The following is a 57,671-nucleotide window of genomic DNA, read 5'->3' on the forward strand; positions in this document are numbered from 1 at the left end:
AGAAGCCCCGCCTTCGGCAATACCCGGACCGATGTAGCGAAAGGAGCGAAGCGGATTTCGCTACATCGGCTCGGCGGCTTACACCGCCTGATGAGCTCGTCGCTTCGCGAACTTCGCACATCAAGCGGTTTTGCAAAATTCCCTCTCGGAAGCAGAGCTTCCAGATGAAACTTCGCAAAGCCGCCGAGCCGTTAGCGGATATTTTATGATAGAACCTTGGACAACAGAAGAAACAAATGAATATGACAAGTTATTTAAGACTTGCCAGACTATGGTTGGACAAAAAATCGAACAAATTGTTTTTTACTTGAACGAAGATGACATTGACTTTACAGAACAACCAAATGAATACGGAAAAAGCCTTTTGAATGCAATTGAACTAAAAATTTCCAGCGAGACGTATTGTTTGGGAAACTTGTTCTTTGGTAAAAGTTACAATGGACTAAATATCATAGCTGGGAAAACAACTGATTTTGAAAATGTTGAAGATAAAAAACCTATTTTTTATCCTTCTGAAATAGTGGGACAGCAAATAACTAAGACAGAAATTTATTGGACAAAATCACTTTGGGGAAACTATTTTGTACCACAAGAAATTGAATTTCGGACGACATCACATTTTTTAGTTTGTTCGGCAATTGAAGTGAATGGCGGACAAGTCAATACACCATTGACTGACGAACTACTCATTGTAGAAAACGATTTGTGTTTGAAAAAATTTCAACTTGGAGAGTTCGGTCTTGAGATAAATGACAGATATGTATTCAATAGCTTGGACGAACTTATTGAAAATGAAAAAAACATCAGCTAACATCGGTTTGGCAATAGGGGGGCAGACAGTTGTAAATTCAACATTGGTAATTCTATTTAGCTTTTTTGCTAAGGTTGGGCTGACATTTTCCAAATGCCCCACCATCGCCAAGCGGCAAAACATTAGCTGCAAGTGTAAGAAACGCCCTAAACGAAAGATGTTTGAATTGAAAGGAAAATTATCAATAGACAAATATGACATACGAAGAGTTTACAAATAAATTTAAAAAGACAAACTCGTTTGACAAGTATTGGAATTATTTCATCTCTATTTCAGTAATCGGAGTTGGCCTATATTTTCTTTATCTACTGAATTTCACAGAATGGTATGACCCTAAGAAGGTAACAACAAAAAATATAATGCCAGTTTGGGGCATCTACGTTCTTAGTGGACTTTTAATATTGTTAGGACTTTATGGATTTTGGAGAATTCCAAAAACTTACGAGTTGACATTTATAAAATCTGATTTTTCAATTGATAAAAAAAATCAAATAATAAACAAAATAATTACAGAATTCAAGCTTAACGAACTTGAAAGAGACGAACAGTATCGACACTTTAGATATGTAGGAAGGTTTCGGAATACTTTTGATATTTATATTTTCTATGACACAAATAATTTCTATTTGAATACCCAACAAATAGATTTTGGAAATGACGGTGGTTTCATTGACTTTGGAACATCAAAAAGAGTTACAAAAAAAATTAAAAACAAAATAATTACTTTCCTATAAATCAGAACTGTTACAAGGTGGATAAATATTTAAAAGACAATTGAATGGTGAAAATAACACCAGCAGCTAACATAGTATTTGCAAAAGGCAGAGTTTAGGGAATAATAGAAAATTTAGTAATAACCCGTTGTGCATTATGAAATGAAAAAAACAAGAGTTGTTTATTAGACTGAAAATCAGTATATTGTTTTTGCTATAAAACGGTATAAATGAACAACATAGAGCAAATATATGAAAGAATTTTGGAAGTTTTAGGACTTTTTTCAGAAAATCAACTGATTAGTTATCAGAGAAGAACACCTAAAATGAGCGATTTAGAAGTCATAAGTCTTAATATTACTGCTGAATACTTGAGTATTGATAGCGAATTACAGTTATTTAGAAAATTGCCAAACTCTCTGATAAACAAAATTGAAAGAAGTGTTTACAATAAGCGAAAACGAAGACTATCCCTACAAACAGAGCAAATTAGACAGCGTATTTCGATGGAGTTCAATGAGTTTGAAGATATTTTTATCGTTGATAGCATGCCAATGAAAGTTTGTGAAAACGCTCGTTCTACTCGTTCAAAAATTTGTAAAGAGCAATCCTATTCTTCACCAACATATGGTTATTGTGCTTCACAGAAATTATATTTCTATGGCTATAAACTACACGCAGTATGTTCTTTAAATGGTGTGATTAAGAATTTTGATATAAGCCCTGCATCCGTTCACGACATCCACTATTTAAAAGATATTGGTGAGCAAATGCGAAACTGTACTTTAATTGGAGATAGAGGCTATTTATCAGCAAAAGTTCAAATAGATTTATTTAACTATGCTAATATTAAATTAGATACACCAATGAGAAGTAATCAGAAAGATTATATTCCTCAATTTTCATTGTACAAGAAAAAGCGAAAACGAATTGAGACATTTTTCTCTCAACTTTGCGACCAATTTATGATTAAAAGAAACTATGCTAAAACTTTTGAAGGCTTTAAAACAAGGATAATCAGTAAAATAACCGCCGCAACGGTTATTCAATATATCAATAAATTTATCTTCCAAAGAAAATTAAATCATCTAAAAATCAGTATTATTTAAAATGCACAACGAGTTTAGTAATATTTAATCGCAAAATGCTTTTTCCGTTAGCTGCAAGTTGAACAGACCGCATAATGAAAGAAATTATTTGCCCATATTATTGGGACTGTGGAAAGATATCCGAAACCAAAGAATTAAATGAATACGATTTTAATTTTTTGCAATCAGCAGTCTTGAAAAAAATGATATTTATGTTCATACATTGTCCTAAATGTTCAAGAATGTTTAAGTTTGATACTGTTAAATGGGAAGCAGAGGCTACGCACACAGTTGCCCCAAACATTATTGTTGAAAAAAAGAAAAAAACAACGAAGCAACTAATCTCAATTCTTGATAAAGCGAAAATTGAAATTCCGACAGCCTATTTTGACTATTTAACAGGTAACAACTTTAATTCTGAAATTTCAATCTTTGAAAACGAGGACAATTTCAAACTTTATGACTTAAACGAGCTTTGCGAAAAAATAAACATAGATGGAAAATCTTATTTGATTATAAGACAATTAAAAGGTTTCGTAAGTTCATTGATGGGAATTATAGATGAAACATCGAAAAGTAAGAAGGAACAACAATTTACTCTAACGGAACTTTCAAATTGTTTGACAATTGGATATGAAAACACTAGAATTTTATTCATTGACTACAGAGACAGTAATTCTATTTGGATTTTTCATTCTGATAATGGATACGATTTTGAGAAAACTAATAAAAAATTAAACGAAATAATAAAGAAAAGTAAATAGCCTGTAGCTAACAAGGTATTGCCGCAAGCGGGGGTAATTGTTTTTTTTAGAAACTTTTGTTTATCTTTGAAGTATGGTGTTTTAGTTGAAGTTAGGTGCCAATAAGCCCTGCCTTCGGCAATACCCTAACCGTTATGTGAAAACCCATACCACAGTAATACTAGCTTATATGTCAAACATTTTAACATTTAAACAAGTTTTTGATTCTAAAGTTTTTAGAATACCTGATTATCAGAGGGGATATTCATGGGGAAATGAACAATTAGAACAATTATGGTCAGATTTGAAAAATATTCACTTGCATTTAGGAAATTTTCATTTTACTGGAATTTTAACTATAAATAATTTTCAACAAAAGGATTATGAACGAATTCAGCGAGAGGCACCTGGTTATAATGTTGAAAATGATTTTGTCAAAATTGGAAATAAGTATTTCAAACCTTATCACCTAGTTGATGGACAACAAAGAATTACTACCTTGCTAATCCTTTTGTCTGAATTGATTAAAAAATTAAATGAAAATTATTCTAATGACAAATTAATAAATGATATTATAAATATTTTCTTCAAGGTAAGTGAGAATTCAGTGAATAAATATTTATTTGGATATGACGTTGATGTTCCCTCTCATGAATATCTCATAGGAGTTATTTTCGAAGATAGTCAAATGATTGTGAATGAACCTGAAACATTGTATACACAAAATCTATTAAGGGCTAAAATTTACTTCAAGGATAAAGTAGAGGGGGTATCAGAAGAGGAATGCTTGCAGCTTGTTGAGAAGATTACTAATAAGTTATTATTTTCGGTCCTTAATTATTAGTGAAGGCATCTACAATCTGGATATTTCTATGGTATTTGAAACTTTAAACTTTAGAGGTAAGCAATTAACAGGACTTGAACACTTCAAGAATAGAATCCTATATTTAATATCTAAACTTCATACAACTGAAAAACTAAAAACTCAATGTAGACAGAGGGTTAATAAATCGTGGTTGGATGTATATAAATGGCTAGGGAAAAACAAAGATAATGAGTTAAATGATGATACCTTTTTAAAAGCTTTTTGGTTGCTCTACTTTTCTAATAAAAATATGGTATCCAAAGATTTCAAAGCCTACCAAAAAAATATTTTTACTGAAATTTTTCATTTAGAAGAGACAAATCAAAACATATTTTTAGAGAGAAACGAACTTTATCATTGGCTTAATGAAATGAGTAAATCAGTTAAGTTATGGTTTTTTATAAATAATCCGTATTTTTTTGATGATAAAGATGAAAAATTTGAATATTTATATAATAGAAGAATAACCCGTTGTGCATTATGAAATGAAAAAAACAAGAGTTGTTTATTAGACTGAAAATCAGTATTATTTAAAATGCACAACGAGTTTTTGCTATAAAACGATATAAATGAACAACATAGAGCAAATATATGAAAGAATTTTGGAAGTTTTAGGACTTTTTTCAGAAAATCAACTGATTAGTTATCAGAGAAGAACACCTAAAATGAGCGATTTAGAAGTCATAAGTCTTAATATTACTGCTGAATACTTGAGTATTGATAGCGAATTACAGTTATTTAGAAAATTGCCAAACTCTCTGATAAACAAAATTGAAAGAAGTGTTTACAATAAGCGAAAACGAAGACTATCCCTACAAACAGAGCAAATTAGACAGCGTATTTCGATGGAGTTCAATGAGTTTGAAGATATTTTTATCGTTGATAGCATGCCAATGAAAGTTTGTGAAAATGCTCGTTCTACTCGTTCAAAAATTTGTAAAGAGCAATCCTATTCTTCACCAACATATGGTTATTGTGCTTCACAGAAATTATATTTCTATGGCTATAAACTACACGCAGTATGTTCTTTAAATGGTGTGATTAAGAATTTTGATATAAGCCCTGCATCCGTTCACGACATCCACTATTTAAAAGATATTGGTGAGCAAATGCGAAACTGTACTTTAATTGGAGATAGAGGCTATTTATCAGCAAAAGTTCAAATAGATTTATTTAACTATGCTAATATTAAATTAGATACACCAATGAGAAGTAATCAGAAAGATTATATTCCTCAATTTTCATTGTACAAGAAAAAGCGAAAACGAATTGAGACATTTTTCTCTCAACTTTGCGACCAATTTATGATTAAAAGAAACTATGCTAAAACTTTTGAAGGCTTTAAAACAAGGATAATCAGTAAAATAACCGCCGCAACGGTTATTCAATATATCAATAAATTTATCTTCCAAAGAAAATTAAATCATCTAAAAATCAGTATTATTTAAAATGCACAACGAGTTATTACAAATCTTTCAGTAGTTCTTCTACCGCTCGTTTAAGCTGATTATCCTCGCCTTGATTGGCTTTTTCTTGATCTAAATAAACCTCTACATCTGGCTGAAGCTCAAAGTTTTCTAGATAAGTACCATCTTCTTTTTCATAGCCTACGACAGGAATTCCAAAATTTAATGTTGAATCTTGCAAGGTAACCCAATTAACTGAAGTCATTGTTCCTGGAACTGGTGCTCCTACCAACTTACCCAGTTTTAAGTGCTTATAAACCCACGGCGTACCATGTGCATTAGAATAGTCTGCTTCGTTAATTACCATAATAGAAGGTTTCGTCCAACGGCGGCTAGGCATTACTCCATACTTCTTACCTTGAACTTTCTGAGTAAGGTATTTTTTAGCACTAAAGAAAACCTCTATATCCTCGTGCAAACGCCCACCTCCATTATTTCTAATATCTATTACGACACCTTCTTTATTATTATATTTCCCTAAAACATCAGAATACACCTCACGGAAACTATCATCTCCCATAGAACGAATATGCACATAGCCTAACCTTCCGCCAGACCATTTTTCTACATCTGCGGCTCTTTGCTTAATCCATCTTTGATAAAGGATTTCGTTCCATCTCCACGCATTTATCCCTTTTATTTCTTCGTCCCAGCGTGTTCCATCTTTAGGATTATAAAGAGAAATTAAAATCTTCTTTCCTGCTTTACCTTCCAAATACTGATAATAGTCTACTTTAGATGTAATAGCTTCCCCATCTATCTTTTCAATAATATGCCCTTGCTTAGCTTTAGAACGATAGTTATCAAACGGACTATTCACAGGTATTTCTTCTATCAAAAGCCCATTATCCTGTGGAGTGACAAATACACCTAGCTCCGCCGTAGCCTCTTGACTTAATGACGGAGAACGATACCTAGAACCTGTATGTGATACATTAAGCTCTCCTAAAAGCTCACTAAGCATTTCTGAAAAATCGTAGTTGTTATTGATATACGGAAGATATTTTCGGTATTGCTCTGTGAGTTTTTCCCAATTAACTCCGTGCATATCTTTAACATAAAAACGCTCTTTGAGTTCTCTTTTCACCATATCAAACATAAACTCTCTCTCCTTAGTTAAATCCAACTTCATATCTGCTGAAAAACTAAGGTCTTTTATCTTTTCTGATGGCAATTCTAAAAGTTTAGCTTTTTGTCCACTCAGTAAAAATATTTTCTTACCATCTTTACTTGCATCTAAATAAGCCGACGAACCATTGAGTTTAGACAATAGTTTTGTTGACCTTTCTCTTAAATCGTGTACCCATAAATCAAACCCTTTTTCAAAAGAAGCTAGATAATAGAGTTTCTTTCCGTCCTTACTAATAATGGCATCGCCAAGCTCCGAAGAATTTGGTGTAAGTCTTACCACTCGTTCGGATAGATTCTCCCATTCTATATTGATATCTTTAGATTTTTTATCTTTCTTAGGCGTTTCTTTTTTATCGTCTTTGCCATCTTTAGCATCTTCCGTTTCGGATTTCTTTTCATTCTTTTCAGCCTCAGTTAAAAGTTCGTATTCCTCTTTGTTCATACGGTATTTGTCGTAGGCTTCTCTATTGAGAAACACGATCATTTGGTCGCTCATAGAACCCCAAGAAGCATGATTACGCATTCCGTAGCGTTCAGATTTCCAAATAATAGCATTACCATCTAACGCCCAACGAGGATTGGTATCAAAATAACCAGAGTCTGTAATATTCACAATCTCCTTACCACCTTCTGTACTTATGATACCTATATCAGAATAAGGTACCCTATCCCTCGCAATATACTGTACTACAAGCCATTTCCCATCAGGTGACCACTCGTAATTGATATATCCATTTCTCTCTGTTTGATACTTAGGGTCTGTAATTTTTCTGATTTTTTTAGTTTCAAAATTGTAAATAGCAATATGCGTTCGGTTCTGAACAAAAGCTACCTCTTTACCATCAGGCGAATATTGAGGATACATTTTCTCTGAATTATCACTAGGAATGAGTTTTTCTTCGGTAATTAGAGTTGCATTAGAAAAGTTAGGATCTTCTTTTCTTTGAATACTTGCTTTGTACAAATCCCAATATCCATCTCTATAACTGGCATAAACAAGACTTCTCCCATCTGCTGAAAAACTTACACCTTGCTCTGCAGCTGCCGTTTTAGTGATTTGTTTAGTTGTATTATAGTCGGTAGAATTTACAAAAACTTCTCCTCTGATTACCATTGCTATCTGCTTACCGTCTGGAGAAACCGAAGATGAAGTTGCCCCCGAACTGAATGCCATAAATTTACTCTGCTGATTAGAAACATCACTAATGATATTTACATTTACCTTCTGAGGTTTGCCCATCGGTTTGGATAAATAAATTTCGCCATCATAACTGTAAGCTATATAGCCGTTATTCGCTACAGATAAATAACGTACTGGAAAATCTTTATGAAAAGTAACCTGTTCTATCTTAGAAGGCTGTGCAACAGAAGTTTTAAACACATTAAAATTACCCGCTCTTTCACTAAGGAAATATAAAGTTTTCCCGTCTGAACTCAATACAGGATTTCGGTCTTCTCCCTTCCAATTGATAATTTGAGTGTGCTTTTTAGACTTAAAATCGTATCTCCATATATCTCTCGTAACGGAAGAGGTATGATGTTTACGCCACTGATTTTCGTTGCCTTTAATATTTTCATAATACATCGCCTCTCCGTTGGAAGTCAAGCTAATAGACTTAGTAGAAGAGTTGAAAATTCGCTTTGGCTGTCCTCCATCAATAGAAATTTGATATAACTGTATGGAAGCCGATGGAAAAATAACATTCTGAGGGCTATTTTGGAGATTAGCCGAATAGATAATATTTTTCCCATCTTTAGAGAAAGCTAATGGCAATGCTGCCTGAGAATGGAAGGTAACTTGCTTTGCCTCTCCACCTTGAGAAGGCATAATAAAAATTCGTTGAAACCCATTTTCTCTATCACTACTAAACGCAATAAATTTCCCATCAGGAGACCATACAGGGTCTGAATCGTAAGCTGGATGTGTAGTAAGCCTTACTGCAGAACCACCCTCCGTAGAGACTGCATAAATGTCTCCCATATAGGTAAACGCAATTTTTTTTCCATCAGGAGAAATGGCAATATTTCTCAACCACAAAGGCGAATTGTTCCCAAAAACACTAGTCCAAACCAGTAGCAATAGTAAAGCAAAATTTAACTTTCTCATCGTTTTTTATAATAAATTCTTAGTTAATCAGTAGAAAGTGAACTCTCACTAAAGACCTCATCCCCCAAAAATACAAAAAATATATAAATCGGATTTTCACTCTTAAAATCAGTATAAAAACAAAAGACTGCCTCAAAAAGACAGTCTTTAAAATTGAATAAATCATTAAATTTATTTTACAGGTTTGATAGAAATAGCGTATCCTCCACTTCTTGCCATTTTAACAGGAATTTTAGACTTGCTAGTTACTACCTTTTTGTAAATATGATACGATTGTGGATTATTAACATAATCAGCATCTTTACCATCTTCGTAGATAGTTGCTTCATATTTTCTACCTTTATCAAGGAATGATAAATCTACCACAAAATCTCTAGCATTTTCGTCTGTGATACCACCCACAAACCATTCTTCTTTTCCCTTAGCCTTTCTAGCAGTATGAATGTAATCTCCTGGTTCGGCAGCTAGGATTTTAGTATCGTCCCAATCCACAGCAACATCTTTTATAAACTGAAACGCATCTAAATGTTTCTCGTAGTTTTCTGGTAAATCCGCAGCCATCTGTAAAGGCGAATACATCACAACATAAAGCCCTAACTGTTTTGCTAAAGTAGTTTTAACAAATCTAGTATCGTTAGGGAAATAATAGTTCATTTTAGTTTGGAAAATCCCTGGTGTATAGTCCATTGGACCACCCATAAATCTCGTAAACGGCAATATGGTCTGGTGTTCTGGTGGGTTACCTCCAAAAACTTCGTATTCAGTACCTCTAGCAGCTTCAGCAGCTACCCAGTTAGGATAAGTTCTATTAAGTCCAGAAGGTCTTACAGACTCGTGAGAGTTAACCATAATTTTGTAATTCGCAGCTTTTTCTGCGACACGGTTGTAATGGTTAATCATCCATTGGCTATAATGATGTTCGCCTCTAGGAATAATATTGCCCACATAACCACTTTTAACAGCAGTATATCCGTATTTATTCATTAGTTTAAATGCCTCATCTGCCCACCTTTCGTAGTTAGTTGCTGCTCCCGATGTTTCGTGATGCATCATTAAACGAATTCCTTTTTTATGAGCATAATCGTTAAGCATTTTTATATCAAAATCAGGATATGGCGTAACGAAATCAAAAACAAATTCCTTCGATTTACCAAACCAGTCTTCCCAACCAATGTTCCAACCTTCAATTAACAATGCATCAAAACCGTGTTTAGAGGCAAAGTCTATATAGTTTTTTACCTTTTCGTTATTAGCAGCGTGTTTTCCGTTAGGTGTTAGTTTCGTGAAATCGGTTTCTCCTATTTTTACATTGTCTGCCGTAGAGTACGCCCACTGAGATTTACCTATAATCATTTCCCACCATACGCCCATGTATTTAGTAGGTTTAATCCAAGAAGTATCTTTGTACTTGGTAGGCTCATTAAGATTGAATAACATTTTAGAAGCTAAAACTTCCTCTGCCTTTGGTGATGCAATGATGGTTCTCCAAGGTGTAACCGCAGAAGTTTGAATATAGCCTTTTGCTCCTTGTGCATCAGGCGTAAGATGAATTGTAAATTTGTAATCTTTAGCACTTACATCTAAGTTAGACGCAGGATAATCTATCACAGCAGCTTCTGCCAAGTTAATATAGAGCGGCTTCTTACCTTCTCTTTTAAGCATTAGCGGTGTCTGAACTCCGTTTTTGATAGGACTTTGCGAAACATTGTCTTCCACAGCAGCAGCCCATTTAGCTGGTATTTCGGAAACATTACTCGTCTGATAAACATACTCTTGCGTATCATAATCTCCAGCTAACCACCAAGCCTTCATATCCGTAGGGAAATCAAACTCGGTAAGCTCTTCTTTTATGATAAAATAGTTGAGATTTTCTTGTTGTGGAAATTCATAACGGAAACCTAAACCATCGTTAAAAAGCCTGAATTTAACAACGATATTCTTATTCTGTTCCTTTTGATTTAAAGTAATCGCAAGTTCATTATAATGATTTTTATAGAACTTTTTTTCACCTAGAACAGGTTGCCAGTCTTCATTTTTAGAATCTCTTTTTTCATCTATCTTTACAAAGCCAGAACTCAAGTTTAAGCTCTCTTGATTGCTGATGTCTTTATAGTTATAAGTTGATTTCTTAAAAACTTCAAAACCTAATTTTGACGGCTCTAATACAGGATTACCTTCATAACTAAGGCTATAATACGGAACTCCGTTCTCTAGTTTGAAATTCATTTCAAACTTGCCATCAGGCGATTTTAGGCTCTGTGCAGACAAGACTCCGAAAGAAAGTCCTAAGAATGCTATGGCGATATTTCTTTTCTTCATAACTGATATTTATATATAGTTGAATTAAACGGCAAAAGTGTTGTTTTAGGCAACACTTTTGCTATATTTAGGTTATAATTATACTAGTAACCAGGGTTCTGAACCAAGTTAGGGTTAGCTATCAAATCTCTTGATGGAATTGGATAGAGGTTTCTAGTGTCACTTACTGCAGTACCATCTTTAACACCTCCTTTCCAAGGCCATAGATAAGCACCAGAAGTAAATTTACCGAAACGAATTAAATCGGTTCTTCTTGTACCTTCCCAAGCTAACTCTCTAGCTCTTTCGTCTAAGATGAAGTCTAAAGTTAATTGTGATGCAGTAATATTTCCATTAGTATTGCCATAGGCTCTTTCTCTAATTTTATTTACATAAGTAAGAGCTTTGCTAAGGTCTCCAGAACCTCCTCTCAATACTGCTTCTGCATACATAAGATAAGCATCTGCTAAACGGAATAGAGGGAAATCTGTATCTGTAAAAGTTCCTGAAACATCAGAACCTGCTTTACCTGCTCTATCTATATTTTTAAACTTAATGAACGCATAACCATCTGTAAATGAAGCTATATCGTTAATTTCATAATTCTGCCCATTGGTAAAAAATCTACCTCTTTTGTCTATATCTCCTAAAGCATTCGGGAATTTTTCTACTAAATTTTTAGTAGCTCTAAGTCCTCCCCAACCACCGTTGATACCAAAATTAGAAGCCGTCATCTTTCCTCCTACAGCAGCATGAATAAGATATGTTGTACCTCCATAAGTACGAGAGCTAATACCATCGTAATTGATAGAAAATACTACCTCATTATTATCCAAATGATTATCTGCTAAGAAAAGTTCCTCGTAATTTCCTTTTAAGCTATACCCTGCCGTTGCTACCTTTTCTGCATAATCAGCTGCTTCTGTATATCTTTTTTCTCCTGTATAAACTTCTGCATTAAGGTAAAGTTTAGCAAGCAGCATCCATACAGCAGCTCTATCTGCTCTCCCGTATTCGTTAGCTCTTGGCGCTTTTAATAATCCTTCTAAGTCTTTTAATTCTTTTTCTACATATTGGAATAAAGCTTTCCTTTCTATTCTCGCAGGAGGCGTTAAACCTATTTCTGTATTTTCATTTACAAAAGGAATATTACCAAATAAATCTACGGCGTGTGCATAACTCAGTGCTCTTAAAAAACGAGCTTCATTTCTGAAAAGTCTAGCTTCTTCAGCCTGAACTCCTGTAATACCACGAGACGATAGTTTATCGTCAGACATTTCTCTAATAAATTCACTGGTAAGTGTTACTTGATACATAATACGATAATACATTGCTGTAACAAACTGGTTATCAGAACCCCAAATCATAGTATTCATTTCTGGTAAATTGGGATCTCTCCATGCTATCACCGCTTCGTCAGTAGGTAACTCTTGTAGTTGGAAATACTGTCTTAAATAGTTAGACATACCACTATTGATACCTTTAATATCTGCCTTACCATCACCACCTTCTTGTCCACTTATTGCTAACCCAGCATAACATTTCGCTAAGACATTTTTGTAATTGGCAAAATCTGAGTAAACGCTTACAGAGGTAACATCACTACTATGCACTTGATCCAAATCTCTTTCACACGAAGTAAGAGAGAAATTAAATGCTAAAGCAGCTATTCCTATTTTTAAATATTTTAAGTTCATTATTTTAAATTTTTAACTTGTATAACTTTTAATTAAAACTGAAGGTTGAAACCTAATGAATACACACGAGGTCTTTGGTAGAAATTGTTATCAATACCATTGAAAACCTCTGGGTCTACCCCGCTATACTTGGTAATCACAAAAACATTGTTTACAGAGGCATTCACTCTCAGTCTTGCATTTCCTATAAACTGAGGGAAATTATAGCCTATATTGATATTATCCATTCTTAAGAATGAAGCATCTTCTACATAATAATCTGAAAAATATTGAGATGTCGTAAACCCTGTATTAAGATAGTCTCTTGTAAGATTTTGAAGATAGCCGTTAGTTCCTATGTTTTGTAGATTTCCGTATCTAGCATTGGCATTATTGTAAACATAGTTACCTAAACTAGCTCTAAGTGCAAATCCCATATCCCAATTTTTATAGGTCATTCTAGATGTAAATGCAAATAGAGCTTTTGGCATAGACGATTGGTATTCATACAAATCTTGCTCGTTTATAATGCCATCTCCGTTTCTATCTACATAATCGCCTTCTATTGGTCTTCCACTAGCATCATATTTCTGCTGATAAACATAGAAAGAATTTGGTTTATAACCTACAGAATGTGTTTGTATCAAACCACCTGTAATGCCTGATATACCACCTACAAGCACTCTTTGACCAGCTCCTTCATTAGCTGCTAAATTGGTAATTTTAGCATCTTGGAATGTTGCATTAGCAGAAATATCCCAAGAGAAATTTTCGTTTTGAATAGCCTTCCACAATGCACCAATTTCAAGCCCTTTAGATTCCATATTTCCTATGTTTGATAAAAGTAAATTGGTAAAGTTAGCACCTCCTGGGGTTGGAGCCTCACTTAGTAAATCTACTGTATATCTCTTGTAAGCATCTACATTAAATAGTAATCTATCTTTCAAAACACCAAAGTCTAATCCTATATTGGTAGTTCTTGTAGTTTCCCATCTAATGTTTGGGTCATAGCCTTCTGGACGATAAAGAGTGTAAGGTACACCTCCAAAAAGATAATTAGCTCCAGAGTTAGAGATACTATATACTGCCAAATAAGGATAATCGCCTGAAATATCCTGTTGACCTGTTACCCCCCAACCTCCTCTCAGTTTAAAAGTAGAGATTGTAGTGTTACCTTTAAGGAAGTTCTCTTGATCAATTCTCCAAGCTAATGATACGGATGGAAAATAGCCCCATCTATTATTACTATTAAACCTAGAAGAACCATCTCTACGCACAGAAGCCGTTAGTAAGTATCTATTTTTAAATGTATAATTTAATCTAGTATAGTAAGAAAGTAATAAGTTTTGCGTAAAGAAATCTACACCACTCGCAGGGTCTTTAGTTCCATCTCCGTAGATTGTAGGTGCAAAAGGTTTAGTTTCATTCCATTTTTGGTAAGAATACCCCGCCATTACATCAATATCAGAGTCTATAGAAGGTAGTTTTTTGGAATAATTTAAATAAAATTCTAAAAGCCTATTTTTCTTTTCCTGTTCATAGTTTCTGTTCGTTCCTTTTTGGAAGTATGATGATGCTAATGTAGGTAAAGTAGTAACTGTTCCGTTAGAGTTAGATAGGTCTAGACCTAAATTTAAGTTAGCTCTGAGCTCTGGTAAGAAATGAAATTTATAGTCAAACTGAACATTCCCCAAGAGTCTTTTTACATAAGAAACATCTCTCCTTTGATAGAGCATAGAAAGAGGGTTTCTCGTTGCATTTTGGTTAGGTATTCCATTGTCCATCCATTCCCAATAACCGCCCATCGCCTGATTAGAAGCATCATAAATGTTTTGTGTTGGATCAAACGCAATAGCCGCATTGATGGCCTCTCCATCAGTAAACCTATTTTCTACATAAGTCCCTTTTAAGTTAAAATTAATATCCAAATGATTATTAAATAATTTTGGATTTAAGTTTAAACCTGCGGTGCTTCTTTCTATATTATTAGTTCTAATAATACCATCTTGGTTAAGGTATCCTAAAGATAGTCTAAATGGCACTTTACCAATCCCTCCAGATAACGTTAAATTATTATCAAAGCCTGTCGCTAATTGATAAAAAGCTTCTTGCCAGTTGGTATTTGCATTACCTAATTTAGAAATATAATCCGCCGATGCTTTATCCTTTACTAAAGTTCTGAATTCGTTAGCATCCATCATATTCACCGTTCCAAATCTTTGAGAAACAGATGTTGTGGAATTATAGCCTACTCTAAGTTTTCCTCTAGTTCCTTTCTTAGTGGTAATGATGATAACCCCATTAGAAGCTCTATTACCATAGATAGCTGCTGCAGAAGCGTCTTTAAGAATGTTAAAAGACTCTATATCATTAGGGTTAATAAGGGCTAGTGGATTAGCCGCTCCATCAATACCTTTGGTATCTAATGGCATTCCGTCTATAACGATAAGTGGGTCATTAGATGCATTAAGAGACGCTCCACTTCTTACTCTAATTGTAGAGCCACTACCAGGAGCACCGCCATTAGTTGTAATCTGTACACCTGCCGCTTTACCTTGAATAAGCTGTTCTGGAGAAGATAACATACCATCATTAAAATCTTTAGAAGAAATAGATGTTACAGACCCTGTAAGATCTGATTTTTTCTTCTTTCCGTAACCTATAAGCACTACCTCATCTATACTTTTGGTTTTGGCAGAATCTACCTTTTGTGCTTGTAGCATTGCCCCTGCCAACAGAAAAGCGGGTGCAACCTTTAGTACTGAATAGTTTTTCATTGTATTTTATTAAAAATCAATATTATAAAAAAATTAACATTTACCCGTTGTGCATTATGAAATGAAAAAAACAAGAGTTGTTTATTAGACTGAAAATCAGTATATTGTTTTTGCTATAAAACGATATAAATGAACAACATAGAGCAAATATATGAAAGAATTTTGGAAGTTTTAGGACTTTTTTCAGAAAATCAACTGATTAGTTATCAGAGAAGAACACCTAAAATGAGCGATTTAGAAGTCATAAGTCTTAATATTACTGCTGAATACTTGAGTATTGATAGCGAATTACAGTTATTTAGAAAATTGCCAAACTCTCTGATAAACAAAATTGAAAGAAGTGTTTACAATAAGCGAAAACGAAGACTATCCCTACAAACAGAGCAAATTAGACAGCGTATTTCGATGGAGTTCAATGAGTTTGAAGATATTTTTATCGTTGATAGCATGCCAATGAAAGTTTGTGAAAATGCTCGTTCTACTCGTTCAAAAATTTGTAAAGAGCAATCCTATTCTTCACCAACATATGGTTATTGTGCTTCACAGAAATTATATTTCTATGGCTATAAACTACACGCAGTATGTTCTTTAAATGGTGTGATTAAGAATTTTGATATAAGCCCTGCATCCGTTCACGACATCCACTATTTAAAAGATATTGGTGAGCAAATGCGAAACTGTACTTTAATTGGAGATAGAGGCTATTTATCAGCAAAAGTTCAAATAGATTTATTTAACTATGCTAATATTAAATTAGATACACCAATGAGAAGTAATCAGAAAGATTATATTCCTCAATTTTCATTGTACAAGAAAAAGCGAAAACGAATTGAGACATTTTTCTCTCAACTTTGCGACCAATTTATGATTAAAAGAAACTATGCTAAAACTTTTGAAGGCTTTAAAACAAGGATAATCAGTAAAATAACCGCCGCAACGGTTATTCAATATATCAATAAATTTATCTTCCAAAGAAAATTAAATCATCTAAAAATCAGTATTATTTAAAATGCACAACGAGTTAACATTTATTTAACTCAATAAAATTGAGGTGGCTAAGTTACAATATATTTATGAAATAATTAACTACTCTGAGTAATATCATAAATTACAGAGTAACAAAACAAATTTCATCTCTCGAACACAGAAAAAGCAGGCTTTATTTATAACTCCAGGATAGTACAAAACGAAATAATCTTCTGTTTATATCAAAAAAAAACTTAATTTTGGTCTTCTAAATTTTAGAATAAGAAACGGAAATGAAAAATTTATCAGGTCTAGGGGTTGCTTTAGTAACTCCTTTTAACGAAGATTTATCTATCGATTTTGATGCTCTTACAAAGCTCATAGAATACAACATAACTAACGGAACAGATTTTTTTGTAGTTCTTGGTACAACTGCAGAAACTGCCACCCTTTCTAATGAAGAAAAAGAAGCTGTTATACAACACATTGTTAAAGTTAACAATAAAAGACTCCCTTTAGTTCTAGGTATTGGCAGCAACAATACTTTAGCAGTAAAAAAAGAAATCGAACAAACTAATCTTGATGATTTTGAGGCTATTTTATCAGTTTCTCCTTACTATAATAAACCTAACCAAGAAGGACTTTATCAGCATTATAAGGCTTTAGCAGAAACAGGTAAAAACATCATTATTTATAATGTCCCAGGAAGAACAGGGCAAAATATAGAAGCCGAAACTACACTACGATTGGCTAAGGAGTTCTCTAACCTATTTATGATAAAAGAAGCGGCTCCTAATCTTACGCAGTACTTTGATATTTTAAGAAAAAAGCCTACAAATTTCTCACTAATGTCTGGTGATGACGAGTACACTCTTCCTGTAACACTCGCTGGAGGTGATGGAGTAATCTCAGTAATTGGACAAGCCTACCCTAAAGAATTTTCTGAGATGATAAAACTCGCAAAAAATGACAAAGTAAAAGAGGCTTATGCTATCCATAATCAACTGGTGGAAATCACGCGCCTTATTTTTGCTGAGGGTAATCCTGTTGGTATCAAAGCTGTTTTAGCACATAAAGGCATTATTAAAAATCACCTTAGATTACCTTTAGTTAAAGCCTCAGAAAGTCTACAACAAAAAATAAATTCAGAGGTTGACAGACTAAACTCTGTTTTTAAATAATTGATAGAATATCAAATAATCTAACTAGAGCTATCCTCTTTAGGGTAGCTTTTATACCATTAAAAACTCTATAATGCCTATAGATACTATTTTTGAAAGCGACCTCTGTAAATGGATTGATGTTACAGCTCCTACCAAAGAAGATTTAGACTCCCTACATCATCAGTTCCATATCAATAAGTTACACTTAGATGATACTGTAGACCCAAGTCATCTTCCTAAATTTGAAGAAGTAGAAGGCGTAAAATTTTTCTTAACTAGAGAAAATGTAGAACTCCAAAGAAAAAACTTAAATGGCATCAATGATGTAAGTACTAAATTAGGCATATTTATCATAGAAAAAATAATTATCACTATACATAGAACTGATAATAAGAGTATTCTAGAAATTAAAGAAGACCTTAACAAAAATCCTGATAAATACAAGAAATATTCTCCAGATAAGTTAGCTCTAATCTTAGGACTCAAGATAATGAAATCCTTTGATGACGAAAGCAAAAAACTTATAGAGATTATTGATAAGTTAGAGACTGAGATTTTTATGCAAAATAGCCCTCAGCTCAACCCTATAAAAAAACTCTACAAAATTAAAAGAAAGGCAGGGCTTAATGCTAGAGTACTTAACATGTCTTCGGATTGGATAGGTGCTTTTAAAAAACTTAATCTAAAAGATATTGAAATAGCAGACCTTGTAGATAAACAAAAAGATGTGATGTCTGATTTTGACCATATTAGTGCTCAGATTACTAACCTCATCTCTGTATATATCGCCTTATCTGACCAAAAAGCCAACCAAGTGATGAAACTATTAGCGATGTACTCAGTCTATTTTTTACCAATTACCTTCATCGCTGGACTTTATGGAATGAACTTTGAATTTATGCCAGAGCTTCATCATAAATATGGTTATTTTGCAACTTTAGGTGTAATGCTGAGCATTATTATAGCCACATTCATTTACTTTAAAAAGAAAAAGTTTTAGAATACTATCTCCCACACAAAAAAATCTTTTATTTTTGTGTCTATGAACTCTCTTACAGAAGAAAATTACCTAAAGGCTTTATTTCATCTAAAGACTGATAACAACGAGGTTACAGTAAACGAACTCAGCAAATTTTTGAACATTAAAATGCCGAGTGTTAATAGTATGATGAAAAAATTTGCTCAAAAGAACTGGGTGATTACCGAAAGCTACAAACCCATTATCCTTACCGAAATTGGACAAAAAGAAGCTGCGTTAGTTATTAGAAAACATAGGCTTACAGAGATGTTTTTGGTAGAAAAAATGGGCTTCGGTTGGGAAAATGTGCACAAAATAGCCGAGGAACTAGAGCATATACACTCTGAGGAGTTTTTTGATAAAATGGACGAATTACTTAATTACCCTAAAGTAGATCCTCACGGAGAACCTATCCCTGACAAAGAGGGCAACATCATAGAGCAAAATCTAAAGAAACTCAGCGAATGTACCGAAGGCTCTAAGGTAACACTAGCCGCTGTAACTGTAGATACCAAAGATTTCCTTAGCTTTTTGAATGATAAACAACTCAATTTAGGAAGCCAACTTACTGTAAACAAAAAAGAAAAATTTGACGCTTCTATGATGGTTACTATAAACGGTATTTTCCACTCTTTCAGCAAGGTAGTTTGTGATGCTCTTTTAGTAAGGCTAGATTAAAACTCAGCTAAAAGTATCTCTTTTAATTTTATCATACCTTCTGTTGCCGAAGTAGCAAAGCAAGTAGCCTTTTTTGTATAACGCTCGGGAATTTGAGGGTCAATAAGAAACAACTCGCAATGCTGTGGAATATAATGTACCAAAGATGCCGCAGGATAAACTTGTAACGAAGTTCCTATCACTAAAAATAAATCTGCCGAGGTTGCTATATCTATAGCTTTCTCCATTTCAGGCACAGCCTCACCAAACCATACAATATGAGGTCTAAGTTGAACGCCTTTTTCATTTTTGTCTCCTAGATTAAGGTCAGTTTCCCAATTTATAATCTCGCTTTCAGAGTTTATAGGTCTCGCCTTTTTAAGTTCTCCGTGAAGATGAATAATATGAGAAGACCCCGCTCTTTCGTGTAAATCATCTACATTTTGAGTAATAATAGTTACCTCATAATATTTTTCTAATTCTGCTAAAATGCTATGAGCCAAATTTGGTTTAACCTCTGCTAATTGCCTTCTTCTAAGATTATAAAAATCTAAAACCAATTGCGGATTTCTAGCAAACCCTTCTGGGCTCGCCACATCTTCTATACGGTGGTTTTCCCACAGCCCATTAGAATCTCTAAATGTTTTAATGCCACTTTCAGCAGAAATACTCGCCCCAGAAAGTACTACTAATCTTTTTTTCATGAAGTAATGTTTATCATAAAAAGCATCTCCAAGCCTATTTTTCATATAATATTTGGGCTTTCTTTTATCTTTAATTCTTTTAAATCTCTTTAAATAATTTTTCAGAATTCCAAACAATTGCAAATTCCTCATTCAGGTTTGCAAGCGTTGTCTGATGAATTAACTCCGAATCGTATTTTTCTCCATTAATTCCAATCCTGTCAAATGTTGCTGTAGCGTCCGAAATGAGATAAGTTTCATAACCATAATTTCCAGACATTCTAGTTGTTGTAGAAACACAATGGTTGGTAGTTATTCCTACAATTACTAATGTGTTAATATTTAAACTATCAATTTGCTCTTTTAATGTAGTTCCAATAAATGCACTATTTACATTTTTAGTAATGATAGCCTCAGAATCATTTGGTGTAACATATTCGCTAAATTCAAATCCTGCATTTGTGATATGAAGTTTTGATTTAGGATTATCCGAACTATGCCTTATATGAAAGATTGGTAAATTTAATTCACGCCATTTTTGCAGAATTTTACCACAAATTTCTTCAGCATTTTTATTATTACGATTTCCGCCCCAATAATCTTCTTCAAGAAAAGCCTTTTGAACATCGATTAAAACTAATGCGGGATTTTTTTCTCTTAATTTCATTTTAAATACTTTTTAGAATCGTTGCTAATTTACTACTTTTTTACAAGAGGGCTAACCCTTCTGAAAAGAAATTTTTAGTATTTGTATCGTATAAGTATTTATCCGTAAGTTGTAAATAAGATAACTTTTCAAAGTCAATATTTTTTAAATATAAGGTATCATTAGAAATTTTGTACTTACCGTTCCAATGGTGAAAAGCATGAGGCGAATATTCTGTAATTTGGAATGTTTGATTTTCAAATAATGTTATTTCTGTTTTTGTTTCAGTACCAATAGAATATGTGGATATCACTTCTCCATTTTTTGAGTGGCAATTATTAAATATATTGAACAAAACTCCAATCATACCAAACAAACAAATAATCTTTAGAGTTCTGAGTTTTTTTTCTTCGCTTTTGATAGAAATATAAAATCAAACCATTAACTAATATTAAACAAAACACAAACGGAATTATTATAATATCATAAACTGATTCTACATAATCTCCATAACACTTTGTTAGCTTAAGTAGTATTAACAGAAGAAAAACTAATGTCAAATATTTTAATATTTCCTTAATGATTTTCATCTTTATTTTTTATAAAAGAAAAGCATTTTGTAATACAAGTATTACTAATCTCCCTATCATTTCCCTAACTCCATCTTCTGCAAATTAGTTTTTTATTATTCCATTTTCAAATTCAAATTTTTGAATTGTATCCGTTTCATTTTCTATATCATGAAAAAGCATTATTCCACTACCGTCGATAATTTTTCCGCAATTCATTTCATTTCCTTTTTTATCATAGCAGGATTTTATTTTCATTAGTCTTCCGCTAGCATAAAATCGTTCAGTATATAATTTTCCGTTTTTATGAAACCATTTCCATAATCCATTCTGCTTATTATCTATTATTTGCCCTTTTCCCATAAATTCCCCGCTATCAAAATAATAATTCCATATTCCATTTTGTTTATCGTCAATATATTTGCCTTTTTGATGCAATTTTCTATTTGAATAAAAATATTTCCATTTTCCATTTTTTTTATCCTGAGAAAAATTTCCAATGGAATTTAAATTCCCATTCTTAAAGGAAGTCCATTTCCCTTGTCTCATATTGTTCTTTAAATGCCCTTTTCCTTGTTGTCCATTTTCAGTTATGGTTGTTTTTAAGCAGAGCAAGAGGTTATAAAAAAAATGATTGATAAGGTTAATATTTCCTTCATTAATAAAATGTTTGTTACAAAATTACAACTACCACCTCTAAATATGCAACATTAGTTTTGCTATGGTAAAGTAAATCAAAACTCCTAAAATATCGTTAGAAGTTGTAATAAATGGACCTGTGGCTATTGCGGGATCTATTTTATTTTTATTAAGGAGAATAGGCACTATAGTCCCAATAACAGCAGCCACCAAAATAACCGCCAACAGCGAAACCGAGATAGCAATAGACACCATCATATCGTGCCTATTGACAAGCAAATTAAACGAAAGAATGATAACTGATAAAATAACTCCCGATGCTGCGGAAACGCTCACTTCCTTTATCAAGGTTTTAACGGTGTCTGTACCCAAAGTATTATTAGCTAAACCTTGTACAATAATCGCCGATGCTTGTACTCCAATATTACCTGCCGTTGCGGCTATTAGAGGCACAAAAAACATAAGAGCAGGTATCTTTTGGAGGGCATCTTGATTCCCTTGCAGTACCTGCGAACCTATTAAACCACCTACCATACCTATAAAAAGCCATGGTAAGCGTGCTTTTGTAAGCGAAAAAATGGTATCTGTAGAGTCGACATCTAAGGAGATACCCGATGCTAACTGATAGTCTTTCTCTGCTTCTTCGGTTATGAAATCAATAACATCATCTATCGTAATACGTCCTACCAGATTGCCTCTAGCATCAACCACAGGAACCTCAAAAAGGTCGTACTTTTGCATAAATCTTGCTACTTCCTCAGCCGTATCCGTATCCATCACCGAACGGATTTTAGGATTATAAACCTCCGAAACTTTAGTAGAAGAAGTGGTTGTAAGTAGTTTTTTTAAACTTAAAAGTCCTAGCAGTTTATCATTATCATCTACTACATAGATAGAATACACCTCATCTAAATCTTCGGCTTGCTTTCTCATCTCTTTGACCGCCAAAATAATGGTTAAGTTCTGATTAACCTTCACCATTTCCGTTGCCATAAGACCTCCAGCCTCGTCTTCATCATACCTAAGTAAGTCTACGATACTTTGAGCGTGTTCTTCGTCATCTAACCTTTGGATAATTTCGGTCTGCTGATGTTCTGGAAGTTCAGAAATAATATCCGCCGCATCGTCAGAATCTATCTCATTGATAATCTCATCTGCAATCTCTTGCGAAGAGAGCCCTTTCATAAAGCTCTTTCGCTCGTCTTCATCTATCTCTAAGAGTACTTCTGCAGATTTCTCATTACTCATTAAATCGTAGAGAAAATGCTGTTCTTCCTCCTCTAAATCTTCAAATATAGAAGCAATGTCTGGTGCCTCCATTTCGGAAAGCATCAGAGCTACCTCTTTAGCATTTTTCTCCTTGATGAGATTTTTTATCAGTTCTCTAAGAGCAATGGTTTCAGTCAAAATAGTCTTTATTTAAAAGTTAAACGGCTGATGATTTTAGTGCATTTTTCCACTCAATAGTAAAGATGATAAAATCTTCTACACTAAGTTCTTCCGCTCGCAAAGTTAAGAAATTATGCGTTAATAAAGCGTCGGGAATATTAAGTCCTTTAAGAGCGTTACTTAATTTTTTTCGTCTTTGATTAAAGCCTGCTTTTACAATTTGTTTAAATAAAACTTCGTTGCCTTCTAGACCTTTTTTAGGATTTCTGGTAAGCCTGATAACTCCAGATTTCACTTTAGGTGGTGGCGTAAAAACATTTTCGCTAACGGTAAAAAGATACTTTACATCATAATACGCCTGAACCATTACCGACAGAATCCCATAACTTTTAGTGCGAGGTTCTGCAGAAGTTCTTTCGGCGACTTCTTTTTGGAACATTCCCACCATTTCTGGTATTTGGGCGTAATTATCTATAATTTTAAATAAAATCTGTGATGAAATATTGTATGGAAAATTCCCTATAACAGAAACCTGTTCCGAATTGAAAATTTCAGCTAGGTTAGCTTTTAAAAAATCACCTACAAAGTGTTTTTCTTCTAATTTGGGGTAATGTTCTTTAAGGTAAGCAATAGACTCTACATCTATCTCTGCCACAAATATTTCTGAATTTTTATTAAGAAGATATTTGGTTAAAACTCCCATACCTGGACCTACTTCTAAGACAAAATCCTGAACATCAACCTCTAAAGCTTCTACAATTTTAGATGCTATGTTTTCATCGTTAAGAAAATGTTGCCCGAGGTGTTTTTTAGCTTTTACTGTCAAAATGAAATGATTTTTTTATGATTTTATTAACAATGATTTTAGTCTTATTGGGAGCAAATTTCGGAAGATTTTTTCTATTTTAGCCGAAAAATTTTATTTAATGGCTAATACAGTAGACGATTTTAACAAAAGAAGGCTGAGATCCAGCAATATCACGGTAGTTATTAGTATAGCATTAGTTTTGTTTTTGGTAGGGCTTTTTGGTCTTATACTCATCAATGCTCAAAAATATTCAGACTATATTAAAGAACAGCTTGTAGTAAATGCTTTTTTTTCCGAAAATTACGATGCTAAGGACTCTCTAAAAATAGCAAAACAGGAGCAAGAGGCTATAAAGACGATACAAGCACTTCCTTTTGTTAAAAAAACGACTTTTATCTCAAGACAACAAGCGTCTAAAGAAGCTAAGAAAAGTATGGGGATAGATGCTGATGCTCTTTTTGAAGAAAATATATTCCCGTCTTCAGTAGAGGTTTCTCTAAAGCCAGATTTCGTAAGCCCTAAAGAAATACAAGGCGTGGTTAAAGAATTAGAAAAAGTAGATGGCATTGTAGAAGTAAAAAATAACAGCGACTTAATGATTGAGGTTTACAACAACCTGAATAGAATACTCACTTGGATATTAGCATTTTCTTTGGTATTTTTAATTTTAGCGATTGTACTGATTAACAACTCTATTAGATTAAAAATTTTCTCTAAAAGATTCATTATTAAAACGATGCAACTTGTAGGTGCTAAGCGTCGTTTCATCCTTAAACCGTTCATCATAGAAGCCGTTATACTAGGACTTATAGGTGCTGTTATTGGGCTTTTAGCACTATTCGGGGTTTGGTACTACTTTACTAACCAAATAGGAACTCCGTTTGTACAAGATACTAATCAGTACATACAACTAGTTTTAGTTGTTTTTGGCGTAGGAGTTCTTATCACCGTTCTAAGTACCATTTTTGCAACTTGGAGATTCCTTAGAACTAATATTGATGATTTATACTATTCTTAGACTATGACAGAACAAAATAATAAAGCAAACGAAAATAGTTTTTATTTCAAAAAGGTCAATTATAAGTGGATGCTTATAGGTTTAGTGTGTGTAGTCCTTGGTTTTATCCTTATGATGGGCTCTGGGGCTAACACAACTCCTGATGGTAAATTTGACCCAAACTATTGGAATGAGGATATTTTTTCTATCAGAAGGATACGCATTGCTCCACTATTAGTTGTTACAGGATTTGTGATACAAGTCTATGCTATTTTGAAAAGAAAATAATCATTTTTTATAATGCAAAAAACTAAAGTCAATTGTTTCTATAATGCAATTGACTTTTGCTTTAAACTTTTTAAGTTATGAATTTTTTAGAAGCTATTATTATTGCCATTATTGAAGGTTTAACAGAGTACTTACCAGTTTCCTCTACGGCACATATGATTTTCACAAGTTCTATATTCGGAATACAAGAAGACGAATTTGTTAAAATGTTTCAAGTATCGATACAGTTGGGGGCAATCCTTGCTGTGGTATTTTTATATTGGAAAAAGTTTTTCAATTTTCAGAATTTCAACTTTTATATCAAACTCGGTTTTGCTGTGGTTCCAGCATTGGTTTTGGGTTATCTATTTGATGATATGATAGAGTCTGTCTTAGGAAACCCTATTCCCATCGCCGTAGTTTTAGTTCTAGGTGGCGTGGTTCTTCTATTTATTGATAAAGTATTCAAAACTCCTGAAATACATACAGAAAAAGAAATCAGTATAAAAAAAGCTATTACCATCGGTTTTTGGCAATGTTTAGCTATGATGCCTGGTACTAGCCGAAGTGCAGCTTCCATTATTGGAGGTATGCAACAAAAATTATCTAGAGAGGCTGCTGCTGAGTTTTCTTTCTTTCTAGCTGTACCCACCATGCTTGCTGTTACGGTATATTCTATTTTTGTAAAAAAATGGGAATACTTAGGGGTAGAACAAAAAGGCTACGAAATGCTTACACACGGTGATAACCTAAAACTATTTTTAGCGGGTAATCTAGTGGCTTTTGTAGTTGCTGTGATAGCTATTAAATTTTTTATAGGAGTGATAAAAAAATACGGTTTTAAACCTTGGGGCTGGTATAGAATTATCGTAGGGATAGCATTGCTTGTCTATTTCACGGCCGTAAAATAAATCTATTAATATTGAAATATTGATATAATCTCTGAGACATCATTAAACTGAGAAATCAGTAGTGTATAACAGACATTTAGCCTATATTTGTTAAGTTAACAGCTCCACATAAACACCAGTTATAATGAAACAATGTCTAGAATGCAACGAAACAATAGTAGGTAGAGAAGATAAAAAATTTTGCTCAGATAGTTGCCGAAATTCCTACAACAACCGTATGAATAAAGACCATACCAACCTTATGCGAAATACAAACAATCAACTAAGGAAAAATTACAGGATATTATCTGAACTAAATATAGAGGAAAAAACTAAAATCCCTAAAATAAAACTCTTTAACAAAGGATTTAATTTTGACTTAATCACCTCTATCATCAATACCCAAAACGGTAAAACCTACTTTTTTGTTTATGACCAAGGCTATCTGCCATTAGACGAAGAGTGGCTTCTTTTGGTAAAAAAGAAACAATAATCATTACTTTAAACTATCCAATGGGCTTTTTATTGTCCGCTGATGCTCGGGAGTAACCTGCGTATAGATTTGAGTAGTCTTGATATTATTATGTCCCAAAAACTCCTGTATATATCTTATATCTGTCCCCATTTCTAGAAGATGAGTAGCATAGCTGTGTCTTAAACCGTGTATACCTACGGTCTTATTTATACCTGCCTTTCTCATCGCAGTTTTAAAAACCGACTGAACCGACCTTACAGAATACACTCCGCCATACTGTCCTTCAAATAGATACTTTTTAGGTTTATACTCCCGATAGTAAGCTCTAAGTTCAGGCAAAATACTTTCAGGCAAAGGTACCATACGATCTTTTTTACCTTTAGCATTCTCAATTCGCACACGCATAGTTTCGCTACATATATCCTCTAGTTTTAAATTCACAATCTCACTCACTCTCAAGCCCATACCATAGCAAAGTTGTAACATACATCTATGTTTGAGGTTGGTGGTTACTTCAAATATTTTTAAAATTTGTTTTTTATTTAAACTCTTTGGCAACTGTTTTTTCTTTTTAGGACGAGGAATATCAAAAAACATTTTTTTACGATGTAAGACTTGCTCAAAGTAAAATTTAATCGCATTGATTCGGCTGTTTATTTCTGCTTCCGAAAGTTTTAAATCCTCAAAACAATAGAGAAAATAAGCCCTTAAGCGTTCTTCGGACAATTCATCTACTGAGAAATCTTTTAAGACATAAAGCAGTTGGGCAAACTCTACAGCATAAGTTCTAAGCGTATTTCGGCTGTATCCTTTTAGTTTTAAATGTTCTTGAAAACGTTCAAAAGCAGGACGATTAACCGCTTTTATTTTTGAAAATACCATTTTGCCAACCAAAGGCTCTTCTGTGATACTAAATAGTTCTCTATAATGTTTATTGTTAGGCACATACCAGCTCTTTTGACTAGCCGACCAATGGGCAGTGGTATGTTTTTTAAGAAGGTCAATAAGCTCCTTCTGATACGGAAAAGAAATCCATATCACATTTTTCTTACGATGTTCTCCAACCTTCGTTTGGTATAAGGAGCTATTCCACTGCATATCTTTTTAATTTACTCTTCTACCCTATCCAAAATCTCTCTTGCTTGGTCTGCCAAACTCTCATCTACTACAAGGATATAGTTTTGGTTTACAGGCATTACAGCTACATTATTAACATACTCATTTTTAATATAGCTTTCTATACCTTCAGATAAAAGTTTAGACTTCATAATCTCTACTTCGTATAGAAATCCTGAGTCAAATATTTTTACCATAACCAAATTTATTTTATTCAAATATAATAATTTTAAACCCGTTGTGCATTATGAAATGAAAAAAACAAGAGTTGTTTATTAGACTGAAAATCAGTATATTGTTTTTGCTATAAAACGGTATAAATGAACAACATAGAGCAAATATATGAAAGAATTTTGGAAGTTTTAGGACTTTTTTCAGAAAATCAACTGATTAGTTATCAGAGAAGAACACCTAAAATGAGCGATTTAGAAGTCATAAGTCTTAATATTACTGCTGAATACTTGAGTATTGATAGCGAATTACAGTTATTTAGAAAATTGCCAAACTCTCTGATAAACAAAATTGAAAGAAGTGTTTACAATAAGCGAAAACGAAGACTATCCCTACAAACAGAGCAAATTAGACAGCGTATTTCGATGGAGTTCAATGAGTTTGAAGATATTTTTATCGTTGATAGCATGCCAATGAAAGTTTGTGAAAACGCTCGTTCTACTCGTTCAAAAATTTGTAAAGAGCAATCCTATTCTTCACCAACATATGGTTATTGTGCTTCACAGAAATTATATTTCTATGGCTATAAACTACACGCAGTATGTTCTTTAAATGGTGTGATTAAGAATTTTGATATAAGCCCTGCATCCGTTCACGACATCCACTATTTAAAAGATATTGGTGAGCAAATGCGAAACTGTACTTTAATTGGAGATAGAGGCTATTTATCAGCAAAAGTTCAAATAGATTTATTTAACTATGCTAATATTAAATTAGATACACCAATGAGAAGTAATCAGAAAGATTATATTCCTCAATTTTCATTGTACAAGAAAAAGCGAAAACGAATTGAGACATTTTTCTCTCAACTTTGCGACCAATTTATGATTAAAAGAAACTATGCTAAAACTTTTGAAGGCTTTAAAACAAGGATAATCAGTAAAATAACCGCCGCAACGGTTATTCAATATATCAATAAATTTATCTTCCAAAGAAAATTAAATCATCTAAAAATCAGTATTATTTAAAATGCACAACGAGTTAATTTTAACTATATTAGTAGCGTTTAAATCAACCTTATCACATTAGTATGAGTTATTATCCACTTAATAGTATCCCAGACTATTACATGCTAGATAACCTTCTTACCGAAGAGCATAAATTGGTTAGAAATTCTGTGAGACAATGGGTACAAAGTTCTGTAATTCCTCAGATAGATAACGCTGCACAAACACACAAAGAAATCCCCAATCTAATGCAACAATTGGGCAAAATAGGAGCTCTAGGAGCCTATATTCCAAAAGAGTATGGCGGTGCTGGGCTAGACCAAATTTCCTACGGCATCATTATGCAAGAGTTAGAAAGAGGAGATTCTGCGGTGCGTTCTGCGGCTTCAGTGCAATCATCATTGGTAATGTATCCTATTTTTGAATTTGGAACAGAAGAACAAAAAAGAAAATTCCTACCTTTACTCGGTGCGGGTGAAATTACAGGAGCTTTCGGGCTTACCGAACCTAATCATGGCTCTAATCCGTCTGATATGGAAACTCACATTAAAGACATAGGCGATTATTTTTTGCTTAATGGAGCTAAAATGTGGATTACCAATGCTCCTACTTGCGACATTGCTATTGTTTGGGCTAAAGATGAAACCAATACCATTAGAGGGTTAATCGTAGAAAGAGGAATGGAAGGTTTCACTACTCCAGAAACACTCAATAAATGGAGTCTAAGGGCCTCTAGAACGGGAGAATTGGTATTCCAAAATGTGAAAATCCCTAAAGAAAATATCCTCCCAAATGTAAAAGGAATTAAAGGTCCGTTGTCCTGTCTTAACTCTGCTAGATATGGGATTTCTTGGGGTGTTATAGGTGCTGCTATAGATTGCTATTGCACCGCAGTACAATACGCCAAAGAGCGTACACAATTTGGGAAACCTATTGGTAGCTTTCAGCTTCAACAAAAGAAATTAGCCAAGTTTCTCACAGAAATTACTAAAGCTCAACTTCTTTCGTGGCGTTTAGGTCTGCTTAAAAATGAAAACAAAGCTACTCCAGCACAAATTTCTATGGCTAAAAGAAATAATGTAAAAATGGCATTAGATATCGCTAGGGAAAGCAGACAAATACTAGGAGCAATGGGGATTATGGGAGATTTTTCTATGATGCAACACGCCGCCAATCTAGAATCCGTAATTACTTACGAAGGTACTCACGATATTCATCTTTTAATAACAGGTATGGATATCACGAGTATTAGTGCTTTCTCATAAAAATAAACTATAAAAACAAAATTTAAACTATGAACGAAAAAGACAAACGATTTATCGCTTTATGGCAAAACTTACGACAAAGTAGGCTTAAGTTTTCGGTAAGGCAAGGCGTAGTAATCGCCTTTATGTTTATACTTATTGCTGCTCCTATCAATTATTTCATTACTCAACCTGATGATTTTAAAGCCTTTTTAGGAAAAAATGGGATTATTTGGTTGGCAGCTTCGGCTATTCTTAGCCTGTACTACTACTTTGTGGGCTTTAATAAGTATGAAAAAAGGTATAAAAGTTTAATAAATCAATAGAATTAAATCTGAACAATGATAGATAAAACAGTTAAAAATGTACAAGAAGCCTGCGAAGGTATCAAAGACGGAATGACCATTATGCTTGGCGGATTTGGGCTATGTGGAATCCCAGAGAATAGCATTGCTGAGCTGGTAAGAAAAAATGTAAAAAATCTCACTTGTATTTCTAATAATGCAGGTGTTGATGATTTTGGACTAGGACTTTTACTTCAAAATAAACAAATAAAAAAAATGATTTCTTCCTATGTGGGAGAAAATGCCGAATTTGAAAGACAACTACTAAGCGGAGAGTTAGAGGTAGAACTTATCCCACAGGGGACTCTAGCGACTAGATGTTTGGCTGCGGGGTATGGTATGCCTGCTTTTTTCACACCTGCTGGCGTAGGGACAGAAGTTGCCGAAGGTAAAGAGGTCAGAAACTTTAATGGTAAAGATTATCTTTTAGAATATGCTTTTGATGCTGATTTTGCCATCGTTAAAGCTTGGAAAGGCGACACAGCAGGAAATTTAATATATCGTTCTACTGCTAGAAATTTTAATCCACCAATGGCAATGGCTGGTAAAATTACGATTGCAGAGGTAGAAGAACTTGTACCTGCAGGAACATTAGACCCTGACCAAATACATACTCCTGGAATTTATGTACACCGTATTTTCCAAGGAGAAAATTACGAGAAGAGAATAGAGCAAAGAACCGTAAGAAAAACCAATCAAGACTAAACTTAATTATGGCTTTAACAAAAGAACAAATAGCACAAAGAATTGCTAAAGAAATAAAAAATAATTCCTATGTTAATCTAGGCATAGGTATCCCTACCCTAGTTGCCAACTACATTCCGAAAGGCATAAATGTTGTATTGCAATCCGAAAATGGGTTACTCGGAATGGGACCCTTTCCAGAGGAAGGCAAAGAGGATGCAGATTTAATAAACGCAGGTAAGCAAACCATCACTACTTTACCAGGTTCAGTAGTTTTTGATTCAGCGATGAGTTTCGGTATGATTAGAGCTCAAAAAGTAGATTTAACCATACTAGGAGCGATGGAAGTTTCCGAAAGCGGAGACATCGCTAACTGGAAAATACCGGGTAAAATGGTAAAAGGTATGGGAGGTGCGATGGATTTAGTTGCTTCCGCAAAGAATATTATTGTGGCAATGCAACAGGTGAATAAACACGGCGAGTCTAAACTTCTCCAAAAATGTAGCTTACCTCTTACAGGAGTTAAATGTATCAAAAAAGTAGTTACAGAGCTTGGCGTTTACGAAATAGTACCCGAAGGAGGCTTTAAATTATTAGAAAAAGCACCTAATGTAAGCCTAGACGATATTAAAAAGGCAACAGCTGGGAAACTCATTATAGAAGGAGAAATCCCAGAAATAGTTTTAGATTAAAACAAATATATATTATGGAGGATAGAAAAACAAAACTAGAGCGTTTTGAAGAAAGTGTGTTATCTAAATATCAGATTTACAACAGTATTTTTATGACATTACCTTTCAGTGGTGTGTCTAATGTGGGGAGATTTTTGCCTCTGTTTGGCGAAGAATGTAAAAAAGGCTATCAAGATAATAAAACACCTACCGAAATCGTAGAAGAGTTTTTCAAAAAATACGCTCCACAATCCTCCGAAAAAGAAACTAACGACCTTCTGTTTAGGTTTATACAATATATTGAAAGGCAAGTAGTTTTATTTGATGCCATAGAAGATGCCGCCTTTTCCACAGTAAATAATATGGACGGACTGGGCAGTATCCGAAATATGAAAGAGAAAGCCGAAGCTCGTAACAAGGTTACTGAACTTAAAGCTACTCTACAAAAACTTAAAGTAAGACCTGTACTTACTGCTCACCCAACTCAATTCTATCCAGACTCTGTATTGGTTATCATTAACGATTTAACCCAAGCGATTAAAGATAATGACTTAACCACCATCAAAAAACTTCTAGCACAGCTAGGTAAAACGCCTTTCTATAAAAAGGAAAAACCAAGTCCGTTAGATGAAGCTATTGGGCTTATTTGGTATTTAGAAAATGTATTTTACCATTCTATGGGGAATATTTACAGCTATCTTAAAAAACATATTTTGAAAGATGAAGCTCTTAAAAACCCCGTGGTAGAACTAGGCTTTTGGCCCGGAGGCGATAGAGATGGTAACCCTTTTGTAAAACCAGAAACCACTCTAAAAGTAGCAGAGAGACTCAAAAAAAGTATTCTAAAAAACTACTATAAAGACATCAGAGTCCTAAAAAGAAGACTCACTTTTAAAGGAGTGGAACATTTAGTAAAAAATCTAGAAGACCAACTCTATAAAGCAGCATTTTTAGAAGAAGAAAACACTCTAACGCTTCAAGAGTTCAGACAATCTCTTGAAGAAATACGAGCCATTTTAATCTCAGAACATCAATCTCTATTTGTAGATGAGCTAGATGCTTTACTCTATAAAGTTGATATCTTTGGATTCTATTTTGCAAGTCTAGACATCAGACAAGATTCTAGAATCCATCGAATTGTGATAGAAGATATTGCAAAATCTACCTCTGGAAAAATTATTCCCGAGAACTATTCAAGCCTTTCCTGTGAAGAACAAATCCAAGTTTTATCACAAGTAAATGGTGTGTTAGACCTAACCTCATTTAACCAAGAAATCACTAAAGATACCTTAGGTTCTATCCTAATGATGATGGCTATCCAAAAAGAAAATGGAGAAAAAGGTTGCAACAGGTATATTATTAGTAATAACCCGTTGTGCATTATGAAATGAAAAAAACAAGAGTTGTTTATTAGACTGAAAATAAGTATATTGTTTTTGCTATAAAACGATATAAATGAACAACATAGAGCAAATATATGAAAGAATTTTGGAAGTTTTAGGACTTTTTTCAGAAAATCAACTGATTAGTTATCAGAGAAGAACACCTAAAATGAGCGATTTAGAAGTCATAAGTCTTAATATTACTGCTGAATACTTGAGTATTGATAGCGAATTACAGTTCTTTAGAAAATTGCCAAACTCTCTGATAAACAAAATTGAAAGAAGTGTTTACAATAAGCGAAAACGAAGACTATCCCTACAAACAGAGCAAATTAGACAGCGTATTTCGATGGAGTTCAATGAGTTTGAAGATATTTTTATCGTTGATAGCATGCCAATGAAAGTTTGTGAAAACGCTCGTTCTACTCGTTCAAAAATTTGTAAAGAGCAATCCTATTCTTCACCAACATATGGTTATTGTGCTTCACAGAAATTATATTTCTATGGCTATAAACTACACGCAGTATGTTCTTTAAATGGTGTGATTAAGAATTTTGATATAAGCCCTGCATCCGTTCACGACATCCACTATTTAAAAGATATTGGTGAGCAAATGCGAAACTGTACTTTAATTGGAGATAGAGGCTATTTATCAGCAAAAGTTCAAATAGATTTATTTAACTATGCTAATATTAAATTAGATACACCAATGAGAAGTAATCAGAAAGATTATATTCCTCAATTTTCATTGTACAAGAAAAAGCGAAAACGAATTGAGACATTTTTCTCTCAACTTTGCGACCAATTTATGATTAAAAGAAACAATGCTAAAACTTTTGAAGGCTTTAAAACAAGGATAATCAGTAAAATAACCGCCGCAACGGTTATTCAATATATCAATAAATTTATCTTCCAAAGAAAATTAAATCATCTAAAAATCAGTATTATTTAAAATGCACAACGAGTTTTAATAATTAAAAAAAACTATGAACCGTAAAGATTTTATAAAAACAATAGGAGGTGGGACTTTAGCATTATCATTAGTACCTAATACTTTCTTGGCTAATACCACACTTTTCAATAGTTCAGACAAAAAAATAACAATTCTTCATACTAATGACCAACACAGTAGAATAGAACCTTTTGATGCTAATTATACTAGGAATCCTAATCAAGGAGGTTTTGCAAGGAGAGCTCATTTGGTAAAAGAAATTAGACAGCAGGAGCGAAATGTACTACTTTTAGATAGTGGTGATATTTTTCAAGGGACGCCTTACTTTAATATGTTTGGCGGAGAATTAGAGTTTAAACTGATGTCTATGATGGGTTATGATGCCGCTACGATGGGTAACCACGATTTTGATAATGGTTTAGAAGGATTTTTAAAGGCTTTGCCTAATGCTAAATTTCCGTTTATATGCTCTAACTATGATTTTAAAAACACCATACTAGACGGAAAAACGCAACCGTATAAAATTTTTAATAAAGACGGAATCAGAATTGGGATTTTCGGAGTAGGCATAGAACTAGAAGGGCTTGTAGGTAAAAAACAGTATAAAGAAACTGTTTGGCATCACCCTGTAGAAATAGCTCAGCAATACGCTGATATGCTTAGAAATGAAAAGAAATGTGATTTGGTAATCTGCTTGTCTCATATTGGTTATTCTTACAAAGGAGAGCATACCAATAAAATATGTGATGTAGAATTGGCTCAAAAAACAGATAATATAGATTTAATTTTAGGAGGTCATACGCATACTTTTTTACCAGAACCACAATCTTTTATCAATAGAAAAGGAAATAAAGTTTTGATAAATCAAGTGGGTTGGGCTGGTTTATTACTAGGAAGAATAGACTTCTATTTCGATAGCCAAAAGAAGATTAAAAATATAGCTTGGAACAACCAAGTGATAGATGATAAGATAATGGTTTAAGATGAAGAAAATATTTTCGCTTTTAGTACTTAGTGTGAGCTTTTTAGTATTAGCTCAAGAGAGCAAATGGCAAGATTTGTTTTCATATAACTATATTGTTAAAATAGAACAAGATGGAACAGAGCTTATTACGGCTACTAAAAGCGGTTTATTTTACTATAATGTAGCTTCTGGAGAGATTAGGAAATTGTCAAAAGCTAATGGGCTTCATGAGGTTGGTATTACGGCGTTTGACTATAATCCCGATACTAAAATAGGGTTGATAGGCTACGAAACAGGAGCTTTAGATATTGTTACACCTAATGGAGTTAATTTAATTGTAGATATTCCTATAACAAGGAGTTATCAAGGTTCAAAAAAAATCAATCATATCTTTATAAAAGATAATCTAGCGATAATTTCGGCAGGTTATGGGGTTTCTATCTTTAATTTGGATAAAAAAGAGTTTGAGGAAACTGTATTTTTTCAGGAAGGGAACAATTTTATAGCCTCAAATGAAGCTTTTGTAAAAGATAATGTGGTGTATGCTTCTACATCTAGAGGACTTTATTCTCACAAAATAGATTTGGAATTTTCTATTTATCTCACTTGGCAAAGGCTTAATGCATTTGATTTATTGCAATCTGATACCAATGGACAGGATTATCTATTTGCCACAAAAACAGAAATCTATTTTGGAAATAATTTTCAGCGTTTACCATATTCTTTTACTAACATTAAAGATGTGGTGTACCAAACCAACAGTTTTTTAGTTTGTGATGTAAATAAAATTTATCAATTTTCTACTGATGGTATTTTGCAAAACACTTATGATTTTTCATCTTATTATCTTACGACAGGCGCTATGTATGATGGTAAGTTGTTTGTAGGAACGGCTTTTTCAGGCATTTTAGACCAAAATTTTATTAGTATTAAACCAGATGGACCATATAGTAATACAGCTTCCCGAATTACTCTTGCTGATGATAAAATATGGGTAGCTGCGGGTAGAAAGGGAAGCTATTACCAGGTAATTTATGACAATAATTTAGGTTATTACTACTACGACGGAACTCGTTGGGTGTATCCACAGTATTTTTTAGATAATTCACAGCTAGCATTCAATATTTTAGATATTGCTGTTAATCCTTCTAACCCAAGCGAAATTTATTTTACTAATTATGTGCAGAGAAATTCCAAGGGAGTTTATAAAATGATTGATAATAAGCTCTCAAAAGTTTTTAATACTTCTAGTGCTCAATGGTATAATGTTCCAGAGTACTTGGTCTTCGATAAAAATAATAATTTATTTGCCACTTTTTCTTTTTTCGAAGGAGATGTAAATTTTGGAGGAATGTACTTTATTTCTCGAGATGACTCTAGATTTGAAACTATAAAAACAGCAAATATAAAAACTAGCTCGTCGGGTATACTAGCTTTTAATGATAGACTTTTCATAGGTGGACCTAGAGTATCAGAGGGAGGTCTGTTAATTTATTATTTTAACAACACGCCTACTCGTTTTGATGATGATTTGAAACAAATTTTAAGAGTTGAAGAAGGCTTACCTTCCGCATCAGTAACAGCTATGGCGATGGATAAAAACAATAGTCTATGGTTAGGTTCTACAACAGGACTTAGAATTCTTCCGAATGCTCTGAGCGATTTGTACGGAACTAAAGTAAAAGTAAATCCCATAGTTATTACTCAAAATGGCATAGCGGAAGAGCTTTTTAAAGATGCAGAAATTTTGAGTATAGCGGTAGATTCTGGTAATAATAAGTGGGTATCTGTAAATGGAGGAGGTGTGTTCTTTCTAAGTGCTGATGGACAGAAGGTTTACAATCATTTTACCAAAGCTAATTCTCCTCTTCCTTCGGACGAAGTTACAGATATTAAAATAAACGATAAAACAGGACAGGTTTATTTTGCAACTAGTAATGGTATAGTGGTTTATAAAGGCGATGTAGCTAATGTAACCTCAAAATTTGGGGAAGTAGTAGTTTATCCTAACCCTGTGGTTTATAGCCAGTTTAAGGGAAATGTAAAAATAAAAGGACTGGCTGAAAAAACCAATATTCGTATTACAGATGCTGCGGGTAATTTAATTCATCAAGCGGTTTCTAGAAATGGTTATTACGAATGGAATCTACAAAATCAAAGAGGTTCTCGTGTGGCTTCAGGGATTTATTTTGTATTGATGACCAACGAAGACGGTACAGATAAAGCAACAGCGAAAATAGCAGTGGTTAATTAAATACACTAAAATTGCAATCTTTACAAGGGTTTATACTATCTTATACTAAATATAATGATTCTGGTGCGGTGCTTCGTGTTTTAGAAAGAGAAGCGGGTATTCAGTCTTACTTTGTTAAGAATATTTATCTGGCTCGGAATAAGCAGAAAGTGTATCTTATGCCTTTAATGGGGGTGGATTTTAATGTTTCCAAAACCAAAAGTGGAGCATTACCATTAGTAAACCAAATTTCTCCTTCAGAAATATCAAAGATGATAGATTTCACTTTGGTTAATAATGCTCAAATGACTCTTTTAGCAGAGTTTATTCTAAAAACGGTTCCTTATGAAGTTGTGGAAGATAGTCTTTATCAATGTGTGGAAGATTTTTATATCAATATGGACAATAAAAACGCACTGATATTTTCCATTTATTCCATAATAAAGAATATTGGTTATGGATTTTTATTTACAGAAGGTACTTTCTTTGATTTAAAAAATGGGTGCTTTCAAGAGGTAGAAAATGAGTTTACTATCAACAGAGTTTTGTCAGATATATTAAAAAATATAGAAAGTTTGGCATTTATTAAAACTCCGATAGATACTAGTGAGAGAAGAGATATAATAGATGTTCTAATGAGATATTGTAAGTATCATATTCCTGAATTTAGTGAGCCTAAATCGTTGGATATTTTTAGAGAAGTTTTTTAAACTAAGAGGTAAAGAGGTAATCATAAAAATAAAAAAAGGATGATAATTTATCATCCTTTTTCTCAGTAGTAGCGGGGACACGACTCGAACGTGCGACCTCAGGGTTATGAGCCCTGCGAGCTACCTACTGCTCCACCCCGCGATATTGTGATGCAAATATACGACGATTTTTTTAAATACCAAAAAAATAGAATGAAAATGTTTCTATTTATTGTAACTAGTTGATTATTAGTTTTATTTTCTTAGTATTATTGCTTAATTATAAAAGGGAAGGAATATTTAAAGCCTTTTAGGTTTACTCGCATAAAGTGCCAAACTCCCAAAAAAGCCACCTAAGAGAAAACCAACCATCGCTCCGTAAATAATATCTAGTGGATAATGAACTCCTAAATAAATTCTACTATAAGCTACAAAAGATGCCCAAGCGAATACCATTAGTCCGAAAAATTTAATCCTTTTAGAAAAAATAAGGTTCATAAAAGAAGCTATAAAGAAGCTGTTAGAAGCGTGTGCTGAATAAAAACCAAAAGGCCCACCGCATTTTACTTCTCTTACTAATCCCTCTAAGATTGGTTCGTGGCACGGACGAAATCTATGAACTCCTATTTTAAAAATATTAGCAATCTGGTCGGAAGTAATAATTCCTAGAGTAATAAATAGGAGGATATAAATGACTTTTTTCTTCTCGTAGTTTTTTATGATGAGATATAAAAATATAAAATAGAGAGGCAACCAAGTAAGTTTGCCTGATACCATAACCCAAAAGGTGTCAAAATAGGTATTACCTAATCCATTTAGATAAAGAAAGAGAGATTGGTCAAGCTCTATGATTTTGTGCATATTACTCTATCTGCTTACAGGTCCTTCGTGAGCGTCGTCTAGTTGTGATATACTAGTTTTTTTATCTAGATTTACAATATCGTTGGTCGCTTCGGTAAGGTCTTTCTTAATATCGTTCAAAGGATTTATCTCCTGTACGGATTGTTTTACCTGCTCAATTTCCTTTTTTATTTCAGATACAGGATTGTCTGTCTCCTTCATGATTTCGGTTTTGATGTCTTCCATTGCAGACTTCATTTTTCTAACACCTTCACCTAACCCACGAGCTATTTCTGGGATCTTTTTAGGTCCAAAAAGCACTAATACTACTAGTGCTATTACTAACATTTCACTAAAACTAAAATCCATTCTGCTAAATTACAAATAAAAGTATGAAACGAAAAAAATTATTTTTTATTTTTATAAAATCCACGGTAAACTATATAGGTGCTAATACTCATTAAAATAAATCCAACAAAGAAAGGGGCACCAGCAAACTTAAAAGGAGCATCGTTATGAGTGAAATAGTAAAAAATATTTGTCATAAGAGGCGGACCAATAATACTCGTGAGACTAATAATGCTGGTAAGTGCTCCTTGTAGGTCGCCTTGCTCACTCGCAGATACTTTTGTGGAAATAACGGATTGTAAAGAGGGACCAGCAATTCCTCCCAAACAATAAATCCCAAGAATGGCAAACATCATCCAACTGCTTCCTGCAAATGAGAAAAGCAGCATTCCTAAACTATACATACCAATGCCATAAAAGATACTTCTTTCATTACCTATTTTGGGATTTACTTTTCTCAGTATAACCCCTTGTACTAAAGCTGTTAATCCTCCCATTACACCTAGTGAAATCCCCACTGTTTTTTCACTCCAACCAAATCTATAAATACCAAAATAAGCCCAGTTAGTTTGTACTGCATGTGAGGCAATATAGACTAAGAATCAAGCTAATATAAGTTTATACAACTCAGAGTATTTTCTTAGCTGTAGAAGAGAGCCTATGGGGTTAGCTCTTTTCCAATTAAATTTCCGTCTGTGTTCTTTGGAAAGACTTTCAGGCAGTATAAAAAAACCGTACAGAAAGTTGATAAGGCAAAGTGCACCTGCTGCTAAAAAAGGTATTCTGGCACCATAATGTCCTAATACACCTCCAAGTACGGGACCAATAATAAAACCTAGCCCAAATGTAGCTCCAATAATTCCGAAGTTTTTTGAACGATCTTGCTCTGTACTTATATCTGCAATGTAGGCACTGGCGGTTGTGATGCTTGCTCCTGTAATACCGGATAGAAGACGACCTATAAACAACCATAAAATGCTAGGAGCCCAAGCTTGTAGAAAAAAGTTTGCTGAAAAACCTAATAGCAAGAATAGGATAACAGGACGCCGTCCAAATTGGTCACTTAAATTACCCAATACTGGAGCAAAAATAAATTGCATAACCGCATAAGCGAAACTCAACCACCCCCCATACTTAGAAGCAAGACTAATATCTCCATTGATGAGTTCTTCTATCAATTTAGGTACTACAGGTATAATAATGCCCCAGCCTGTAATGTCTATAAGGAGAGTAATAAAAATAAAGCTAATAGCTGCAGACTTATGAGGCTTTTCCATATTTTTAAAATAAGGAGCAAAATTAAATAAAATTTGCCTTCAAAAATCAAAATATAAGAGTTATTATTTAAGTAGGTATTTGTATTGAATTATTTTTTTTTGGAATCATTGTGTAATATCACTCGTTGTGCATTTTAAATAATACTGATTTTTAGATGATTTAATTTTCTTTGGAAGATAAATTTATTGATATATTGAATAACCGTTGCGGCGGTTATTTTACTGATTATCCTTGTTTTAAAGCCTTCAAAAGTTTTAGCATAGTTTCTTTTAATCATAAATTGGTCGCAAAGTTGAGAGAAAAATGTCTCAATTCGTTTTCGCTTTTTCTTGTACAATGAAAATTGAGGAATATAATCTTTCTGATTACTTCTCATTGGTGTATCTAATTTAATATTAGCATAGTTAAATAAATCTATTTGAACTTTTGCTGATAAATAGCCTCTATCTCCAATTAAAGTACAGTTTCGCATTTGCTCACCACTATCTTTTAAATAGTGGATGTCGTGAACGGATGCAGGGCTTATATCAAAATTCTTAATCACACCATTTAAAGAACATACTGCGTGTAGTTTATAGCCATAGAAATATAATTTCTGTGAAGCACAATAACCATATGTTGGTGAAGAATAGGATTGCTCTTTACAAATTTTTGAACGAGTAGAACGAGCGTTTTCACAAACTTTCATTGGCATGCTATCAACGATAAAAATATCTTCAAACTCATTGAACTCCATCGAAATACGCTGTCTAATTTGCTCTGTTTGTAGGGATAGTCTTCGTTTTCGCTTATTGTAAACACTTCCTTCAATTTTGTTTATCAGAGAGTTTGGCAATTTTCTAAATAACTGTAATTCGCTATCAATACTCAAGTATTCAGCAGTAATATTAAGACTTATGACTTCTAAATCGCTCATTTTAGGTGTTCTTCTCTGATAACTAATCAGTTGATTTTCTGAAAAAAGTCCTAAAACTTCCAAAATTCTTTCATATATTTGCTCTAAGTTGTTCATTTATATCGTTTTATAGCAAAAACAATATACTGATTTTCAGTCTAATAAACAACTCTTGTTTTTTTCATTTCATAATGCACAACGGGTTAATAGACTATTTTTGTCGAATGAAATATTTACGTCAAATTTTACTATTTATTTTAATCTATTGTATAGTAGCTATTTTTTGTATTGTTGGACAATCTCTATTGTTTCAATATCCGTTGTCGTTACATTTTTTGATTGCTTTTCTACATTTTTTAGGTCTTATAACGGTGGGAGGAGTTGGTTTATTCAAAAAGGATATTATGGGATTTGTCTACATGGCATTTATGATACTGAAAATGGGTGCTTTTTTATATCTTTTTTATGTTTTTCCTGACCTGAAAAAACAACTTATGGTATCTGTGGGGCTTTATTTTTTCTATCTTTTAATAGAAACAGTTTTGATAATCAGTCTGATTTCTAAAAATCTTAAAAGCCAACAAAAATCATAAAATTTTAATTTTTTTTAATTTGAAAATATAAAATCAATTTCCTACTTTTGCAGAAATTATAAACTGAAGAAAATGCACTTCAAGAGAGTTATTTTATTGTTAACCATTTTTATGATGGGTTGGGCTAATGCCTCTACCGAGACTAAACAACCTGGAGAGAAGTATAATCCAGTTCCAGACATTATGCATCACATCTCAGACTCCCACAGTTGGCATCTTTGGGGAGAAGGAGATAAAAGTATCGGGTTTTCTTTACCTGTGATACTTTGGGATAATGGATTGAAGATTTTTTCTTCATCTCATTTTGGTCATCACGAGGATGAGGTAGCTCAAGTAGATGGTAACTACTATAAGTTATACCATAATAAAGTATACAAAACTGATGCCAATGGTACTTTAGAGATGCATGATGGGCATCCTTCCAATGAAAGACCATTGGATTTTTCTATAACTAAAAATGTAGCACAAACTTTATTAGCTGCTGTTTTACTAATTATTTTAGCTTTTGCTACTAAGTCTAGCTACACTTCTAATGGAGTTCCTAGAGGGATAGCTAAATTTTTGGAGCCTTTAGTGCTTTTCGTGAGAGATGACATTGCTCTAGAGAATATTGGGACTAAAAAGTATCTAAAGTATACGCCGTATTTAGTAACGCTGTTCTTATTTATATGGATTGTTAACTTACTTGGGCTTATTCCAGGTGCAGCCAATGTTTCAGGTAATATTGCCTTTACAATGGTGTTGGCAGTTCTTACATTTATTATAGTAACATTTAGTGGTAAAAAGACTTATTGGTCGCACATATTTGACCCACTAGGGAACAATATGCCGTGGGCAGGTAAAGCTTTAGTTTATGTTATCTTGGTACCAGTAGAGATTTTAGGTATGTTTACCAAGCCTTTTGCGTTGATGATTCGTCTTTTTGCGAATATGACGGCAGGGCACATCGTGATCTTGAGTTTAATATCTCTTATATTTATAATGGAAACTTATGCTATCGCACCAGTTTCTATCATGCTTACTCTTTTTATAAACACTTTAGAGTTATTGGTAGCAGCTTTGCAGGCATATATCTTTACATTACTTACAGCTCTATTTATAGGAATGGCAGTAGAAGAAGGACATCATTAAAATTAAGTTAAAGAAAATAAAAAATAATTAATATCAACCTTTTAAATTTAAAGTTATGACAGGTAGTATCGCAGCAATCGGAGCTGGTTTAGCAGTTCTAGGTGTAGGATTAGGAATTGGTAAAATTGGTGGTCACGCAATGGACGCTATTGCTAGACAACCAGAACAATCAGGAAAAATCCAAACTGCAATGATTATCGCAGCAGCTCTTATCGAGGGTGCTGGTCTATTCGGTATCGTAGTAGCATTACTAGGAAACGGATAATCTAAAAACTGAAAAGCGTACAGACGGTTGGTCTGTCGCTTTTCTTTTGATTTTAAGAAAAATTAAATAACAATATAAATTAATATCTTAAATAATATGGATTTATTAATTCCTTCAGAAGGTAACCTTATATGGTCTTTAGTGGTTTTCCTTATTTTAGTACTTTTACTATCTAAGTTTGCATGGAAACCTATCCTTAAAACGGTTAATGATAGAGAGACTTCTATTGCAGATGCTTTGAATCAAGCAAAATTAGCTAAAAAGGAGATGGAAGATTTAAAAGCGGATAATGAGAGAATTATTCGTGAAGCTAAGGTAGAAAGAGATGCTATACTAAAAGAAGCTAGAGAGATTAAGGATAGAATTGTAAATGAAGCTAAAGAGGTAGCTAAAGTAGAAGGTGATAAAATGATTGCGGCTGCGAAGCAATCAATAGCAGCAGAGAAGTCTGCGGCTATGGCTGATATTAAAAACCAAGTGGGTGCTTTATCTCTAAGTATAGCCGAAACTATTCTTAAACAAAAATTAGATAATACTGAAGCTCAAAATGCTTTAGTAGAGAATATGTTGAATAAATCTAATCTTAACTAAAAATGAGAACATCTAAAGTAGCCAAAAGATATGCTAAGGGTCTTTTGGATTTTGCCCAAGAGTCTCAGCAAACCTCTACTGTGTTTTCTGATATGAAAACCGTAGTTAAGATTATGAGTGAGAGTAAAGAACTTAACCGTTTTTTACAAACACCTTTCATTGACTATAAGAAAAAAATAGCGGTAGCTAAAGAAATTTTTAAAGGACTTAGTGCTACTAGTCAAAATTTAATTTCGTTAGTTATCCGTCAAGGTAGAGAGGCTCAGCTTAAGTTTATAGCACAAGATTTTATAGATAAAGTAGAAGATATCAACGGAGTACAAAGAATTACTTTGACAACTGCGGCTTCTCTTTCTCAAGAAAATATTGATAAAATATTAAAATCATCTAGTCTTGTGAATTCTGGAGCATCTCATGATTTAAAAATCAATGTAAATCCAGATTTATTAGGTGGGTATGTTTTGAGAGTAGGAGACCAACAGTTAGATACTTCAGTAAGAACTAAGTTGGCTCAGATGAAAAAAGAATTTCAGTTGAATTAAGAAAAAATAACCATACAATGGCAGAAATAAATCCAGCAGAAGTATCTGCAATTTTAAAACAGCAATTAGCAAATTTTGATACTCAATCTAATGTTGAGGAGGTAGGTACAGTGCTTCAAATAGGAGACGGTATTGCTCGTGTATATGGACTAGAAAATGTACAATACGGTGAGCTTGTTAAATTTGAAAGTGGTATTGAAGGAATTGTATTAAACTTAGAAGAAGATAATGTAGGGGTTGCTCTACTAGGAGAGTCTAAACAAGTAAAAGAAGGGGATACTGTTAAAAGAACTAACAGAATTTCTTCTATCAAAGTAGGAGAGGGTATGTTGGGAAGAGTTGTAGATACTCTAGGTAACCCTATAGATGGTAAAGGTCCTATTGGAGGAGAGCTTTATGAGATGCCTTTGGAAAGAAAAGCACCAGGGGTTATCTACAGGCAGCCAGTTAATGAGCCTTTGCAAACAGGTATCGTAGCGGTTGACTCTATGATTCCTATCGGAAGAGGTCAGAGAGAGCTTATCATTGGTGACCGTCAAACAGGTAAAACTACTGTAGCGATAGATACGATTCTTAACCAAAAAGAGTTTTATGACGCTGGTGAACCTGTATTCTGTATTTATGTTGCAGTAGGTCAAAAAGGTTCTACTGTAGCACAAATTGTTAAAACATTAGAGGATAAAGGAGCTATGGCTTATACAGTAGTAGTAGCAGCTAATGCTTCAGACCCTTCACCTATGCAGGTATATGCTCCTATGGCAGGTGCTGCTATTGGGGAGTACTTCCGTGATACAGGTCGTCCTGCTCTTATCGTTTATGATGATTTATCTAAGCAAGCCGTAGCTTATCGTGAGCTTTCACTTTTATTAAGAAGACCACCAGGTCGTGAGGCTTATCCAGGGGACGTATTCTACTTACACTCTAGACTTTTAGAAAGAGCTGCTAAGGTAATTGCTGATGATAGCATTGCTAAGCAAATGAACGACCTTCCTGATTCTTTAAAACCAATCGTTAAAGGAGGAGGTTCTCTTACTGCATTACCAATTATTGAGACTCAGGCGGGAGACGTATCTGCTTATATCCCTACTAACGTAATCTCTATTACAGATGGACAGATATTCTTAGAGTCAGATTTATTTAACTCAGGGGTACGTCCTGCAATCAACGTAGGTATCTCTGTATCTAGAGTAGGAGGTAACGCTCAGATTAAATCAATGAAAAAAGTATCAGGTACACTTAAGTTAGATCAAGCACAATATAAAGAATTAGAAGCGTTTGCTAAATTCGGTTCTGACCTTGATGCTGCAACTTTAGCGGTAATCACAAAAGGTGAGAAAAATGTGGAAATTCTTAAGCAACCAGTGAACTCTCCACTACCTGTAGATAGCCAAGTGGCGATGATTTACGCTGGTACAGAAAACTTATTGAGAAATGTACCTGTAAATAAGGTTAAAGAGTTCCAAAAAGAATATGTAGAATTCTTAAGGTCTAAGCACCCTGACACTATGGCTAAGATTAAGGCTGGTAAAATTGATGATGAAATTACAGGTGTGCTAAGACAAGCTGCTAATGATTTAGCATCTAAGTATAACTAAAAATAACTCATAATTCCGAGTTTAGAAAATAATTTTTAAACTCGGAGTTTTAAATTTTGAATCCATAAAATATGGCAAATTTAAAAGAAATACGAGGGCGAATAACTTCCATCTCTTCTACGATGCAGATTACAAGTGCGATGAAAATGGTTTCCGCTGCGAAACTAAAGAAAGCACAAGATGCCATCGTGATGTTGAGACCTTATTCTGAAAAGCTACAGGAAATTATTGAGAATGTAAATACAAGTTCAGATGCAGATAAGGTTTCTATCTACGCTAAACAAAGAGAAGTAAAGAGAGTATTGTATATTGCAATATCTTCTAACAGAGGTTTAGCAGGAGCATTTAACTCTTCTATTATTAAAGAGCTTAATGCTCAGTTATCACAAAATTCTGATAAGAAGGTAGAGGTGATTACTATAGGTAAGAAGGTTTATGATGCAGTAAAGAAGATTAGAACTCCATATAGTAATGAAAGCCATATCTTTGATAATCTTAGCTTTGAGGCGGTTGCTAATATTGTTTATGGAGTGATGAAAGATTTCCGTGAGGAGAGATTTGATGAAGTGTATCTTATTTATAACAAATTCTTAAATGCTGCTACCCAAACAGTACAAACGGAAAAACTTTTGCCTATAGCAATTAAGGATTCTGAAGAAGGTGATAAAGCTATAGAAACTGATTATCTTTTCGAACCAAATAGAAATGAGATTTTAGATGTACTTATTCCTAAGTCTATAAAAACTCAAGTTTATAAAGCTGTTTTAGATTCTATCGCTTCAGAACATGGAGCTAGAATGACAGCAATGCATAAGGCAACAGATAACGCCCAAGCTCTTAAGAATGAATTAGTAATTTACTATAATAAAGCCCGTCAGGCAGCTATTACTAATGAGATTTTAGAGATTGTTTCTGGTGCTGAGGCTCTTAAGAACGGGTAATAATCATTTAAAATAAATAATAAAAAGGTATTAGAAATTTTTCTAGTACCTTTTTTATATTATATGATGTTACAAATACAATATTGCTGAAAATTATAGAGATTATATATTGTTGTTAAAAAAATATTTATCTTTGCATATCACTATAATTTATAAAATTAAATGGATCCCGACAGTATAGTCAAAATTTTTATCGCAATTTTTTTAGTTCTACTAAATGGCTTTTTCGTAGCTGCCGAGTTCTCAATAGTTAAAGTACGCTATTCTCAAATTCAAATTAAAGCTGCCGAAGGTAATGCTATGGCAAAACAGGCAGAAGACATCATCAAAAACTTAGATGCCTATCTTTCTGCTACGCAGTTGGGGATTACTCTAGCCTCTTTAGCATTAGGTTGGGTGGGAGAAAGTGCACTTCATCATATTATAGAAGGTTTGTTTAAGTACTTTAGTATCAGTGTAGATACTACTACGGTTACCACAGTATCTTTGGTACTTAGTTTCCTTATTATTACCGTGATGCATATAGTATTTGGAGAGTTGGTTCCCAAATCTATAGCGATACGAAAGGCAGAAGAAACTACTTTGTTCATTGCGGCACCGCTCAAATTGTTCTATAATATTTTTAGACCATTTATATGGTTAATGAACTCTATTTCTAATGCTTTTTTAAGATTGATAAAGATAAACCCTGCCTCAGAGCATGAAATACATTCTACTGAAGAATTACAACTTCTAGTAAAGCAAAGTGCTGATGGTGGTGAGATAGAAGAGGAAAATTACGAAATTATAAAGAACGCTTTTGATTTTACAGACCATTCTGCAAAGCAGATTATGGTGCCACGCCAGAATATTTTATCTATTGATATAGAAACTTCGATAGATGAAATTATAGAAATTATAATGGAAAGTGGGTACTCTCGTATTCCTGTTTATGAAGGTTCTATAGATAATGTGATAGGTATATTTTATACCAAAGAAATTATTAGAAACTATATTAAAACCAAAGGAGAGCTTACCCATGAAGATTTGAGAGGTTTCTTAAGAGAGGCTTATTTTGTAGTTGGAAGCAAAAAAAATTCTGACTTATTGAAGAGTTTTCAGCTTAAAAAACAACATATTGCTATTGTGATAGATGAGTTTGGAGGTACAGAAGGTATTATCACACTAGAGGATATATTGGAAGAATTGGTGGGAGAGATACAAGATGAGGAAGATGAAGAAGAAAAGATAGTAGATAAAATAGGGGAAAATACTTATTGGGTTAAAGCTACACAACCACTCGAAGAAATTAACGATTTTTTACCAAAACCACTACCTGAAGAGGGTGAGTTTAATACTTTAGCAGGTTTTATACTTCATCGTTTGGAAGAAATTCCAGAGGAAAATCAAGAGTTTGATTTTGAAAATTACCATTTTAAAATACTTAAAATGAATAATAAAAGTGTAGAAATGGTAGAGCTTACCTATGATGATAGCTTTTTTGGAGAATCGGGGGAAGGAACTAATGCTAACTAGTAGCTATTTCAAACTATGAAGATGGTTTTTCAAAATATCCCTAATAAAGAGAACGAAGAAGAGGTTAGTGTCTTGTCTTCCACGGAAGCGATGCATAAACTTGTATTGCATAATGATGATTTTAACACTTTTGATTTCGTTATAGAATCTCTTATGGAGGTATGTGCTCATACATTAGAACAGGCAGAACAATGTACGTTCTTGGTACATTATAAAGGCAAATGTACTGTGAAAACAGGTAATTTAGAACTGATTCAGCCTATGCATAAAAAACTACTTTTAAGAGGGCTATCTAGTGAAATAATCTAAAAATAATCTCATGCGTTGGTTGAAGTTTGTTTTAGTTTTAGGGGTGCTTTTGGCAGGTGTTTATGCGGTCTCCATGTTGTTTGTTGATGAGAGCAAATCCTTTAAAGTAGAAAGAGAACTTGATTATCCCATAGATAAAGTTTATCCACAATTTAGTAACTTTCAGAATCTTACCAGGTGGTATCAGTACTTTACCCAAAATCCTAAATTGAAATTTGAATACTTTTTACCTTATGAAGGGCAGGGAAGTTCTATGAACTTTGTAGATGCTAAAGAAGGGGTAGGAATGGTATTTATTAGATATGAAAACTTTGAAAAAACTCTGAGATACGAGTTTTTTGATGCGGATACTAATGCACCTCTCAAAGTAGATATTAAATTTTTGCCAAAAGGAGAAAAAACGAGATTGATATGGATGGTAACCACACCAAAGAAAGCACTTCTAGAACGTTATGTTAATCTGTTTTCAGTAGAAAATTTTGAGGGAATGGTAGATGAGAGTCTTCGAAATTTAAAAGCGGTATTGAGTAATAAGGTGGATAAAATGGAAGTTTTAACCAATATCAAATATGATAGCCTTATGGTAGAAAATCAAGAAGCTGCCATTTTAGTAGGAATAAATGCCAATACTCAGAATAAAAACAAAACTATTTATTTTAAAGATTTAGTTAAAAACCATCATAAGGTAGTCAATTTTGTGATGAATGACTTGGGTAAAAAAGAAGATGAATTTGGTTTTCCTATGCTCATTACTCAAGCCAAAAGCTATAAAGATAAAGAGGTAAGCTATTTTTATGGAATACCACTGTCTAAAAAAACAGAGATTACAGATAACAACTTTACTTATCATATGCAGGATGCTTCTAGATTGTATGTGATGTATTATAAGGGAGATTATGCTAATAGGGTTTCGGTTATCAATAAGTTATTAAAAAAAGCAGAGGAAGACAGCTTAAGGACAGGTAAATTACAAGAGGTCTTTATAGAAACACCTGTAGAGAATAAACCAGTATTGCTAAAAATAGCATTACCAGTATCGTCTTAAGAGACATAAAAGAAAAAATAAACTTTGATTATTGGAGTTTTCCGAATCGTTTTTTTTTAATAAATTTGTGCATCATATAAAAAGTTAAATTTAAAAAACAGATAAATCTGTCATAATGGATAAATTTTCATTCTTAAATGCAACACATGCTGATTTTATAGATAGCATGTACCAGCAGTACTTAAAATACCCAGATAGTTTAGAGCCATCTTGGAAAGCTTTTTTTCAAGGGTTTGATTTTGCTCTAGAAAATTTTGGTGAAGACGATTCTTTTACGGAAAAAGTAGGTGCGTCTTCTTTATCTCAGCAAGTAGGTGTCCCAGATGATATTATAAAGGAGTTTAAAGTTCTTAACTTAATAGAGGCTTATAGAACTAGAGGTCATTTGTTTACTAGAACTAACCCTGTTAGAGAGAGAAGAACTTATCTCCCTGATTTATCTATAGAGAATTTTGGATTATCAAAGTCAGATTTAGATACTAAATTTAACTCTGCTACAGAAACAGGAATGCTGGGAGCTGCTACTTTGGCAGACATTATTCGTCATTTAGACCAAATTTATTGCGACTCTATCGGTATAGAATATATGCATATTCGTGAGGTAGAGGAGAAGGAATTTATTCGCCAGTGGATTTCTAAGAATGAAAATCACCCAGAACTTTCGGCAGACGAAAAAATACAGATTTTATCTAAGCTCAATCAAGCGGTAGCATTTGAAAACTATCTTCATACTAAATTCGTAGGACAAAAGAGATTTTCACTGGAAGGAGGAGAGTCTTTAATCCCTGCTTTAGACCAGCTTATTAGTCGTTCTTCAAAACATGGTGTAGATGAAGTGGTTTTGGGTATGGCACACAGAGGGAGGCTTAATGTATTAACTAATATCTTTGGGAAATCATACAAGCAAATCTTCTCTGAATTTGAAGGTAAAGAATTTGAGGAAGATGTATTTTCTGGAGATGTTAAGTATCACTTAGGTTCTACTACGAAAATAAAAACGGCTGCAGGAGAAGAGGTAATTATCAATTTAACGCCTAACCCGTCTCACTTAGAAACTGTAGCTTCTTTAGTACAAGGTATTTCTAGAGCTAAAATAGACCATACTTACGGTAATAATTTTAAAAAAGTATTACCGATTGTTATCCATGGAGATGCAGCTATTGCAGGACAAGGAATTGTCTACGAGATTGCACAAATGATGACTTTAGACGGCTACAAGACAGGAGGAACGGTTCATATTGTAGTTAATAATCAGGTAGGATTTACAACCAACTATCTAGATGCGAGGTCTTCTACTTATTGTACGGATATTGCTAAGGTAACAGACTCGCCTGTGATGCATGTAAATGCAGATGATGTAGAGGCTGTGGTACATGCAATTAGATTTGCGGCAGATTATAGAGCAGCGTTTGGCAAAGATGTTTATATAGATTTGTTAGGATACAGAAAGTACGGACATAACGAAGGTGATGAGCCTCGTTTTACGCAGCCTAAACTTTATAATACCATTGCGAAACACCCTAGTCCTAGAGAAATATATAAAGTAAAACTAGAGAAAGAAGGAGTGCTTTCTGAAGGAGTGTTGAAGAAGATGGAGGAAGAATTTAAAACCCTTCTTGATAAAGATTTTGATGCATCTAAAGAAATTCAAAAAAATACTTTAGATGTATTTATGGAACAGGTTTGGATTAAGTATCTAGCCCCTGCAAATAAACAAAAAGTTCTAAAGGCTGTAGAAACTCAATACAATGCTGAACAGCTAAAAGAGTTGGCAGTTAAGATGTCCTCTTTGCCTAAAGATAAAGCTTTCATAAGAAAAATCACTAGACTTTTTGAACAAAGGCTAAAAATGATAGAAGAGGATAAGTTAGATTGGGCAATGGCAGAACTTTTAGCTTATGCTACGCTTCTTGCAGAAGGGTACAATGTGAGAATTTCTGGGGAAGATGTGGAGAGAGGTACTTTTTCTCACCGTCATGCTGTGGTAAAAACAGAAGATGCAGAGGAGGAATATGTACCATTACAACATATCAACGAAAATCAGCAGTTTCATATCTATAACTCGTTGTTATCGGAGTACGCTGTTTTAGGGTTCGACTATGGTTATGCTATGGCATCGCCTGATACTTTAACCATTTGGGAAGCACAGTTTGGAGATTTCGTGAATGGCGCTCAAATTATTGTGGACCAATATTTGGTAGCTGCAGAAGAAAAATGGAAGCTGCAAAATGGTTTGGTAATGTTGTTACCTCACGGCTCTGAAGGGCAAGGTGCAGAACACTCTTCGGCTAGATTAGAGAGATTTTTAACGCTTTGTGCTAATAATAATATTTTCGTAGCTAACTGTACAGTTCCAGCCAATTATTTCCATTTATTGAGAAGGCAAATGAAGTTTCCGTTTAGAAAACCGTTAGTGGTAATGACACCTAAGTCGTTACTAAGACACCCTAAGGTTATTTCTTCTATGGAAGAGTTAGCAAACGGAAGTTTCCAACCAGTGATTGATGATGCTACGGCTGATGCTTCTAAGGTGGAGAGATTAGTGATGTGTTCTGGTAAGGTTTACTACGATTTATTGGCTAAAAAAGAGGAATTGGGAGATGAGAAAGTAGCTTTAGTAAGGCTGGAGCAGTTATATCCTTTGGATTCAGAGAAAATAGAGACTGTGTTGTCTAAATATTCTAACAGAAAAGATTTTGTATGGGTTCAAGAAGAGCCAGAGAATATGGGAGCTTGGTCTTATATTTTGAGAAATTTCCGCAAGTATGATGTACAAGTAATTGCACCAGTTCCTAGTGGAACGCCAGCACCAGGTAGCCATAAGAAGTATGAGATTAACCAAACTAATGTAATTAACCAAACATTTAGTATCTAGAAATAGAGTAATATTAAAAATAAAAATCAACGAATAATAAAAAAACACCCCAATATGTCAATATTAGAAATGAAAGTTCCCTCTCCGGGAGAGTCTATTACAGAAGTAGAAATCGCTACTTGGTTGGTTCAAGATGGTGATTATGTAGAAAAAGATCAGCCTATTGCAGAAGTAGATTCTGATAAGGCAACGCTAGAACTTCCAGCTGAAGAAAGTGGTATCATTACGCTAAAGGCAGAAGAAGGCGACGTAGTAGAAGTAGGACAAGTGGTTTGTCTAATTGATATGAGTGCGGCTAAACCAGAAGGTGGTGCAGCTAAGCAAGAGACTGCTAAAGTAGAAGAAAATAAAGAAGAAGTTAAAGCAGAAGCTCCAAAACAAGAGGCTTCTCCTGCAACCTATGCTACAGGAACACCGTCTCCTGCAGCTAAGAAAATTCTAGATGAAAAAGGGGTAGAGGCATCTCAAGTAAAAGGAACAGGTAGAGATGGTAGAATTACTAAAGAAGATGCAGAACAGGCTTCTGTACCGGCTATGGGTTCTGTATTTGCTACTAATGGGTCTAGATCTTCTAAGACAACTAAATTATCTTCATTGAGAAGAAAATTAGCTCAGCGTTTAGTTTCTGTTAAGAATGAGACGGCGATGCTTACTACTTTCAATGAGGTAGATATGAGTGAGATTTTCAGAATTAGAAAACAATATAAAGAGGAGTTTGCAGCGAAGCACGGTGTAGGTTTAGGCTTTATGTCTTTCTTTACAAAGGCGGTTACTAGAGCGTTACAAATGTATCCAGAGGTAAACTCTATGATAGACGGCAATCAAATGATTACTTATGATTTCTGCGATGTTTCTGTGGCTGTATCTGGTCCTAAAGGGCTTATGGTTCCTGTACTTAGAAATGCAGAAACAATGTCTTTCCGTGGTGTAGAGGCTAGCATTAAGGAACTAGCAGAGAAGGCAAGAAACGGGAAAATTACGGTAGATGAAATGACAGGAGGAACTTTTACTATCACTAATGGTGGGGTATTTGGGTCTATGCTTTCAACACCGATTATCAATCCGCCTCAATCTGCAATTTTAGGAATGCACAACATTATCCAAAGACCAGTAGCAGTAGATGGGCAAGTGGTTATTCGTCCAATGATGTATCTAGCGTTATCTTATGACCACAGAATTATAGATGGTAGAGAATCTGTAGGTTTCTTAGTAGCGCTAAAAGAAGCTATTGATAACCCTGTGGAGCACTTGCTAGGAGGTGATGAAAGAAGAGGATTAGAGCTTTAATCAATCACATTAAAATAATTTAAAAACTTCCACTCAATTCTTTTTGGGTAGGAGTTTTTTATTGCTACTTGTAGGAGTAATAGTTGTAATTAAAATCTTTAAATTTGTATCTTTAAATTTAGACTTTGTGGAAGCAAGAGAGAAAATAATCATCATAGGAGGCGGTTTTGCTGGGTTGCAACTCGCAAGAAAACTCAATGGTAAAAGGAAAAAGGTAATGGTGATAGATAAGGTAAATCATCATATGTTTCAGCCCTTATTTTATCAGGTGGCATGTGGGAGGATAGAACCTTCTAACATATCGTTTCCTTTTAGAAAGATATTCCAAAAGTCTAAAAATATACAATATAGAATGACGGAGGTTACCAAAATACTTCCTGAAGAAAATAAAATCATTACAGAAGATTCCGAGTTTTCTTATGATAAACTGATTATAGCCACAGGATGCAAAACTAATTTTTTTGGTAACGAACAAATGGAGCAACTGAGTTATGGTATGAAAAATACTCAGGAAGCTATCAGTATTAGAAATCATATTTTACTCACTTTTGAGAAACTTATTATAGAAAGAAAGAGGTCTGACGATGGTAATTGGAATATCGTAATTGTAGGGAGTGGTCCTACAGGGGTAGAATTGGCAGGAGCATTTGCGGAAATGAAGGCAGATATTTTGCCTAGAGATTATCCTAAGATGAATTTTAATGACTTAGAAATAATCTTAGTGAGTTCTACCAAAAAGCCGCTGGCGGTAATGAGCGAAGAAGCACAGAATAAATCTGAGGAGTATCTTAATAAGTTGGGTGTTAAATTTATCAGTGATGATAGGGTGGTAAACTATGATGGTAATAAAGTTTATCTAAAAAGTGGTAAGGAAATTCCGTCTAACAATGTGATATGGGCAGCTGGTGTAACAGGAAATATCATTGAGGGATTATCAGAAGAGCAAATCATCAACAATAGATACAGAGTAGACCGCTACAATAGAATAAAAGGTTGTAACAATATATTCGCGATAGGAGACATCACTTATATGGAAACACCTAAATATCCTCAAGGGCACCCTCAGGTGGCTAATGTAGCTATAAATCAAGGAAGAAATTTAGGTGATAATCTGAACAAACGCTCCGAAAACGATTGGAAAGAATATGAGTATTTTGATAAAGGTTCTATGGCAACGATAGGGAAACATAGAGCTGTGGTAGATTTACCATATATGAAGTTTCAGGGCTTTTTTGCATGGTTTTTTTGGATGTTTTTACATTTAATGCTGATTCTTTCGGTGAGAAATAAAATCGCCATATTTTTTAACTGGATGTGGAGTTATCTCAATGGAGATTCTTCTTTAAGATTGATTATACTTCCTAACAAAAAAAACAGAACAGAACAATGAGAATAGATATTATAAGTGTAGTACCAGAGCTCATGGAAAGTCCTTTTAAGACTTCTATTCTTAAAAGAGCTATGGAGAAAGGCATTGCGGAAGTTCACTTTCATCATTTAAGAGAGTGGGGCGTAGGTAAACATCGCCAAGTAGATGACGAGCCTTATGGTGGTGGTGCAGGTATGGTAATGATGGTAGAACCGATAGACCTGTGCATTTCTAAACTAAAATCTGAACGAGAGTACGACGAGGTAATTTACCTTACACCTGATGGAGAAACTCTTAATCAAAAAATAGCCAATACCCTTTCTATCAAAGAGAATCTTATTCTTTTGTGTGGGCATTATAAAGGTATAGACCAAAGAGTGAGAGATTTACACATCACTAAAGAAATTTCTATTGGAGATTTTGTTTTAACGGGAGGCGAACTTGCAGCTTGTGTCTTGGCAGATGCTGTTATAAGGCTATTGCCAGGCGTTCTTAATGATGAGCAATCGGCTCTTACAGATAGTTTTCAAGACGATTTGTTAGCCCCACCCATTTACACTCGTCCTGAAAATTACAAAGGGCTGAAAGTTCCCGAAGTCTTATTGAGTGGTAACTTTCCTAAAATAGATGATTGGCGTTACGAACAAGCACTACAAATCACTAGAACTAAAAGACCTGATTTGTTAGGAGAAGATTAGAAGATAGGTAAGTTTTAGGAGATGGTATTTCTCTGAATATCATAATTTACAAAAACTATCTAGGTATATTCTTTTATTTAAAATATCCTCCTTATTTTTGCGGAGCTAATGATGAAACTTTTCATTATTGATGATTAAATTATTATGAAAAAAATCCAAAATATTCTTGTATCCACCCGTACTATGGCGGTGTTGCTGTTGGTTTATGCTTTATCTATGGCGTATGCCACTTTTATGGAAAACGATTATGGCACGCCTACGGCAAAGGCTTTTATCTATGAGTCTAAATGGTTCGAGGCAATTATGTTTTTGCTTATCATCAATTTTATAGGCAATATTGGCAGGTATCGCTTATGGAAACGAGAAAAGTGTCCTTTATTGGTTTTCCATTTATCATTTATTTTGTTGTTTATAGGAGGAGCTATTACTAGATATATCAGTTACGAAGGAACGATGCACATTCGTGAGGGAGAAACTTCTAACGAAATAGTAACTAGCAAGAATTTCTTTAAAATCCAAATAGAAGAAAAAGGGGAAGTGCTTAATTATGCAGATATTCCTTTTTTGATGACGCCAGAAGTGCCTTTTTGGTCTAAAGTAACCAACCATTACTTTAAAGCGGCTTACGACTTTAATGGTAAAAAAATAAAAGTAAAGCAGTTGGCTTACACACCTAGAAAGAAGGACAGTATAAAGGTAACGCCTAATGGCAAAGAGTATCTTCATTTTGTAACCACAGACGATGCAGGAAGGTTAGAATATTATCTGTCAGAAGGAGAGGTTAAAAATATCGGTGGTACATTAGTAACTTATAACAGACCGATAGACGGAGCGGTGGAGTTTAAAAAACAAGATGGAAAGCTTTACATTAAAACACCTGTAGATGCTACTTATATGGTAATGGCGAGTCAAGAAGTGGGGGCATCTCCTAAAGACGAATATACGCCGCTATCTCTTAGAAGTTTATACACGATTAACCAAATGAGAATTGTAGTGCCTGAAGGACTGAAAAGAGGCGAAATAGTGTCTTATTCTGGGGATAAAAAGAAGGATAAAAATATACCTGATGAGCTTTTACTAGAGGTAGAAGGTCCTAAAACTAAGCAGCAAGTCAGCCTACAAGTACAAGAAGGTAATCCTAACTTGGTAAAACAAATTTCGTTAGATGGTATGAATATGATGTTAGGGTTTGGTGCTAAAGTTTACACTACGCCATTTGCATTGAAGTTAGACGATTTTGTGATGGAAACCTACC

General features: G+C 33.9%; 53 protein-coding genes, 1 tRNA gene and 2 pseudogenes (1 of these 56 running past the window's edge). 39 read left to right on the plus strand and 17 right to left on the minus strand.

Annotation, left to right across the window (positions count from 1 at the left end):
• Positions 1 to 130 precede the first annotated feature (130 nt).
• The 7 genes from VIX88_RS12305 (at position 131) to VIX88_RS12335 (ending at position 5,668) form a co-directional block, all read left to right on the plus strand.
• On the plus strand, positions 131 to 811 hold the full coding sequence (locus tag VIX88_RS12305; RefSeq protein WP_127919961.1) for a hypothetical protein: 681 nt from the start codon (positions 131 to 133) through the stop codon (positions 809 to 811).
• Between the two features lie 194 nt (positions 812 to 1,005).
• The gene (locus tag VIX88_RS12310) at positions 1,006 to 1,545 is read left to right on the plus strand and encodes a hypothetical protein (protein WP_064969386.1); all 540 of its coding nucleotides are present in this window, start codon (positions 1,006 to 1,008) and stop codon (positions 1,543 to 1,545) included.
• Between the two features lie 209 nt (positions 1,546 to 1,754).
• Complete coding sequence (locus tag VIX88_RS12315) at positions 1,755 to 2,633, plus strand: IS982-like element ISRa1 family transposase (protein WP_127919822.1); 879 nt, start codon at positions 1,755 to 1,757, stop codon at positions 2,631 to 2,633.
• Positions 2,634 to 2,707: 74 nt separating this feature from the next.
• Positions 2,708 to 3,376, plus strand: coding sequence for a hypothetical protein (locus VIX88_RS12320; RefSeq protein ID WP_154212804.1), 669 nt, complete (start codon positions 2,708 to 2,710; stop codon positions 3,374 to 3,376).
• A gap of 169 nt (positions 3,377 to 3,545) precedes the next feature.
• A complete protein-coding gene (locus tag VIX88_RS12325; protein ID WP_153929474.1) occupies positions 3,546 to 4,199 on the plus strand; it encodes a DUF262 domain-containing protein in 654 nt (217 codons plus the stop codon).
• Between the two features lie 28 nt (positions 4,200 to 4,227).
• A complete protein-coding gene (locus VIX88_RS12330; RefSeq protein ID WP_154212805.1) occupies positions 4,228 to 4,704 on the plus strand; it encodes a hypothetical protein in 477 nt (158 codons plus the stop codon).
• A gap of 85 nt (positions 4,705 to 4,789) precedes the next feature.
• Positions 4,790 to 5,668: an IS982-like element ISRa1 family transposase gene (locus tag VIX88_RS12335; RefSeq protein WP_127919822.1), complete on the plus strand. Its 879-nt coding sequence runs from the start codon at positions 4,790 to 4,792 to the stop codon at positions 5,666 to 5,668.
• Between the two features lie 16 nt (positions 5,669 to 5,684).
• Here VIX88_RS12335 and VIX88_RS12340 read toward each other — a convergent pair whose 3' ends face one another.
• From VIX88_RS12340 to VIX88_RS12355, 4 genes are all read right to left on the minus strand, one after another.
• Positions 5,685 to 8,924 carry a S41 family peptidase gene (locus tag VIX88_RS12340; protein WP_214193916.1) on the minus strand — a complete coding sequence of 1,080 codons (3,240 nt, stop codon included), beginning with the start codon at positions 8,922 to 8,924 and terminating at the stop codon, positions 5,685 to 5,687.
• A 171-nt stretch (positions 8,925 to 9,095) separates the two neighbouring features.
• A complete protein-coding gene (locus tag VIX88_RS12345) occupies positions 9,096 to 11,243 on the minus strand; it encodes a glycoside hydrolase family 97 protein (RefSeq protein ID WP_222535110.1) in 2,148 nt (715 codons plus the stop codon).
• Positions 11,244 to 11,326: 83 nt separating this feature from the next.
• The gene (locus tag VIX88_RS12350) at positions 11,327 to 12,919 is read right to left on the minus strand and encodes a RagB/SusD family nutrient uptake outer membrane protein (protein ID WP_064971079.1); all 1,593 of its coding nucleotides are present in this window, start codon (positions 12,917 to 12,919) and stop codon (positions 11,327 to 11,329) included.
• A gap of 32 nt (positions 12,920 to 12,951) precedes the next feature.
• On the minus strand, positions 12,952 to 15,675 hold the full coding sequence (locus VIX88_RS12355) for a SusC/RagA family TonB-linked outer membrane protein (RefSeq protein WP_004918055.1): 2,724 nt from the start codon (positions 15,673 to 15,675) through the stop codon (positions 12,952 to 12,954).
• Positions 15,676 to 15,804: 129 nt separating this feature from the next.
• Between VIX88_RS12355 and VIX88_RS12360 the strand changes: the two genes are divergently transcribed.
• The 4 genes from VIX88_RS12360 to VIX88_RS12375 all read left to right on the plus strand — a co-directional run bounded on the left by VIX88_RS12360 (position 15,805) and on the right by VIX88_RS12375 (position 19,500).
• Positions 15,805 to 16,683: an IS982-like element ISRa1 family transposase gene (locus VIX88_RS12360; protein WP_127919822.1), complete on the plus strand. Its 879-nt coding sequence runs from the start codon at positions 15,805 to 15,807 to the stop codon at positions 16,681 to 16,683.
• 251 nt (positions 16,684 to 16,934) lie between these two features.
• Positions 16,935 to 17,822: a 4-hydroxy-tetrahydrodipicolinate synthase gene (dapA, locus tag VIX88_RS12365; protein WP_064970896.1), complete on the plus strand. Its 888-nt coding sequence runs from the start codon at positions 16,935 to 16,937 to the stop codon at positions 17,820 to 17,822.
• Positions 17,823 to 17,895: 73 nt separating this feature from the next.
• Positions 17,896 to 18,804, plus strand: coding sequence for a CorA family divalent cation transporter (locus tag VIX88_RS12370; protein WP_064964578.1), 909 nt, complete (start codon positions 17,896 to 17,898; stop codon positions 18,802 to 18,804).
• A 42-nt stretch (positions 18,805 to 18,846) separates the two neighbouring features.
• The gene (locus VIX88_RS12375) at positions 18,847 to 19,500 is read left to right on the plus strand and encodes a metal-dependent transcriptional regulator (RefSeq protein WP_064964577.1); all 654 of its coding nucleotides are present in this window, start codon (positions 18,847 to 18,849) and stop codon (positions 19,498 to 19,500) included.
• On the opposite strand, the gene VIX88_RS12380 is transcribed toward VIX88_RS12375, so the two are convergent.
• The 6 genes from VIX88_RS12380 to rsmA form a co-directional block, all read right to left on the minus strand.
• Positions 19,497 to 20,183: an SIR2 family NAD-dependent protein deacylase gene (locus VIX88_RS12380; protein ID WP_064964580.1), complete on the minus strand. Its 687-nt coding sequence runs from the start codon at positions 20,181 to 20,183 to the stop codon at positions 19,497 to 19,499. The two genes, VIX88_RS12375 and VIX88_RS12380, sit on opposite strands and share 4 nt — an antisense overlap.
• A 79-nt stretch (positions 20,184 to 20,262) precedes the next feature.
• Positions 20,263 to 20,829 (minus strand): cysteine hydrolase family protein, encoded by a 567-nt coding sequence (locus VIX88_RS12385; RefSeq protein ID WP_064970898.1) that lies wholly within the window; start codon positions 20,827 to 20,829, stop codon positions 20,263 to 20,265.
• 40 nt (positions 20,830 to 20,869) lie between these two features.
• Positions 20,870 to 21,121 carry a hypothetical protein gene (locus VIX88_RS12390; protein WP_237190326.1) on the minus strand — a complete coding sequence of 84 codons (252 nt, stop codon included), beginning with the start codon at positions 21,119 to 21,121 and terminating at the stop codon, positions 20,870 to 20,872.
• Between the two features lie 361 nt (positions 21,122 to 21,482).
• The gene (locus tag VIX88_RS12395) at positions 21,483 to 21,926 is read right to left on the minus strand and encodes a toxin-antitoxin system YwqK family antitoxin (protein WP_127919963.1); all 444 of its coding nucleotides are present in this window, start codon (positions 21,924 to 21,926) and stop codon (positions 21,483 to 21,485) included.
• 147 nt (positions 21,927 to 22,073) lie between these two features.
• Positions 22,074 to 23,423, minus strand: coding sequence for a magnesium transporter (mgtE, locus tag VIX88_RS12400; protein ID WP_154212624.1), 1,350 nt, complete (start codon positions 23,421 to 23,423; stop codon positions 22,074 to 22,076).
• Positions 23,424 to 23,442: 19 nt separating this feature from the next.
• Entirely contained in the window at positions 23,443 to 24,231 is a 789-nt protein-coding gene (gene rsmA, locus VIX88_RS12405; protein WP_154212623.1) for a 16S rRNA (adenine(1518)-N(6)/adenine(1519)-N(6))-dimethyltransferase RsmA, read from the minus strand.
• Between the two features lie 100 nt (positions 24,232 to 24,331).
• On the opposite strand from rsmA, the gene VIX88_RS12410 reads away from it, so the two are divergent.
• The 4 genes from VIX88_RS12410 (at position 24,332) to VIX88_RS12425 (ending at position 26,860) form a co-directional block, all read left to right on the plus strand.
• Entirely contained in the window at positions 24,332 to 25,231 is a 900-nt protein-coding gene (locus tag VIX88_RS12410) for a cell division protein FtsX (RefSeq protein WP_064970910.1), read from the plus strand.
• 3 nt (positions 25,232 to 25,234) lie between these two features.
• Positions 25,235 to 25,498, plus strand: a complete 264-nt coding sequence (locus VIX88_RS12415) for a DUF3098 domain-containing protein (protein WP_064970912.1) — start codon at positions 25,235 to 25,237, stop codon at positions 25,496 to 25,498.
• A gap of 77 nt (positions 25,499 to 25,575) precedes the next feature.
• Positions 25,576 to 26,388 (plus strand): undecaprenyl-diphosphate phosphatase, encoded by an 813-nt coding sequence (locus VIX88_RS12420; protein WP_064970914.1) that lies wholly within the window; start codon positions 25,576 to 25,578, stop codon positions 26,386 to 26,388.
• 124 nt (positions 26,389 to 26,512) lie between these two features.
• A complete protein-coding gene (locus tag VIX88_RS12425) occupies positions 26,513 to 26,860 on the plus strand; it encodes a hypothetical protein (protein WP_064970916.1) in 348 nt (115 codons plus the stop codon).
• 3 nt (positions 26,861 to 26,863) lie between these two features.
• Here VIX88_RS12425 and VIX88_RS12430 read toward each other — a convergent pair whose 3' ends face one another.
• Together VIX88_RS12430 and VIX88_RS12435 are read right to left on the minus strand one after the other, a co-directional pair.
• Entirely contained in the window at positions 26,864 to 27,940 is a 1,077-nt protein-coding gene (locus VIX88_RS12430; protein WP_154212622.1) for a tyrosine-type recombinase/integrase, read from the minus strand.
• Between the two features lie 11 nt (positions 27,941 to 27,951).
• Complete coding sequence (locus tag VIX88_RS12435) at positions 27,952 to 28,155, minus strand: putative signal transducing protein (protein WP_214193918.1); 204 nt, start codon at positions 28,153 to 28,155, stop codon at positions 27,952 to 27,954.
• A gap of 123 nt (positions 28,156 to 28,278) precedes the next feature.
• On the opposite strand from VIX88_RS12435, the gene VIX88_RS12440 reads away from it, so the two are divergent.
• The 10 genes and pseudogenes from VIX88_RS12440 (at position 28,279) to recO (ending at position 38,320) form a co-directional block, all read left to right on the plus strand.
• A complete protein-coding gene (locus tag VIX88_RS12440; RefSeq protein WP_127919822.1) occupies positions 28,279 to 29,157 on the plus strand; it encodes an IS982-like element ISRa1 family transposase in 879 nt (292 codons plus the stop codon).
• A 62-nt stretch (positions 29,158 to 29,219) separates the two neighbouring features.
• A complete protein-coding gene (locus VIX88_RS12445; RefSeq protein WP_064970920.1) occupies positions 29,220 to 30,401 on the plus strand; it encodes an acyl-CoA dehydrogenase family protein in 1,182 nt (393 codons plus the stop codon).
• A gap of 29 nt (positions 30,402 to 30,430) precedes the next feature.
• On the plus strand, positions 30,431 to 30,706 hold the full coding sequence (locus tag VIX88_RS12450; protein ID WP_004918841.1) for a hypothetical protein: 276 nt from the start codon (positions 30,431 to 30,433) through the stop codon (positions 30,704 to 30,706).
• A gap of 15 nt (positions 30,707 to 30,721) precedes the next feature.
• Entirely contained in the window at positions 30,722 to 31,429 is a 708-nt protein-coding gene (locus tag VIX88_RS12455; protein WP_004918839.1) for a CoA transferase subunit A, read from the plus strand.
• 8 nt (positions 31,430 to 31,437) lie between these two features.
• Positions 31,438 to 32,100: a 3-oxoacid CoA-transferase subunit B gene (locus VIX88_RS12460; protein ID WP_004918832.1), complete on the plus strand. Its 663-nt coding sequence runs from the start codon at positions 31,438 to 31,440 to the stop codon at positions 32,098 to 32,100.
• A gap of 14 nt (positions 32,101 to 32,114) precedes the next feature.
• Positions 32,115 to 33,449 (plus strand): annotated as a pseudogene (locus VIX88_RS12465) (phosphoenolpyruvate carboxylase); the annotation flags it as partial.
• Between the two features lie 85 nt (positions 33,450 to 33,534).
• Positions 33,535 to 34,413: an IS982-like element ISRa1 family transposase gene (locus tag VIX88_RS12470; protein WP_127919818.1), complete on the plus strand. Its 879-nt coding sequence runs from the start codon at positions 33,535 to 33,537 to the stop codon at positions 34,411 to 34,413.
• Positions 34,414 to 34,447: 34 nt separating this feature from the next.
• A complete protein-coding gene (locus tag VIX88_RS12475) occupies positions 34,448 to 35,395 on the plus strand; it encodes a bifunctional metallophosphatase/5'-nucleotidase (RefSeq protein WP_064971076.1) in 948 nt (315 codons plus the stop codon).
• A gap of 1 nt (position 35,396) precedes the next feature.
• Positions 35,397 to 37,631, plus strand: coding sequence for a two-component regulator propeller domain-containing protein (locus VIX88_RS12480; RefSeq protein ID WP_064971077.1), 2,235 nt, complete (start codon positions 35,397 to 35,399; stop codon positions 37,629 to 37,631).
• Positions 37,632 to 37,642: 11 nt separating this feature from the next.
• Positions 37,643 to 38,320, plus strand: a complete 678-nt coding sequence (gene recO, locus VIX88_RS12485) for a DNA repair protein RecO (RefSeq protein ID WP_214193923.1) — start codon at positions 37,643 to 37,645, stop codon at positions 38,318 to 38,320.
• Positions 38,321 to 38,389: 69 nt separating this feature from the next.
• On the opposite strand, the gene VIX88_RS12490 is transcribed toward recO, so the two are convergent.
• The 5 genes and pseudogenes from VIX88_RS12490 to VIX88_RS12510 all read right to left on the minus strand — a co-directional run bounded on the left by VIX88_RS12490 (position 38,390) and on the right by VIX88_RS12510 (position 41,777).
• Positions 38,390 to 38,462 (minus strand) — tRNA-Met (locus VIX88_RS12490).
• Between the two features lie 137 nt (positions 38,463 to 38,599).
• Entirely contained in the window at positions 38,600 to 39,160 is a 561-nt protein-coding gene (locus tag VIX88_RS12495; RefSeq protein ID WP_064964490.1) for a phosphatase PAP2 family protein, read from the minus strand.
• A gap of 6 nt (positions 39,161 to 39,166) precedes the next feature.
• Positions 39,167 to 39,508: a Sec-independent protein translocase subunit TatA/TatB gene (locus VIX88_RS12500; protein ID WP_064964491.1), complete on the minus strand. Its 342-nt coding sequence runs from the start codon at positions 39,506 to 39,508 to the stop codon at positions 39,167 to 39,169.
• 38 nt (positions 39,509 to 39,546) lie between these two features.
• Positions 39,547 to 40,764: pseudogene (locus tag VIX88_RS12505) on the minus strand (TCR/Tet family MFS transporter).
• Between the two features lie 134 nt (positions 40,765 to 40,898).
• Positions 40,899 to 41,777, minus strand: coding sequence for an IS982-like element ISRa1 family transposase (locus tag VIX88_RS12510; protein WP_127919809.1), 879 nt, complete (start codon positions 41,775 to 41,777; stop codon positions 40,899 to 40,901).
• Positions 41,778 to 42,325: 548 nt separating this feature from the next.
• Here VIX88_RS12510 and atpB point away from each other — a divergent pair.
• The 14 genes from atpB to ccsB form a co-directional block, all read left to right on the plus strand.
• Positions 42,326 to 43,384, plus strand: coding sequence for a F0F1 ATP synthase subunit A (gene atpB, locus VIX88_RS12515; protein ID WP_064968365.1), 1,059 nt, complete (start codon positions 42,326 to 42,328; stop codon positions 43,382 to 43,384).
• 55 nt (positions 43,385 to 43,439) lie between these two features.
• Complete coding sequence (atpE, locus tag VIX88_RS12520) at positions 43,440 to 43,649, plus strand: ATP synthase F0 subunit C (protein WP_004919949.1); 210 nt, start codon at positions 43,440 to 43,442, stop codon at positions 43,647 to 43,649.
• A 96-nt stretch (positions 43,650 to 43,745) separates the two neighbouring features.
• Positions 43,746 to 44,240 (plus strand): F0F1 ATP synthase subunit B, encoded by a 495-nt coding sequence (locus VIX88_RS12525; RefSeq protein WP_222535111.1) that lies wholly within the window; start codon positions 43,746 to 43,748, stop codon positions 44,238 to 44,240.
• A gap of 2 nt (positions 44,241 to 44,242) precedes the next feature.
• Positions 44,243 to 44,782 (plus strand): ATP synthase F1 subunit delta, encoded by a 540-nt coding sequence (gene atpH / locus VIX88_RS12530; protein ID WP_064968363.1) that lies wholly within the window; start codon positions 44,243 to 44,245, stop codon positions 44,780 to 44,782.
• 17 nt (positions 44,783 to 44,799) lie between these two features.
• Positions 44,800 to 46,377, plus strand: a complete 1,578-nt coding sequence (gene atpA, locus VIX88_RS12535) for a F0F1 ATP synthase subunit alpha (protein WP_004919940.1) — start codon at positions 44,800 to 44,802, stop codon at positions 46,375 to 46,377.
• 71 nt (positions 46,378 to 46,448) lie between these two features.
• Complete coding sequence (gene atpG / locus VIX88_RS12540) at positions 46,449 to 47,318, plus strand: ATP synthase F1 subunit gamma (RefSeq protein ID WP_014938498.1); 870 nt, start codon at positions 46,449 to 46,451, stop codon at positions 47,316 to 47,318.
• A 162-nt stretch (positions 47,319 to 47,480) separates the two neighbouring features.
• A complete protein-coding gene (locus VIX88_RS12545; protein ID WP_153929135.1) occupies positions 47,481 to 48,833 on the plus strand; it encodes a hemolysin family protein in 1,353 nt (450 codons plus the stop codon).
• A 21-nt stretch (positions 48,834 to 48,854) separates the two neighbouring features.
• Entirely contained in the window at positions 48,855 to 49,142 is a 288-nt protein-coding gene (locus VIX88_RS12550) for an ATP-dependent Clp protease adaptor ClpS (RefSeq protein WP_038694318.1), read from the plus strand.
• 10 nt (positions 49,143 to 49,152) lie between these two features.
• Positions 49,153 to 50,187 (plus strand): SRPBCC family protein, encoded by a 1,035-nt coding sequence (locus tag VIX88_RS12555; protein ID WP_064970652.1) that lies wholly within the window; start codon positions 49,153 to 49,155, stop codon positions 50,185 to 50,187.
• Between the two features lie 115 nt (positions 50,188 to 50,302).
• Entirely contained in the window at positions 50,303 to 53,062 is a 2,760-nt protein-coding gene (locus VIX88_RS12560; RefSeq protein ID WP_214193925.1) for a 2-oxoglutarate dehydrogenase E1 component, read from the plus strand.
• Between the two features lie 54 nt (positions 53,063 to 53,116).
• Positions 53,117 to 54,349, plus strand: coding sequence for a 2-oxoglutarate dehydrogenase complex dihydrolipoyllysine-residue succinyltransferase (odhB, locus tag VIX88_RS12565; RefSeq protein ID WP_064970648.1), 1,233 nt, complete (start codon positions 53,117 to 53,119; stop codon positions 54,347 to 54,349).
• A 43-nt stretch (positions 54,350 to 54,392) separates the two neighbouring features.
• A complete protein-coding gene (locus VIX88_RS12570) occupies positions 54,393 to 55,739 on the plus strand; it encodes an NAD(P)/FAD-dependent oxidoreductase (RefSeq protein ID WP_064970646.1) in 1,347 nt (448 codons plus the stop codon).
• On the plus strand, positions 55,736 to 56,416 hold the full coding sequence (gene trmD / locus VIX88_RS12575) for a tRNA (guanosine(37)-N1)-methyltransferase TrmD (RefSeq protein WP_004919912.1): 681 nt from the start codon (positions 55,736 to 55,738) through the stop codon (positions 56,414 to 56,416). The genes VIX88_RS12570 and trmD overlap by 4 nt, the downstream gene beginning before the upstream one ends.
• A 144-nt stretch (positions 56,417 to 56,560) precedes the next feature.
• Positions 56,561 to 57,671, plus strand: the 5' portion of a protein-coding gene (gene ccsB, locus VIX88_RS12580; RefSeq protein ID WP_064970645.1) for a c-type cytochrome biogenesis protein CcsB. It continues 2,063 nt past the right edge of the window; 1,111 of the gene's 3,174 nt are visible here — the first part of the coding sequence; its start codon is at positions 56,561 to 56,563; the stop codon falls past the right edge of the window.

Origin of the sequence: Riemerella anatipestifer (assembly GCF_035666175.1) — a bacterium.
Lineage (GTDB): Bacteria > Bacteroidota > Bacteroidia > Flavobacteriales > Weeksellaceae > Riemerella > Riemerella anatipestifer_D.

Bases quoted from the DNA above. Each gene is read 5' to 3' on its own strand.
- VIX88_RS12330 (WP_154212805.1), top strand. From the start codon at position 4,228: ATGGTATTTGAAACTTTAAACTTTAGAGGTAAGCAATTAACAGGACTT.
- odhB (WP_064970648.1), top strand. From the start codon at position 53,117: ATGTCAATATTAGAAATGAAAGTTCCCTCTCCGGGAGAGTCTATTACA.
- VIX88_RS12455 (WP_004918839.1), top strand. From the start codon at position 30,722: ATGATAGATAAAACAGTTAAAAATGTACAAGAAGCCTGCGAAGGTATC.
- atpG (WP_014938498.1), top strand. From the start codon at position 46,449: ATGGCAAATTTAAAAGAAATACGAGGGCGAATAACTTCCATCTCTTCT.
- VIX88_RS12360 (WP_127919822.1), top strand. From the start codon at position 15,805: ATGAACAACATAGAGCAAATATATGAAAGAATTTTGGAAGTTTTAGGA.
- VIX88_RS12410 (WP_064970910.1), top strand. From the start codon at position 24,332: ATGGCTAATACAGTAGACGATTTTAACAAAAGAAGGCTGAGATCCAGC.
- VIX88_RS12430 (WP_154212622.1), bottom strand. From the start codon at position 27,940: ATGCAGTGGAATAGCTCCTTATACCAAACGAAGGTTGGAGAACATCGT.
- VIX88_RS12340 (WP_214193916.1), bottom strand. From the start codon at position 8,924: ATGAGAAAGTTAAATTTTGCTTTACTATTGCTACTGGTTTGGACTAGT.
- dapA (WP_064970896.1), top strand. From the start codon at position 16,935: ATGAAAAATTTATCAGGTCTAGGGGTTGCTTTAGTAACTCCTTTTAAC.
- VIX88_RS12450 (WP_004918841.1), top strand. From the start codon at position 30,431: ATGAACGAAAAAGACAAACGATTTATCGCTTTATGGCAAAACTTACGA.
- atpH (WP_064968363.1), top strand. From the start codon at position 44,243: ATGAGAACATCTAAAGTAGCCAAAAGATATGCTAAGGGTCTTTTGGAT.
- VIX88_RS12380 (WP_064964580.1), bottom strand. From the start codon at position 20,183: ATGAAAAAAAGATTAGTAGTACTTTCTGGGGCGAGTATTTCTGCTGAA.
- atpB (WP_064968365.1), top strand. From the start codon at position 42,326: ATGCACTTCAAGAGAGTTATTTTATTGTTAACCATTTTTATGATGGGT.
- VIX88_RS12395 (WP_127919963.1), bottom strand. From the start codon at position 21,926: ATGAGACAAGGGAAATGGACTTCCTTTAAGAATGGGAATTTAAATTCC.
- VIX88_RS12420 (WP_064970914.1), top strand. From the start codon at position 25,576: ATGAATTTTTTAGAAGCTATTATTATTGCCATTATTGAAGGTTTAACA.
- VIX88_RS12460 (WP_004918832.1), top strand. From the start codon at position 31,438: ATGGCTTTAACAAAAGAACAAATAGCACAAAGAATTGCTAAAGAAATA.
- trmD (WP_004919912.1), top strand. From the start codon at position 55,736: ATGAGAATAGATATTATAAGTGTAGTACCAGAGCTCATGGAAAGTCCT.
- VIX88_RS12475 (WP_064971076.1), top strand. From the start codon at position 34,448: ATGAACCGTAAAGATTTTATAAAAACAATAGGAGGTGGGACTTTAGCA.
- VIX88_RS12310 (WP_064969386.1), top strand. From the start codon at position 1,006: ATGACATACGAAGAGTTTACAAATAAATTTAAAAAGACAAACTCGTTT.
- atpA (WP_004919940.1), top strand. From the start codon at position 44,800: ATGGCAGAAATAAATCCAGCAGAAGTATCTGCAATTTTAAAACAGCAA.
- VIX88_RS12545 (WP_153929135.1), top strand. From the start codon at position 47,481: ATGGATCCCGACAGTATAGTCAAAATTTTTATCGCAATTTTTTTAGTT.
- VIX88_RS12470 (WP_127919818.1), top strand. From the start codon at position 33,535: ATGAACAACATAGAGCAAATATATGAAAGAATTTTGGAAGTTTTAGGA.
- VIX88_RS12355 (WP_004918055.1), bottom strand. From the start codon at position 15,675: ATGAAAAACTATTCAGTACTAAAGGTTGCACCCGCTTTTCTGTTGGCA.
- VIX88_RS12370 (WP_064964578.1), top strand. From the start codon at position 17,896: ATGCCTATAGATACTATTTTTGAAAGCGACCTCTGTAAATGGATTGAT.
- VIX88_RS12375 (WP_064964577.1), top strand. From the start codon at position 18,847: ATGAACTCTCTTACAGAAGAAAATTACCTAAAGGCTTTATTTCATCTA.
- VIX88_RS12385 (WP_064970898.1), bottom strand. From the start codon at position 20,829: ATGAAATTAAGAGAAAAAAATCCCGCATTAGTTTTAATCGATGTTCAA.
- atpE (WP_004919949.1), top strand. From the start codon at position 43,440: ATGACAGGTAGTATCGCAGCAATCGGAGCTGGTTTAGCAGTTCTAGGT.
- VIX88_RS12325 (WP_153929474.1), top strand. From the start codon at position 3,546: ATGTCAAACATTTTAACATTTAAACAAGTTTTTGATTCTAAAGTTTTT.
- VIX88_RS12335 (WP_127919822.1), top strand. From the start codon at position 4,790: ATGAACAACATAGAGCAAATATATGAAAGAATTTTGGAAGTTTTAGGA.
- VIX88_RS12440 (WP_127919822.1), top strand. From the start codon at position 28,279: ATGAACAACATAGAGCAAATATATGAAAGAATTTTGGAAGTTTTAGGA.
- VIX88_RS12320 (WP_154212804.1), top strand. From the start codon at position 2,708: ATGAAAGAAATTATTTGCCCATATTATTGGGACTGTGGAAAGATATCC.
- VIX88_RS12480 (WP_064971077.1), top strand. From the start codon at position 35,397: ATGAAGAAAATATTTTCGCTTTTAGTACTTAGTGTGAGCTTTTTAGTA.
- VIX88_RS12315 (WP_127919822.1), top strand. From the start codon at position 1,755: ATGAACAACATAGAGCAAATATATGAAAGAATTTTGGAAGTTTTAGGA.
- VIX88_RS12445 (WP_064970920.1), top strand. From the start codon at position 29,220: ATGAGTTATTATCCACTTAATAGTATCCCAGACTATTACATGCTAGAT.
- VIX88_RS12550 (WP_038694318.1), top strand. From the start codon at position 48,855: ATGGTTTTTCAAAATATCCCTAATAAAGAGAACGAAGAAGAGGTTAGT.
- VIX88_RS12435 (WP_214193918.1), bottom strand. From the start codon at position 28,155: ATGGTAAAAATATTTGACTCAGGATTTCTATACGAAGTAGAGATTATG.
- VIX88_RS12345 (WP_222535110.1), bottom strand. From the start codon at position 11,243: ATGAAGAAAAGAAATATCGCCATAGCATTCTTAGGACTTTCTTTCGGA.
- VIX88_RS12425 (WP_064970916.1), top strand. From the start codon at position 26,513: ATGAAACAATGTCTAGAATGCAACGAAACAATAGTAGGTAGAGAAGAT.
- VIX88_RS12510 (WP_127919809.1), bottom strand. From the start codon at position 41,777: ATGAACAACTTAGAGCAAATATATGAAAGAATTTTGGAAGTTTTAGGA.
- VIX88_RS12555 (WP_064970652.1), top strand. From the start codon at position 49,153: ATGCGTTGGTTGAAGTTTGTTTTAGTTTTAGGGGTGCTTTTGGCAGGT.
- VIX88_RS12415 (WP_064970912.1), top strand. From the start codon at position 25,235: ATGACAGAACAAAATAATAAAGCAAACGAAAATAGTTTTTATTTCAAA.
- VIX88_RS12560 (WP_214193925.1), top strand. From the start codon at position 50,303: ATGGATAAATTTTCATTCTTAAATGCAACACATGCTGATTTTATAGAT.
- VIX88_RS12495 (WP_064964490.1), bottom strand. From the start codon at position 39,160: ATGCACAAAATCATAGAGCTTGACCAATCTCTCTTTCTTTATCTAAAT.
- VIX88_RS12500 (WP_064964491.1), bottom strand. From the start codon at position 39,508: ATGGATTTTAGTTTTAGTGAAATGTTAGTAATAGCACTAGTAGTATTA.
- VIX88_RS12350 (WP_064971079.1), bottom strand. From the start codon at position 12,919: ATGAACTTAAAATATTTAAAAATAGGAATAGCTGCTTTAGCATTTAAT.
- VIX88_RS12525 (WP_222535111.1), top strand. From the start codon at position 43,746: ATGGATTTATTAATTCCTTCAGAAGGTAACCTTATATGGTCTTTAGTG.